Source organism: Fructobacillus sp. EFB-N1 (genome assembly GCF_001038455.1).
GTDB classification, from domain to species: Bacteria; Bacillota; Bacilli; order Lactobacillales; family Lactobacillaceae; genus Fructobacillus; species Fructobacillus cardui.
Map to the genome: position 1 here is coordinate 1 of NZ_LDUY01000013.1, position 43557 is coordinate 43557.

Genomic DNA, 43557 nt, shown 5'->3' on the forward strand with positions numbered 1-43557 from the left:
ACCACGGTCATAAGATGATAAAATTAAATGGCTCAAAGAATTTCTCCTTTTGGTTGGTCTAATCAACTACCATTGTAAAGAAATTCTTTGGGTTTTTATTTTAAATTTTCTCGTTCGAATTAATTATAGAATCTGCCATTTTAAGAAAATAAATTGAAAATAAACACAAAAAAAGATTGTCAAATGACAATCTTTTTTGCTGCTTTTTATTATGATTTGGAATATTTTACTTTTTTTCGGCTTTTTTAGCCCAAAACTGGAAATAATCGACCCGTAACTGCCCGTTAAACAGTTTGCGCTTTTTCGTCGCTTTTTGACCAAAAACTTTTTCAAATGATAGGTCAGAAGTTAGGATATATTTCGACCAGTAAGGCAGACGACTATAAACCGCTCCCATCTGCTTATAAAGCCCTTCGGCTTCTTCAAGTTCACCGAGCCGTTGACCATATGGTGGGTTCGCCACTAAGACGCCACGCTCTTCTTCTGTTTGCCAATCACCAGCAGCCAGAGCCTCAAAGGTAATGTCTTGAGACAAACCCGCATGCTTAGCGTTTTCTTGGGCAATTTTGACCATTTTCGGATCAATATCATAACCGCGAATATTCAATGGCGTGTCGTAATCGGCTTGATCTTCGGCCTCATCACGAATCGTATCCGAAAGGCTGTGGTCAAACCAGTCCATCTTTTCAATATCAAAGTCACGGGTCAAACCTGGTGCTAAGTTGCGACCAATCAAAGCAGCTTCAATCGGAATCGTTCCAGAACCGCAGGTTGGATCGACAAAGGGTAAGTCCTTTTTCCAATTAGTTAACAGCACTAAGGCTGCCGCAAAGTTTTCTTTCAATGGCGCTGGCCCCTTTTCAACTCGGTAACCGCGCTTAAAGAGTGATGGCCCGGTTGTGTCCAAAGTCAACATGACTTCGTCCTTGGCCACCATCACTTCTAATTGTGCAAAAAAGCCAGTTTCTGGTAAACGAGTCCGAACGTGAAAGGCTTCCTGCAAGCGGGAAACAATCGCTTTTTTCGTAATTGACTGGACATCTGGCACCGAGTGCAAAGCTGATTTTTGAGACCTTCCCGCCACCGGAAATTCTGAGTCATAATTGAGGTAATCTTCCATCGGCAAAGCCTTGATGCCCTCAAAAAGCTCATCAAAGGTTGTGGCATGAAAGGAACCAATCACGATTTTCACTCGATCAGCAGTCCGGAGCCACAAATTAGCCCGTAAAATATCGGCCTGAGTCCCTTCAAAGAAGACTCGGTAGTTTTCAACCTGAACATCAAAGCCCAGGTCCTTTAATTCTTGGCCTAAGACGGACTCCAAGCCCGCCGCAACTGTTGCCATTAAACGATATTTCTTTTCCATCATTTTCCTTTTATAATATAAATACTATGATACTCAGTGAATTCTTTGCCCTAACAACTTACCTACCAAATCAAACCGAAGTGTTTGGCCAAGTCAAAGACGACCGTGACCAAATCAGGCCCCTGGCGCAATTACGCTTTTTCAACCAACAAAGCGAAGTCGCCTTTGTCGCTGGCAAAAAGCCATTAACACTTGGCCAACTGCAAACGCGGCTCAGCCAGGTCAGTCCAAAAATAAAACTGGCTTGCCTGGTCGACCAGACTGGCCCCAAACCTCTACTAGGTTTTCACCAGGATAACCTCGGTCGCTTAATTTTACAATAAAATCAACCGCTTCTCAGCTTTTGACTACGTTTTCAATGTTTTTAGAGGTCATCTAACTTAAAAGTTGGCACAATTGGCTGCTTTTTTTCAGGCTGATTTTGCCCCTGATCATTGGCCGGCCTTGCTTGATAAACCACACCACGGCGCTTTTCTTTGGCGATTTGGACCGCCTGAGGCGAGGTCAAATTATCACGTTGCCAGTTCACCAGGATGGCCTCAATATAGCGCAGACTTCGAGCATTATTAGCGACTGCTTCTTGAATCGCCAAGACCATCATGTTTGGATCAAAGTGGTCTTGGTCAAACCACTGAGCCACCGTTTGCATTTCCAGAGGAGAAAGGTTGCGACCAAATTCTCCCTGCAAAATCCGGACAACTTCTTGACGGCTTTTTTCACCAGCCGAAACAACATTATTGGCCGGCCTAAGACCCTGGCCGTGTAGCAAGCGGTCGTAAAGTGGCAAAAAATCATAGATTTCACCCTGGCGTCCTTGACCGGCAACCTTCATTAACCCACGATCAACCATCGACATCAGTCGACTAACAACCGTTTTTTCTGTGACTTTCATTATCCGAGCAACAACCTTCGGGTCGGCTTGGTCGCCCTGGTCTTGGAGGCGTTTAACCTGCAAGAAAAGGACCAAATCATCATTGTCAAAACCCAAATCCTGGTAATGCACGAGTAAAGCGTTTTCCAGGCTAGTACTCCCGGCCTGCAAGAAGGCCTGTAATTTATCGTCCATCAAACCCTCCTTATCAATCGTTACAAAAGCGCCCAAGGGTACCTTGGGCGCTTTTTGTCTGCTTTATGGACGCAAGCGGTGCGTCATCCGTGGGAATGGAATAGCTTCGCGAATATGTTCTTCGCCAGTCACGAAAGTCACCATTCGTTCTAATCCAAGGCCAAAGCCTGAGTGTGGCACAGAACCATACTTACGCAAGTCCAAGTACCAACCGTACTCATCCATGTCCAAACCTTCTTTTTCAATCTGAGCTTTCAAATAGTCGTAATCCGTATCACGTTCGGATCCACCAATAATTTCACCGTAGCCTTCTGGTGCCAACAAATCAGCGGAAATAACGACATCATCACGGTCTGGATGGCGCTTCATGTAGAAGGCCTTGATTGCCTTCGGAAAGTTGACAATAAAGACAGGCTTGTGGAAATGGTTAGCCAAGAAAGTTTCTTCAGGTGAACCAAAATCAACACCCCATTCCACGTCAAAATCGTTTTCTTGCAACAACTTGATGGCATCATCATAAGAAACGCGTGGGAATGGTAACTGCGTGTAAGAGCGCAAAAAATCCTTGTCACGGTTTAACAAGTCCAATTCCTGGTCATTTCTTTCCAAAACCTTTTCAATCAAGAAGGCAACATAGCGTTCCTGCAATTCCAAGGATTCCTCCTGGTGCATAAAAGCCATTTCAGGCTCAATCATCCAGAATTCTGTTAGGTGACGCCGTGTCTTTGACTTTTCGGCACGGAAGGCCGGTCCAAAAGTAAAGACCTTTGAAAAGGCCATAGCACCCGCTTCGGCGTACAATTGTCCGGTTTGTGACAAGTAAGCTGATTGACCAAAGTAATCGGTCTCAAACAAGTCGGTCGTTCCTTCAGGAGCCGAACCAGTCAACAAAGGAGCATCCAACTTGATAAAACCTTCCTGGTTGAAGAATTCGTAAGTGGCTGCAATCAAGGTGTTGCGAATCTTCAATGTGGCAAATGGCTTGATGTGACGCAAGTAGAGGTGGCGCTCATCAAACAAAAATTCCGTACCGTGTTCCTTGGGCGTGATTGGGTAATCATGACTTTCACCAATGACTTCTAAGCCGGTAATGCTGATTTCGTAGCCAAATGATGACCGATCATCTGCATGAATTTCGCCGGTCACATACAATGATGTTTCCTGCTTCAAATCCTTGGCCAAATTAAACAATTCCTCTGAAACGTCAGCCTTAGCGACCACGCCCTGGAAAAAAGCAGTTCCGTCACGCAATTGCAAGAAGGCCATCTTTCCGGACCCACGCTTTTGCCGTAACCAGGCACCAATTTTTACCGTTTGGCCGACGTACTTTGGTGCATCGACAATTTGGATTGTTGGAATCGTTGTTTCACTCATAAATTATTCGGGCTAATGCCCTACTCCTCACATTTTACTTATTAACTTTATTATGATAAAAATTTTGGCAGTCGTCAACTAGGACAAAAACTTACTGAACAAAAGCCAAAATACGGTTCAGAGCCTCATTAATCGTCTCTTGATCCTTAGCATATGATAGGCGCAAATAGCCCGGCATTCCAAAACCTTCACCGGCCGGAATGGCAACGTGAGCCTGCTCCAAGAGCGCAGTGGCAAAGTCAATCGTTGACTTTAGGCCCAGCTTGTCCAAAAGATCTTGATCAACCTTAAAGAAGAGGTAAAAGGCCCCTTCTGGCTTTTGTGCAACAGACAAGCCCGGAATAGCCGTTAACTTATCGTAGGTTGCATTCAACCGACTCTCAAAGGTAGTCCGCATATCTTCAACCATTTGTTGGTCGACCGTTAAGGCGGCCAAGGCAGCATACTGGCTAACGGCGGCCGGATTCGAAGTCATGTGGCCCAAAAGCTTATTCATTTCAGCAATGATTTTTTCATCGGCAATCGTCCAGCCAAGACGCCAACCGGTCATCGAATAGGATTTTGAAACCCCATCGACAATAATCAAGCGGGAGTCCTTGATTTCCTTCAAAGACAAAGCTGACGTAAACGTTTGCCCGTTATAAACCAATTGACCATAAATTTCATCAGACAAAAGGAAACTATCGTGGGCGTCGGCCCAGTCCAAAAGTGCCTGAACTTCATCTCGACTATAGACCTGGCCAGTTGGATTGGAAGGATTATTAAGAATAATCAACTTCACGGGTCCGGCAACCTCATCGAGGTCAGCTGGCGTCAACTTCATCGCTGCCGTCTTGGGCCTAACAGTGGTGGCAACCCCACCCGCCAAGCGAACCTGTTCAACGTACGAAACCCAATAGGGTTCGGGCATTACAACTTGGTCACCGGGGTTTAAGAGTACCTGCATAATCGTGTACAAAGACAACTTGGCACCGGAAGTCACCGTCACCTGGTTAGGCGACAAAACCTGCCCCGTTTTCTCGGTCATTTGTTCAGCAATTGCTTCTCTTAATGGTAAAATCCCACCGACGGGCGTGTAAAAAGAGGTTTGACCGCCTTCGATGGCTTCAATAGCCGCTTCACTAATGGCCTTGGGCGTCGTAAAATCAGGTTCCCCAACGCCAAGGTTAATCACGTCGATTCCTTCGGCCGCCATCTGCTTGGCTTTTTTAGAAACTGCGAGTGTGGCTGAGGGTTGAACAGCCTGGGTCCGCTTTGAAAAATCACTTGCTTGCAACATCATCTTCTCCCTAAATTCCATTAATTGCCCGGTAAACGGCACCGGTCTTGTAATCCATTGTCAAATAGTTCATGTCGCCATTTTGGCTTTCATAGCTGATTTCCCAGACCAAAGTTTTTTGGTAGAGCGACAAATTGGCCGAGTAAACCTTCTTTGGATTGTATTTGGCTTTGATTTGCTTTAATAAATCAGCCCGTGACAGGCCATTGCCAAAGTCAAAGGTCGTGACAGTTCCGTGCTGTCCCTTGACCAAGGCTACTTTTTGCTGGCCATCACTATCCTTACCAAGCACGGCATAAATGGTGCCGTTGCGATCATCTTCTGTGACACCATGCAGGTTCGTCAAAGATGTTTTTTGACTAACCGTTTTTTGCACGTTAGATTCAGCTCTGGCCATCGGCTGTAATGCCATGTAGGCGTAGGCATAAATGGCACCAGCCACAATCAAGAAAATTGCCACCAAGACGATAAAAAATTTAACCCAAGAAAAACGTTTGGGCCGGGCCATTCTGACTCGTAAGTTGTCGTGAACTTCCATAAAAATTCTTTCTCCGATTTGTCATAACTATTGTTCATTATAGCAAAAAAATAGCCAAGAAATTGGATAATATCCAAGCTCATGGCTATTTAATCGTTATTCTGCTGTTGAAAGTTCAGTTGCTTCCTTAGCAGCCTCGGCGTAGGCAATCACTCGCTTCATGGCCTCTTCTAATTTTTCAGTCGAAGTGGCGTAAGAAATGCGAACGTGGCCTTCACCACCGGCCCCAAAGACAGAACCAGGAATTGTTCCTACCTTGGCCTTTTCACCTAATTCATAGACAAAGGCTTCATCGTCTTGTGGCAAGAAATCAGGAATCTTAGCAAAGATGTAAAAGGCACCCTTTGGTGTTGGAGCCGTAAAGCCCGCTTCCTTCAAGCCAGCTAGGACAATATCGCGGCGCTTTTGGTAGATATCACGCATTGCCTTTGGCGCTTCCCTGGCTTCTGTTAAGGCAGCTAGAGCACCGGCCATCATTGGTCCGGGCGCTGTCGTGACAACACCGGAATGGGCCAAGCCAACCATCTTCATCAAAGCTTTTGGACCGGCAATAAAGCCAACTCGGTAACCGGTCATTGCATGTGACTTTGACAAACCACTAATCAAGATGGTTTGTTCTGGAATATAGTTCGTAATCGACTTATGTGTTTGACCATAAGTCAATTCCGCATAAATTTCATCCGACAAAACTAAGATATCCGTCTTTTTAATGGCTACAGCCAAATCTTTAAGCTCTTGTTCATCATAGGTAACACCAGTTGGGTTACCAGGGAAGTTTAAAACCAAGCCCCTTGCTTCTGGGTGCTCTTGAATTGCCTTTTCAAACATTTCTGCCGTAAACAGATAAGATGGCGCCGTGTTAATTTCAACCACCTTCAAGCCAAGGCGCAAGGCCTCAGCTTGATAGAAACAAAATGTTGGTGTTGGCACCAAGATTGTTTCACCGCGGCTAAAGAGTGCAGACAATGAATCATAGATGGCTTCTGAAGCTCCGATTGTCACCGAAATTTCACTTTCTGAATCATAGACTGGACCAGACAAACGTTCATGAACATAGTCGGAAATAGCCTGACGCAAAGCCAAAGTTCCCTGTGAAGGCGCATAATGTGAGTCATTATCATCAACCGCTTTTTTAACGGCCTCCTTGACTACATCTGGAACCGCAAAATCAGGTTCACCAAGGGTGAGCTTGATGATATCCGGAACTGCGGACAACTTGATGTCAACTGCTCGGATGGCCGCTGGCGGCACGATCTCGAACAATTGGTTATACTGCTTCGACAAACTTTCTTTGACTTGAACCATGAAAACCACTCCTATTCTATTCTAAACAAATCCTTTTACATTGCTTTGCACCATTCTACCATATTATTAAAAATAAATTAGAGGATTTTATCTAATCCAATCTCTAATCCATCAATTTCATCGACTTTTCGAATTGAACGAGCGACTCCAGTCATGAAAGACGAACGATTATTTGTGGATTGTTTAATTGTTAACGTTTCTCCATCAGAACCAAAGACAACTGTCTCCTCGGCTAAGATGCCTGGCAAACGCATGGCATGCACCGGTACTCCCTGACTTTGATCACCACGGGCCAAAGCGTCCGAATGTGGAATAGCAGGTTCTTCTTGACGAGCAGCAACAATCAAATCAGCGGTGGCCTTTGCCGTCCCAGATGGTGCATCGACCTTGTCCTCATGGTGGGCCTCGATGATTTCGGCTGCAGGCAAGTACTTAGCTGCTTGACCGGCAAACTGCATCAACAAAACCGCTGTAATTGAAAAGTTAGGAACAACCAAGGAAGATTGGTCATTTTCCAAGGCCAAGGCCCGCAATTTTTCAAAATCATCTGCTTGTAAGCCAGACGTCCCCATTACCAAGTCAAAACCATGAGTCAAGGCGTATTGGCCATTTTCAAAGGCAACAGCAGGATTAGTCACATCAACCCAAACATCAGCATTGACGTTAATGTCTGCTAAGTCGATAAAGGTTGGAACAGTGCCTTCTTGATCATCCGGCTGTTGGTCGAGCGCCCTTTTAGTCGTTAAGCGGCCAGCTAATGAAAAATCAGCTTGGTCCTCGATCAACTTTTCAATCGACTGGCCCATTTTCCCTTGGGCGCCTGCGAGAAAGACGGTTTTCATGCAACAACTCCTTGCCGGCCTAATACGGCCTCTACTTCTGCTGTTTGCTGCTCAGTCAATGGCAGCAATGGTAAACGTAACTGATTTTCAATCAAGCCTTGCTTAGCTAAGATGGCCTTTATGGGACTTGGCGATGGATGAGAGAACAAAACATTCATCCGTGGTGTTAAGAAGCGTTGGTACTGACCCGCCAAGGCTACATCACCTGCTTCAAGAGCGGCAAAGAGTGCCTGCATCTCACGACAATAGAGGTGTGATGCCACCGAAATCGTGCCCGCGCAGCCAATGGCCTTTGCCGCCAATGTTTGGCTATCTTCACCGGTGTAAACAGCAAAGCCTTCTGGCGCTTGATCAACCAAAATGGCCAAGTCATCAATTGAAGTCACTTGCTTAACCGCATTAATATTTGGATGGTGAGCCAAGAATAAGACAGAATCATTCGTCAACGAAACGCTTGATCGACCAGGAATGTTATACAACATCAATGGTACTTGGCTGGCATTGGCGATGGCCGTAAAGTGGGCAATCATGCCGTCCTGATCGGGCTTGTTGTAGTAAGGCGTAACAGCCAAAATGCCAGTCACACCCTCGATTTGGCTGGCTGTCTCAGCCAAGGCCACGGACTCTGCCGTGTTGTTTGTCCCAACGTTAGCAATAACAGGTCCCCGGCCGTTCACATACTGGGCAAAGTGACGGTACAAGGACAGGCGTTCCTCCTCCGTCAACGTAGGTGATTCACCGGTTGTACCACCGATGACAAAGCCCTGCGTTCCTTCACTCAATAACTTATCCGTTAAACGGTCCAAAGCCTCATAATCAATTTCGTCCTGACTGGTAAATGGGGTAATTAATGCGGTAATCAAATTTGCTGTCATCATCAAAAGCCATCCTCTTTCATCTTTAGCTATAGCGATTTCTTGTATTTCTTTCATCATTTTTAACCGGCAAGCTGAAAAATCAGTTTACCTGGGTGCTACTTATTGGGCCATTCGTTGTTTAAAATAGGCAACCATTGCCTGAACACCGGCGTTTAAGGCCTGCTCATCGGGGTTTAGCCGGGCATCATGGAGGCTGTGTTTGGGGTCACCAACCCCAAGCCAAAACATCGTGCCTGGGAACTTATTTAGTAGGAAGCCGAAGTCTTCGCCAGTCATTGCCGGCTGTGCTTCTGCAAAGTCAACTTCCGGATCTTCTTCCATAAAAGCCATAAAGGCTGCCGTTGTTTTTGGATCATTTTCAACCGGGTAATAACCACCCTGAATGAGCTCCAAGTTCATTTGAACACCAAAGGCAACGGCAATCCCATCCGCAATTGCGCGGACCCGTTTTTGCATCATCTCCAAGTCCGCTTGGGTAAAGGCCCGAATCGTCCCGGCTAATTTAGCTTCACCAGCAATGACGTTGCCAATCGTGCCGGCATGAAAGAATCCAATTGTCACGACCCCACCATGAATGGGGTCAACATTGCGGGAAACCACGGTTTGCACCTGGCTGACAAAGGCAGCAGCGGCAACCAAAGCGTCCTTAGCCTGCTGGGGATAGGCTGCGTGACCACCCTGGCCAACAATCTGAAGATGAATCTCCGTTGTCCCGGCAAAAAGTGTACCCTTTTTGGTTGCAATCTGACCGGCCGGCATGGCTGGCTGGTCATGCAAGGCATAAAGTTCATCTGGTTTAAAATCACCCGTGAGCGCGCCGGCTTCATACAAACGTTTACCCCCGGCCTCGGATTCTTCTGCCGGTTGAAAAATAAAAATCAGATTATCTTTAGGCTGATTTTTTGCAAAGTAAGCCAAAATTCCCAAGGCAACCGTCATATGAATATCGTGACCACAGGCATGCATCACACCGGGGTGTTTCGAAGCAAAAGGCAGGCCTGTTTCTTCCTCAATTGGTAAGGCGTCAATATCAGCCCGGTAGCCAATTGTTTTCTCCGAATTTGATCCCGCCAAGCGGACCAACAGGGCCGTTTCAACTTCTGGTACCTCTTTGATTGTTAAGAAATCACTCGCAAAGGCGGCAATTGTTTTTTTCAAATATTGTTGCGTTTGTACTTCATGCAAAGCCAACTCTGGAATGGCGTGTAAGTCGCGCCGAACCTGCGCTAAATTAATTGTTGAATCGGACATCAAAGCCTCCCTTTCATGGACCATGAAAACTTCTCTCTAATCAGCTAGGTTGCGCGGCCATCTTCCAGTCGTTTGCTAGCAAACTTTGTGTTTACAAATCGCGTAAGGCAGCAACCAAGGCCGTCTTTTGCTCTGTTTGAGCATCGATTTGCTTAATGACCTTAGCCGGTACACCAGCCACAACTGTTCTTTCAGGAACGTCTTCTGTCACGATGGCACCTGCGGCAACAACCGCTCCGGCACCAACTTGAACCCCTTCGATGACAACGGCGTTGGCGCCAACCAAAGCACCATCGCCAACACGGACAGGTTCTGCTGAAGCAGGTTCAATCACACCTGCCAAAACAGCACCGGCACCAATATGGCAGTTCTTTCCAACTTCAGCTCGGCCACCCAGAACAGCGCCCATGTCAATCATCGATCCAGCACCAATTTTGGCACCAATGTTAATCACCGCCCCCATCATAACCACGACCTGGTCATCGATTTGAACTCGGTCACGAATCAAGGCCCCTGGTTCAATGCGGGCATTCAAGTGCTGGGTGTTCAACAATGGCACCCCGGAATTACGGGCAATTAGTTCAACGTGGTAGTCAGTAATGGCTGCCTGGTTGTCATCCAAAATTGGTTGGATAACCTGCATATCACCAAATACAGTCCCAGTTTTTTCTTCAATAAAGGCTTGCACATCATTTGGCCAAGTAATTTGAGCCAAATCACCTGCTAAGGTCACCTTTGCCGGTGTCTTCTTCTTAGAAGTTGCCAAGTAATTAATAATCGCCGCTGTATCCATTTCAGTCATGTTTTTGTTTTCCTTTTCGAGTTGTTTTCTTCTTATTTAAGTCTAATTGTTTCTTTCAGTCGGGCAAGGTAGGTTAATGAAATCAACCAAACCTTGCCACTGCTGATTTTACCACTTGCCAGGTAACTGGTAAGCCCGGTCATGGCTGGTCAAATCAGCTAGGCTTTCGCCTTCTACCACCAGTTGTGAGAGGCCGTTTTCAACAAAAACCACGGCTGGCACAGGATTGCGGTTGTAGCGGGAAGCCATTGAGTACCCGTAAGCACCGGTATTCAAAACGGCGACCAAGTCGCCTGGCTCTGTTGCTGGCAATTCTTGATCTTGAATCAAGACATCCCCCGACTCACAATACTTACCCACTAAGCGGACATGTTCTGCCGGCGCTCCATGAACGTTGTTGGCCAAGACCGCCTGATAATCAGCCTGGTAAAGGGCTGGACGAATGTTATCACCCATTCCCCCATCAACGGCCAAGTAAGTCCGCACACCCGGGATATCCTTGCGAGAACCAACGGTGTACAAGCTGTAACCGGCTGGCCCTGCGATTGAACGCCCTGGCTCAATCCAAATATCCGGTTGGGTCATGCCCTTCTTAGCCGTTTGTTCCTGGACGCTCTTCAGTAAGGCCAAAACGAGGTCTTCTGGTAGGCGTGGCTTATCAGCATCCGTGTAGGCAATTCCAAAGCCACCGCCAAGGTCCAATACTTCTGGTTGGTAATCCCATGAAGCACACAGGTCAACTAATTTCTGGCCGGCTAATTCAAAGCCATCTTCCTCAAAAATTTGAGAACCGATGTGGGCTGACAAACCAAGCAGGTGCAAGCTTTCATCGCCTTCAGCGATTTCATAAGCTCGCTTAGCTTGACCAGATTCCAAATCAAAACCGAACTTGGAGTCGACTTGACCGGTTTGAATGTAATCATGAGTGTGGGCTGACACGCCAGGAACCACTCGCAAAATCACATTTTGTTGTCCCTCTCGGCCGGCCATAACCCGGTGCAAGAGGTCAAGTTCCAAGAAATTATCAACGATAATCGTACCAACCCCGGATTCAACGGCAAAGGTCAAATCAGCCAGTGACTTGTTGTTTCCGTTATAAGAAACATTGGCCATCGGGAAGCCGGCGGCCACCGCCGTGTAGATTTCACCGGCGGAAACAAGGTCCAAGTGCAAACCTTCTTCAGCAACTACCTGGTACATGGCCTGGCAAGCAAATGCTTTGGAAGCATAGGCAACGGCCCCTTTTTGACCGGATTGTTCAAAGGCCTGCTTGAAGGCGCGCATCTGCTCGCGCATGGTCAAAACATCATAAACGTACAGTGGCGTTTGGTATTCCTTAGCCAAATCAGTGGCTAACACGCCGCCAATCATGAGTTGGTCTTGGTCGTTTACTTGCAAGTGGTTTGACATAAGAATCTTTCCTTCTTCTCTCTTTTCAATCAAAATATTATTAGATGGGCTTAATCAACCAGGTACCGTGCTAAGCGGTCTTGGAAACGAATGGTGATTTCCCATGGATCGATTTCGCAATAGTGGGAAAAGTCAATCAGTGTGTTTTCCTTGTCCTGATTTTTACCAATGAAAGTCACCTTAGTTCCGACCTGAACTGGTTCTTCGAGAGCAATCATCAGTTGGTCCATGGCTAACTTGCCAACAATTGGGGCTTTCTGGCCGTTGACCAAAACCTCAAAGCCAACTGCTTCACGTGGTAGGCCATCCCCGTAGCCGATTGGCAAAGTCGCGATCCATTGGGGCTTGGTGGTTTGGTAAGTGGCACCATAGGAAACGGAGGCACCTGTTGGCAGTTGCTTAATCATGACCACCTCGGATTCGAGTGTCAAGACCGGTTCCAGGTAATTGTCAGGCTTTAATATCCCTTCGGATGGCTCAATACCATAGACCGAAGTTCCTGCTCGAATGACATCCATTGGCATCTGACCAACCCGGTATAAAGCTGCGGCCGAGTTAGCCAGGTGAACCATCGGTGGCATTGGCAAGCCATCGGTTAACTCATGCCAGGTTGCTAGCTGCCCTTCAAAGTATGTCGTGTCAACATCATCGGCCGTAGCAAAGTGAGTCATAATGCCTTGGTAAAGTAAGAAATCAGCATCTTGAACGTCATCAATAGCAGCGCTTAACTCTTCTCGGTTACGAAAACCAATCCGGCCCATGCCCGTGTCGACCGCCAAGTTAACCTGGAGCTTTGGACCGCCAAGACGCAAATTGGCTTCAGCCTGCTTCAAAGTTTCACGATCAGCAACCGTGGCAATGATTTGATAATCGGCCATTAGCTGGGCAAAATCAGGAGACGTGAGGCCCAAAACCAAGATTGGCTGACAAAAGCCGGCTTTCCGTAAGGCAATTGCCTCATCCATCACAGCAACGGCTAAGCCATCGGCACCACCTTCAACAGCAGCCTGACTCATTTCCAACAAACCAAAGCCATAAGCATTGGCCTTCACCGTCATGAAAATAAAGTTAGCGTGGCTACTCTCACGCATGACTTTTAAATTTTTGGCCACCGCTGCCTTTGAAATCAATAAACGACTTGGACGGTGATTAGCGACAACCATGTGAGCCTCCTTAGGCAATAAAAAAATCCAAACAACGGGGGTTTATCCCTGTCGTTTGGATTATTGTCTAAAAATAGTCACAAAAAAACAGTTGAATAGCTCCCCGCTGCATTTGCAGCGACAGTCCAATAGCTCTTAACTATTGGCCCAGCGAAATGGCTCTGACCCCATCAGCTTCGGCAACCGCCCCTTTCGCGAACAATGTTCGGTACTCTTGTTGGTTGCGACCTCTATTACTTATTAAGTTGCCATTAATATACATGAGATTTTTTCTCATGTCAACACTCCTGACAAAATAAATTATCTTTTTAACAAAAAAGGCAGCCGATATTGGCTGTCTTTTCTTAATTTTATGAAAGCTTTTTTTGATAAAAGTTCGCTTTTACCCGTTTGTACCGACTATTAACAGTTGCCAATCGATCCGAAAGCGCTTTAACTTGTCCCTGGTTAAAGGAAGCAAGTAAAACGGACTTTTCTTGTTTTTGAAGGGCAATCAATAGCGGTGTGAGCGTTGTCACATCAACCCAGCGGTGGGCCTGTGAAATGACGGCCACCTCCGGCACTTGTAGACTTTGCTGCCAAATCGCCGACAAGTATTCTGGTAGGACAATCAAAATTGACTGTTCTTCCTGGCTGCTTTGGCGGGCAGCCTTAATGAGGGGCGCTGAAATGTCCTGTGCATAGACAACGTAGTCATCACCATAGCGGTCCGATAACTTGTAGTACCAATGCTTCAAGGCGGCGTGGTCCTCCACAATCAGAACAAAGTGCTGAACCTTGGCCAAAACCAGCTGTTCAATCTGCTGGTCTTCATTACGGCTCGTGGTCAGTACCGTTGTCAACTGATTTTCCGTTGTCCCCTCAAATTCACTTTTCTCCGGCAACAAGGCCCCCGGAGTCTGGGCTAAAAATGTTGCTAAATCATCCGGTAAGTAAGACGAAACGACTAGGACTTTATCCACCTGCTTCAAAAAGTACTTTTGGTACAACAAATCAGCCTTGACCTCAAAAATTAGATTTTGGACGGCCGGCTCCTTTTGGATGTGCCAGGAGATGTTGGCTAAGTATTCCTGGTGCGCTGATAGCCACGAAAGCTTAGCTAATTTAGCCGTCAAATCCGCTTGCGTCAATTTGTGGTTAAAATCAGCCTTAGCAGCCAAATCAACTAAGTCCAACAAACGATTCAAAACCGCCTTGCCGGTCTTCACCAGACCGATATCTTCAGCTTGACCATCAATCTTATTGCTGGCCTCTTCCCAGTTGTGGAGTGCCACCTTCCACTGACCCTGTGTCTTCTTCGGCAAGCTAGCTGCCAAATCAGCCAAGCGGGCTACCTGGTCTTGGTAAAAGCTCAAAGGCAACGTCAGACCGAAGCCCTCTTGAATGGCAGTCAAAAGCGCAATGGGCTTTTCCAAAATGGCCACGGGCCGATCATGATACTTGCTTGCCTTTTCCAAATCCTCCGAAATGACAAAGAAGGCCGCGAAGGTCAAAAGAACCACATCCGCCTGAGCCGCCTTGTCAAAGGCTTGGATAAAGGCCGGACCCGTTTCATCAGAACGGACCGCTGCCAAGCCAGGCTGATTTTGCACACCTTTTGGCAAATCAATGAGGGCTAAATCAGGACTTTCGGCTAACCAAACCAGGACACGCGCTTGCCAAAAGACACCACCTTGGCTTCTAGCTGCCGCCAGAACCTTTTGAAACTTCTTCTCATCCAGGTAATCGCGCGGCGCATAGAGTTTCGCCACCAATAAGTTAGTCCCGGGCAGTCGCTCCTGTAATTCCGCTAGGATAGCATCCTGATGGTTCAAGAGCGTAATGTCATGGGCCAGCAGGTATGTCGCCTGTTGGCGATTTTGATAAAAGAGTGGCAATAAATACGACAACGTCTTCTTAACTTCTGGCGGTGTCGTTAACTGCCAGACCGCTCTTTGCCGTTGTTGCAAAAAGCGCTGCACCTGGTCCATCACCTGACCCTGGTCCTCTTCGACCAAGAAACCAGGACCTAAAGCGGCATCCTTATCAGCAAGCGTCTTCGGATAAGGCACGTCGTCGCCTTTTTTGTTCTGGTTTGAATCTTTGCTTCGGTTGGACGGTCGGCTTAACGTCTCTTCACGTTCGGCCAAAAATGCCGGAGCCGGGGACCGGTCTTTCATCGCCATCGCCAAGAAATCCTGGCTTTGACGCAACAGACTCCAATCCACACTCAAGAGTTCCTTCTTCGTCTTTTCAGCTAAGCTCTGGGCCTTGTGCCAAAGCGACAACATCAAATAGGCTGTTGCCTCCGCATCAGCGTTAGCCCGGTGAGCTTGAACCAGAGGCAAGTCGAGGTACTTTGTCAAATCAGACAAGCGGTAGCCTGGTGCCGTTGGGTAAAGAATCTGGGCCAGTTGAACGGTATCGATTGCCAAGAGGTCCAGCTCAGGCAAACCAACCCGGGCAAATTCGGCATTTAAATACGGGTAATCAAAGTTCACGTTATGGGCAACAAAAACCTGGTCCTTTAACAACCCGCGCAACGATGGGGCCAGTTCTTCAAAGAACGGCGCATCCCGCACATCTTTTTGGCTAATATGGGTTAATTGTTGAATTTTTTTATCGATTGTTTGCCCTGGATTCACGAATGAATCGAAGTGTTCCACAATCTTTTTATTTTTTACAAAGGTCATCCCGATTTGAATAATTCGCCCTCCCTTTTCAACGGAGGGGTTAGTAGTTTCCAAATCGACAATCACAAAGGCGGCTGATTTTTTCATCAGGACTCCTTTCTCATCATCGAGACCAAGACATATTTGGGCCAAAAACTGTCATTTTTAGACCTAAATTTCATTTTGCTCTCGTAGTTATTTTACACTACTTAGCCTAGTGCGGTACAATATTAGCAGTAATTGGAGTCTTTATATGGAAAAAAATCATGCTGGCTTTGGCCATTCGCACGCCAAAGCCATTCTTATCGGCGACCATGCCGTTGTTTACCAACAACCGGCCGTCGCCATCCCTCTTTTGAGCCTCAAAGTCACGGCAAGCGTTCAAGCGATTGCTAGTGGCCAAATGATTATTTTAGGTGAACAGGCCTTTGACCTGGCCAATCTTGGCGCTGATTTAGAAGGCTTGCGCCAGTTAATCATCGCCCTGCTAGAAAACCTGGTTGAACCTGACCAACCATTCTTATTAGAGGTACAATCGCTCATCCCCCAAGAACGAGGCTTTGGCGCTTCAGCGGCCCTAGCAACAGCCATCACACGGGCCTTCTTTGACTGGACCAGACAAGACTTAAGTCAGGACCAACTGAATTTTTATACGAATTTGGCTGAAAGTATTTCCCACGGTTCACCTTCTGGCATCGATGCTGCCACGGTCTCGGCCGTTGAACCCGTCTGGTTCCACCAGCAACAAATCGATACCTTCCAAACTAATTTGGAAGCGACCCTCGTCCTGGCGGATACCGGTGTTCGCGGTCAAACCGTTCGAGCCGTTAACATTGTTAAGGACCAGCTCAAGAAAAATTATGAACCAACTTGGGGGGCCATTAACCACCTCGGCCAGCTAGCCTTCTTAGTGAAGGAAGCCCTAGCCAATAACGATCCCAAAACGCTGGGCCAGCTCTTTACTGATGCCCACAAGGATCTGCAAATCCTTCAAGTTTCGCACCCAAAGCTAGACACCCTTGTTAATGCCGCTTTACAAGCAGACGCACTGGGCGCCAAGTTAACCGGGTCTGGCATTGGCGGTGCGATGTTTGCCCTGGCAGAAAATGACGACCAGGCGCAAAAAATTGCTGCCGCCCTCAAACAGTCCGGAGCCAAGGAAACTTGGATTCAGCCGCTCTCAGCAGCACATTAAAAATCAGCTTAGATTTTCCACCTGGCCCAACTTTGTTTTTTAAAAACAAAATACTGCAGGTGGTCCTCAAACTGATTAATCACCCAAAAATTTAAAATACTTTCACCGAGGAAAGCACTGTGACTGATAAAACAACAACTGCCAAAGCGCATACTAATATTGCCTTCATCAAATACTGGGGTAAAAAAGATAAGACGCTCAACCTCCCAACCACTTCGTCATTGTCTCTGACGCTAAATGAATTTTATACCGAGACCATGGTAACGGCAGGTACGGAAGATACCCTGTTGATTAACAACATGATGCAGGACCCAACGCGAATCCATAATTTCCTCGATTTTTTACGTGAAGAAATTGAAGACTTTGGTCCCCTCACAGTTGTTTCCAAAAATACGGTTCCGACCGCTGCAGGTCTCGCCTCTTCGGCTTCATCCTTTGCTGCCTTGACGGCCGCCGTTGCCCGTCATCAAAACTGGGATTTGTCCTTAACGGATCTATCTCGCCTAGCACGCCGGGGTTCTGGATCAGCAACTCGGTCATTTTTCCCTGGTTTTGCCGTTTGGCACGAAGGAACCGATAATCAATCCTCTTTTGCCGAAGCATTGCCAGCCACTGATTTGCCAATCGCCCTCGTGGTTTGCGAAATCACTGGAACCGTTAAAAAAGTTTCGTCTTCTGATGGGATGATGCGGGCGATGACCTCACCCAAGTACTCAGAATGGGTTGAAAAATCACATGCCCAATTTACGGCTATGCAAGAAGCCATCGCCAACCAAAACCTACAAAAAATTGGCGAACTAGCCGAAGAAAACGCCTTGGCCATGCATGAATTAAACATTACGGCCACTGACCGGCGCTTTACTTACTTTAACCAAATGACTCTCGATGTTTTGGCCTTTGTTAAGGAACTCCGTGCCGAAGGCTTCCTGGCCTACGCCACGATTGATGCCGGTCCAAACGTTAAGATTATTACTAGCCAAGACCAGGCTGAAACCATCAAAGATAAGCTTCAAGAAAAGTTCCGCAAGTTGTGCCTCCAAATCGCAACACCAGGTCCCGGTATTAGCTTTGAAGACTAAAGGACATCTGCAATGAAAACAACCACCGTCAAAGTCCCCGGCAAACTCTTTTTAGCCGGCGAATATGCTGTCACAAAACCCGGGCAACCGGCTCTTTTGGCTGCTGTTGACCGTGGTTTGACCATTCGTGTTGCAGCAACCAACCGCCTCATGCCAGGATCTTTGGTCGTTAAATCAGACACCATGCCAGAACCACTTGTTTTAACCTGGTCGGCCTTGGCCGAGTTAAACCAAGAAACAAGCGACTCCTTCTTAGGGCCCTGGTCCTTTGTCAAGGCGGCTTTGGTACTCTTCTACCAAGAACACCTAGACCTTAATCTAACGCAACACCCCGGCTTATCGTTGACGATTTCCTCGCAAATGGCGGTTGACCACAATAAGCTCGGCTTAGGATCATCGGCTGCCGTTTCGGTTGCCATCATCAAGGGTTTGGTCACATACTTTAATCAAAAAGACCACCTGCCAGCTATTTTCCGCCAAGCGGCCTTCGCCCACTACTTTATTCAGGGTTCTGGTTCCCTTGGTGATTTAGCCTCGGCTACTTTTACCGGTGTGATTTTTTATCAAGCACCCGACTGGCTAAACCAAGTAGATTCCAAAACGCTCACTCTGTCTGATTTTTCAAAGCTCGACTGGTCGAACCTCGCCATCAAACCCCTTCCTTGGCCAAAAAATTGGCAAATTGGTATCGTCGCCACTTTCCAACCTGCCTCAACAAAAAAGGCGCTCGCCAAGGGCTTTTGGCAAACTGATTTTGCCCGTCAATCAAAAGAAGCTGTGACAAAGGCGGCCTTAGCGATTGAAAACCATGATTACCATGGCTTGATGCAAGGACTCAAGAACAACCAGGACCTTTTGAAAAAGGCCCTGCCAACCGGTTACCTGACCCCCGCCCTCAGTCAATTTTTGACGCTCTTAGGGCAAAAAGGCCTCGCCGGTAAGGTTTCTGGTGCCGGCTATGGTGATAACGGCTTTGTTGTCTTTGAAAACCAAACCCAAGGGCACGGCTTTCATCAAGCTAGCCAAGGAACAGCCCTCCACCTTCTCTTACCAGGACTCTGGCAAGATTCCGTGTTACTGTGAAAGAATTTTAAGATGGCCACTACTCATTCAAACCGTAAAAACGAACACCTTTCGCTGGCAACCAAGTTTTGGCGTGACAAGGAAAACCCAGTGATTGGGCCGGGCTTTGATGCTGTCCGTTGGGTCCCGGGACCACTGAAAGACATGGCGGTTGCTGACGTCCAAACGACCACCCACATCCTTGGCGCAGACTTTGCCTGGCCCTTTTACATTGAGGCCATGACTGGCGGCTCCGTTGCTAGTACCAAGGTCAACGCTGATTTGGCCACCGTTGCTCAAAAGACGGGCTTAGCGATGGCGGTTGGTTCACAATCCGTTGCCTTAAAAGATAGCAGTCAGGTCGAATCCTACCGTGCTGTGCGGCAAAATCACCCTGAGGGATTTTTAATTGCCAACCTCGGCGCTGACCATCCCATCCAAAATGTTCAAGCAGCAATCGACATGATTGATGCCAATGCCATCGAACTTCATGTCAATTTAGGCCAAGAACTGGCCATGGCGGAAGGCGATCGGCGCTTTTACTGGCTCGATAACTTAGCCACCGTCATTGCTAAATCGCCCGTACCGGTCATCATCAAGGAAGTTGGTTTTGGCATGGGCCCCGATTTGCTCAAGCAACTGTCAGCACTCAAACCAGCAGCCATTAACGTTGGTGGTGGTAATGGAACGAGCTTTGCCCAAATTGAGCAGCGCCGTGACCGGCAAAATAAGAACCCCTTGGACTTAAGTGCCTTTGGGCTCAGCACGGTTGAATCGCTCTTAGCAGGACAAAAGGCCGCTATTGATTCACCGTTAATTGCCACAGGCGGGATTCAATCCATCAACAATGTTGTGACTGCCTTAATTTTGGGAGCGAAAACAACCTCGTCCGCTGGTCACTTCCTGCAAGTCTTAATGACAAAGAGCCCCTCAGCCCTGCAACAAGAAATCGAGAACTGGCAACAGGCCCTGCCTGAATTAATGACCCTTTTGGGCGCTACGACCGTTTTCGACCTTAGCCAAGTTCCAAGGCTGTACCGGGCAGACCTCCAAAATTTTTCTGACCAGCTTTAACAACGCTGGTCCTCTTAATTTCAATCAACAAACAAAAGAAGTTAGCCGAAAAATACTTTTCGACTAACTTCTTTTTAATTTCATCAATTGTTATGAAAAGTCTGCGTGATTAATCTTAGCTGCCAAATCAGCTAAGCTGATTTTTTCGATTTTGGGTTGGCCGATAGCGGTTAGGTAAACGACATTCAAATAACCATGACGGTTTTTCTTGTCGTTTTTAATTTTGTCCATTAAACCATCATCAGTTAATAAGGACGATGTCACGGGTAAGTCGACAGCTTCTAAGCGGTTTCGTAGCTTATCCAATACCTCATGGGTTTCGTCTTGATCAGCAAAGATTGTGCTAATCGCAATCAGCCCTAAGCTAACCGCCTCCCCATGGCGAAGGTCACCGTTTGCCAGTGACTCAACCCCATGACCGATTGTATGACCAAAATTCAATAGTTGCCGTTGGCCGCCCTCACGTTCATCCTGGCTAGTCACTTCAACCTTAAAGTTAAGCGCAAAATGAATTAACTTAGCCGCTTCTTGCAAAATGGTTGCCGGCGAATTAATTTGTAAAATCAGGGACCAAAAGTCGCCCCCAACTAAGGCTCCAGCCTTGACTATCTCACCATAACCCTCGACCAAGTCTCGCTGTGGTAACGTTTTTAGCATTTGCGGATCAATCAGAACCAAGTCTGGCTGGTAAAAAGTTCCCAGTAAATTTTTCACTTGAGCCACGTCGACTGCCGTCTTACCACCCACCGAACTATCTACCTGGGCGAGCAAGGAGGTCGGGACCTGAATAAAATCAATGCCCCGCATATAAACCGAGGCCAACAGACCGGTCAAATCGCCAACTACGCCTCCGCCGAGGGCTAACAGACTATCGGTCCGATTAAAGGACGCTGCTGCCAACTGTTGGGCCAATTTTTCTAACTGGGCTAATGACTTTGAATGTTCCCCATGAGGAACCACGGCAGTAACCACCGTAAAGCTGGCTTCCGTCAATGAATGTGTAACTTGGTCGAGGTACAGGGGACCAACATTGTCGTCCGTGATAATGGCGACTTTGCGCGGTGACCAGACTTGACGGACACGGTCGCCAAGTGTCTTTAGCAAGCCATCTTCAATTACGACATCGTAAGACTGATTTGGCATTTTCACCAGAATCATACTCATGGCTTTACCCCCGAATAATACTGTGAATGGCACGGGACTGGTTTGCCAGTTCTTCTAATTGCTTTGGCAACAATGCCTGAGGGCCATCGGAAAAAGCCTGATCTGGATGATCGTGAATTTCAATAATCAAGCCAGCTGCACCCGCTGCCACCCCGGCCAAGGCCTCAGGACCGACTAAGCTCTCGTAGCCAGCCGCATGGCTTGGGTCAACCATGACTGGGTATGGCGATAACGCCCGCAAGACGGGAACTGCGCCAACATCGAGCGTGTTGCGGGTGTATTTATTATCAAAAGTCCGGATGCCACGCTCAACCAAAATAATTTGCTGGTTGCCACCTGCTGCAATATATTCTGCAGCGTTTAAAATATCATCAATCGTGGCGGACATGCCGCGCTTCAACATCACGGGAATCTGTGTCTGACCGACCGCCTTTAGCAGTGAAAAGTTCTGCATATTACGTGCACCAATTTGGAAAATATCGGTATACTGGCCCACTAAGTCAACATGGCTTTCATCCATTACTTCAGTGACCACGTCCAAATCGAAAGCATCCGCTGCTTCGCGAAGGTATTTCAGCCCCTCTTCGCCAAGCCCCTGGAAAGAGTATGGTGACGTCCGTGGTTTAAAAGCGCCACCACGCAAAACAGTTGCCCCAGCCTTCTTAGCCGCCTCTGCCATTAAAAAGACGTGTTCCTTCGATTCAACTGAACAAGGTCCAGCCATTAACGTTAGACTCTGATGGTCAATTTGACTATGGGCTGTCTTGACGACAATGTCCTCGGGATGTAACGCCCGACTACTTTGGACAGCCTTTGGATGGTCGAGAATAATGTCTGTGACTGCTGCCCGTTCAGCCTCTGTTAAATCAGCGGTCGTTAAGCCCGTCAAAGCAATTCGTCTCCCATGAATAAAGACATCCGTTTTTTCAGCAAAACGCTCCTTTAAAGATTGAATCTTTGGGTCGGTACTTGATGCAAATTCGATAATCATCCTATTCTCCTTTAACCATACAAAAAGCCAATAAAAAAACTCTCGTGCTGGTCCCTTACCACCACGAGAGTTTGTACCGAATCCTGGTCTCGGTCCGCCATGGTAAGTAACCGTGTGCGTGACCGAGGAACATGTTGAAGCTATTGGCCACACAAAATGGAGTATCTGCTCCATTCTGTGCGAATCAAGCAGACGCTTTACCAATAGCTATAAAATCGAACCGTCGTCCGTGCTTTCAACATGTTTTTGTCCTCCGTAAATTAATTTATGCCTTTATTAAAGCACGGTATCAAATAAAAATCAAATTAATCCCTCATCTTTTTATCATTTTATACACATAAATTAGTAAATGTTCTTTTTCTGAGCATTAGCCCTGGTTGCTCACCGTGAAGACGATATGATTGACGGCCACTTGATTCATGAGTTGAACCCATGTATCGCATCACTTATTCAACTCGAGCAAAAAAGCTCCACCATTCACGGCGGAGCTACTCGATTATTGTTTTTGTGTCACTAAATCCAGCAAGCGCAAGACATCCGCTTGGTTCACCAGGCGATGTTCGGCCACGTTATAAAACATTGGTTGATAACGCGCAATTTGCTGTAAATCGTGTTGGTTCGTCGTGCTGTGCTGAACGTCACAGGCATCCTCAATTCCGGCTAACGCTGGAAAATCAGTCGCACTCATAATCGATCCCATCACGGTATCGGCTGATTCGTATTGCAAGGCCTCCAGATACTTTAAAACTTCCATTGAACCTCCTTCAGCCGTTATGCTTATTGAACGGGCTTATTCATATATTCTTCGACGTCATCCCAGTGAGAAACTTCGTCCTTCACTCCAGTGGTCTCGCTACCCTTGTGCCAGGCAAAGCTTGGGTACCAGATACTGTGCTTTTCTTGGTTAAGTGCCTTAATTTCAGCCACTTCATCGGGTGACAAAACAAAGTCATCAATTTGACTGTTGGCAATAATGCGCTCTTCGTGGGCTGACTTTGGAATCGTGATAGCCCCCATTTGGTAATCAAAACGCAAAATCACTTGAGCAACTGATTTATCATGGGCTTGCGCAATCTTTTCAACGGCTGGGTTTGAGAGTGCTTCGCCACCGCCCAATGGTCCCCAGGCTTCCATTGCCATCCCAATCCCGTTCATATAAGTGAAGAGTGATTCTTCTTGAACCAATGGATTAAATTCCATTTGGTTTACTTGTGGCATCACGGTACCAGCTTCCAGCAATTCCTGGATTTTTTCTTCGTTAAAGTTTGAAATTCCAATAGCACGAACTTTGCCTTCACGGTACAATTTTTCAACAGCGTGCCAAGTGTCGACATACTTGCCATCAACTGGCCAGTGAATCAACAATAAGTCCAAGTAAGTCAAACGCAATTGCTTCAATTGCTCCTCAAAGGCTTTCAAAGTTGTTTCATAACCTTGGTCACCGTTAAAAACCTTAGTCGTAATAAACAAGTCCTTCCGGTTCAAGCGGTTATCCTTCAAGGCCTGTTGAATTCCATAACCAACACCGGGCTGATTACCATACTGCTTAGCTGTATCAATCAATCGATAACCATTTTTAATGGCTACCTGGACGGAATCGGCGGCCTCCTTATTGGAAGACTTCCAAACGCCGAGACCGAAAACCGGCATTTCAACGCCGTTAGCGAGCTTCGTTGTTTCTTGCAAAATTGACTTTTCCATTGAACAAATCCCCTCTTTTTTACTTTTGTGACTACCTCTAGTGTAAATCAAAAGCCCCTCCAGTTTCAAACCAAAGTCAGTAATCATTACTTTATTATGCTCATATAGAATATTTTCAACCCAGTTTGGCTGTTATAATCAATGAAAAAGAAGCAGTTGCTTCAACAACCGCTTCTCTAGCAAGCCTGTAAACCGGTCGCTATCAATATTTGATTCATTTTATTTTTAATTTTCCCATGCTATAATAAAGGTATAAAAAGAAGCTGTTGCTTCAACAACCGCTTCCCTAGCAAACCCGTAAAACGGTAGCTACCTAATTTATTATTTGAAAAATAACTGTCAGGCTGCCTAAGCGAAGACAGTTATTTTTTATTGCTAATTTTTTCGATTAGCTCAATCACAATACTAATCAACTTTAGAATAAACAGTCCAAAGGCCAATAGTATCATGATGATGTCCGTAACGGGCATCTGGCCACTCCTTTCCAAGAATGTGCGTCTACAGTTATTTCACCATAAGCACCACCCCCTTTATCAGAGTAGCCACCATCTTCACTAGTTTGCTATACAAAATTATATCATAAACACTAATTTAAAGGCATTTATAGATTTTTTATTAAAAAATGTTCATTATTTTAATGGCCGAGTGTCCAACCACCATCAAGAGTCACAACCGTTCCATTCACGTAACTAGCTTGTGGGCTAGTTAAATATAAGGTCAAATCAGCGACTTCCTGTGGATTGGCCCAGCGTTGTGCCGGCGTCTGTTTGGCGACCTCTTGTGCCATCTTTCCCTCACCCGCAAAATCAGCTGCATTCATCGGCGTTTTAATCGCACCTGGGGCAATCGCGTTCGCCCTTATGCCATCTTTGGCATAATCAAAGGCCACCTGCTTCGTTAGACCAATCAGAGCATGTTTAGCCATAGTATAAGCCGCACCGCCACCACCAGCCTGCAGACCGGCAATGGATGCCATGTAAACCAGAGTACCATGTCCTTGTCGGATCATCTTTGGTAAGACGGCTTGTGTCAGGGCAATGGCCGGTTGCAGGTTGATTGACAAGACGCGATTAATGCTTGCTTGGTCCTGATTTAGTAGTGGCTGAAAGCCATCCAAAACCCCAGCAGTGTTCAAGAAGATATCAAAGGCTTCTGTTGCTGACCTGAACTGCTCTACCAGTGCATCAAGTTCCTCTTTTCGGCCCAAATCAGCCTGAATTTTAGTTAACCGAGCGTCCTCATAGTCAATTTCTTGCACATCAACCGCCACAACTTCGGCACCAGCAGCTAAATAGGTCTTCATTTGGCAAAAACCGATGCCAGAAGCGGCACCGGTTAATAATACTTTTTGATTGTGATAGTTTTGTTCAATCATTATTTTTTTAAATTAACGACCTTTGACAAGGCATAGATAACGATTCCACCAACGACCAAGGAAACCAACTCACCTGGCACTAATGAAACATAGTAAGAAAGCCAGTTAGCCAGCAATGAGGAAGATGAGTAGTCGGGAGCAAAGGCCCCGTGAGCGTGAATAGCAAAGGCAAAAGTAAATTCTGCTGCCAAAATCGCCATTCCAATCGTCAAAACAACCACCGTTGAGATGATAATCTTGATTAGTGGCTTTTCCACCTTACGAGTTAGCAGGTAAGTCAAACCAGTCATGATTACTGTACCCAATGTTCCAAAAACCCAGTCAATCCAGCCCAGGGGTGAAACCATATTGGCAATCAAGACCCCTAAGCCAAGGGCGACAACATAGCGCTTATTCCAAGCAGCTAGATGGTTCAGCCCTTCGGATAGACGCAATTGGACAGGACCAAAGCCAATGGGGGCCACTAACATCGTAATTGCCGCATAAAGGGCAGCCACGACGGCTGTTAACGTCAGGCCCAACGCCTTGGAAGTTGTTTTTTGGTTAAAATCGTTCATATTGTACTCCTAGTTTTGTTTAAGCGGGATGGTTGATGAACCGCTAATTGTTTAATTAGTGCCAACTTGCCAGCCGGTTAGCTGGTGCTTGACATGAAAAAGATTCGGTAAAATACCGAATCTAATAAAAAGTATTCTAACTGATTTATGGTAACTAAAAGCTTAGTTTTCGTCCATGAAATCCTTTAAGTGCTTTGACCGTGATGGGTGGCGCAACTTACGCAACGCCTTAGCTTCAATTTGACGAATTCGTTCACGGGTAACCCCGAAGACACGGCCAACTTCTTCCAAAGTACGTGTCCGACCGTCTTCCAAACCGAAACGCAAACGCAAAACATTTTCCTCACGGTCAGTTAACGTATCCAAGACAGACTCCAATTGATCACGAAGCATTTCATAAGCAGCAGAATCCGCTGGTGAAACGGCTTCGTTATCTTCGATGAAGTCACCCAAGTGCGAGTCGTCCTCTTCACCAATTGGCGTTTCCAATGAAACCGGTTCTTGAGCAATCTTCAAGATTTCGCGAATCTTGTCAGCAGTCAAGTCCATTTCGGCCCCAATTTCTTCAGGAAGTGGTTCACGACCCAAATCTTGTAGCAATTGACGTTGAATTCGAATTAACTTGTTAATGGTTTCAACCATGTGAACAGGCACACGGATTGTCCGGGCCTGATCGGCAATGGCACGTGTAATGGCCTGACGAATCCACCAGGTTGCATAAGTTGAAAACTTAAATCCCTTAGTGTAATCAAACTTGTCAACGGCCTTCATCAAGCCCATGTTACCTTCTTGGATCAAGTCCAAGAATTGCATACCACGACCGACATAACGCTTAGCGATTGAGACAACCAAACGCAAGTTCGCTTCTGCTAATTCTTGCTTTGCTTCTTCATCCCCAGCTTCGATTCGCTTAGACAATTCAATTTCTTCATCACCCTGCAAAAGGTTAACACGACCGATTTCCTTCAAATACATCCGGACAGGGTCGTTAATCTTAATGTCGGAAGTATCCTCAGCGTTATCCAATTCATCCTTCGATAGCTTGTTTTGCTTTGCCTGGAGAACTTCTGGTGCGGGTTCACCCTTTTCGTCAACAATGGCGATACCGGCATCTTCAACCTTTTCCATCAAACGTTCGATGTTTTCAGTATCCAGGTGGAAAGGTTCCGCAATCTTTTCAGACAATTCACGGTATTGAATTTGCTTAGCCGGCTTGTATTCCTTCAACAATTCACGAACAGCCTTATCATAGGCAGCCGACTTGATTGGGCCAGACTTCTTAGCCGGCTTTTTAACAGGTTGCTTGGCAATTTCAGCCGCCTCTTCGGGCGTCTTACCTTCAGCTAAGGCCAACAGTTCCGCTTTACGAGCCCGACCATGGTAAGCAATGTGTTGCTCATCAAGGTAAGCTTTAATTTCGGAAATTTTACTTGAACTTGAAATTTTTGCCATTATATCTCCTATTGCTGGGAATACTTTCTTCTTAGGTTAATTAACTCGGTCCCGAGTTGAATCAGGGCCATTTCATCATGCTGATTTTTAGCCAAGGCAATCTTCTTATTTAGAGCCTCAACTTGGCTTTCATAAGGAGCCTCTTCCATAATTACACGAATGTAGTCATTAACCGCATCCCGCTGAACTTCTAGTGTACCAAATTCTCGGTCGATTGCCATCATTTTTTGGTTTAAATCAGGCTTTTGAACAAAGTCCAAAAAGCCAGCTAAATCAAAACTTTGCTGTCCCTGTTTGGTATATGCTTCATAAAGCATCATTAACAGTTGGTATTCTGGATGGACAAAGGCAAAGTCGGGCAATCCCTTAACCATATTCATGGCTGCAGGTGACTTAATCATTGCCATTAAGAGCCCCTGCTCAGCTCGCTCAGTCCGTGTTAAACCGGCATTTAAATGTCCGGCTAACTCATCGGCAGAAGCCGTTGGACTAGTAGGTTCACCAAGAGCAGCTAATGATTCAAAGCCATCCGAATAATCCGGTTGCCATGAGTCATCCGACCAGCCATTCTGGTCGGTCTGGACCTTTCGCCACTGCTTCTTTGATGGCGCCTTTTGAACCACCTGTGCCGGTCGATTAGCAAGAAACTCCTGAAACTCTCGCTGGAGAGCCGTAAAGTCAGACCCATATTCTTCACTAAACTGCCGCAAAAAATAATCCTGCTCAACCGGACTTGCCACAGCCAAAATCGGCCATGCTTCCTTTAAAAAGTCGAGGTACTGGGCCTGATTTTCCAGATTTTTACCGTTTTTAGCCGCTTGAATCAAAAATTCAGTCGGTGTCAAAACGCCGTGGTCAAGGTCTTGCTTTAAGAACTCTAACCCCTGTTCACGCCGGACCTCATCAGGATCACGACCATCTGGTAAGGAAACAACCCCAATTTCAACTTGGGGGGCAACCTGACGAATTAACGGTATCGAACGCTTAGCTGCTTTTTGCCCAGCCGCATCGCCATCATAGACCAAGAGGATTTTATCTGTGATTTTACTTAAATCAGTCACATGATGTTCAGTCAAGGCCGTCCCCATTGTGGCAACGGCACCGGTCGCTCCTGCTATAGCGGCCGAAATCACATCCATAAAACCTTCAAAAATCATGGCCGGTTGACCAGCCCGAATAGCCGGTTTTGCCTGATCAAAGTTATACAGCAAGTTTCCCTTATTAAAGAAAGGCGACTCTGGTGAGTTCATATATTTAGCTGGATTGTTTGGATCAAGCGAGCGACCAGAAAAGCCCCGAACCTGACCCCTGACATCTTTAATTGGCCAGACAATTCGGTTGTTAAAGCGGTCACGGCTAATTTCACCATCCTGGTCAATAAATAATTGACTTTCTAGGAGGAGCTTGTCAGCCAAATTGTGCTCCCTGGCATAAGCCAATAACACATTGTTCGATGGAACAAACCCCAAGCCATAACGTTTGATGGTCTCGTCATCGAGCTTACGGTCATCATGCAGGTAGGCCAAAGCTTGTTCACCCGCTGTTGTATTCAACAAAATATGCGTATACAACCGCTCAGCATTTTGATATAAATCAAAAATCGCGGCAAATTGTTCCTGTCGCGCCGAAGGCTGCCCCTGGTACTTATCTAAACCAGATAAGTTGAGATTCTTAGCCAGGGATAGGACAGTTTCCGGATAGGTATAACCTTCTTTTTCCATTAAAAACGAAAAAACGGTCCCCGAGCGCCCACAGGAGAAACAATGAAAAACCTGCTTTTTATCATCAACAAAGAGTGAAGGACGGCGATCCTCATGAAATGGGCAAGACCCGTTCCATTCGCGACCGCGCTTCACTAACTGGGTATAATTTTGAATCACATCGACGATGTTGGTTTGCGACCGAACTTCATCGATTACACTTTGTGGAATCCGTTCTGCCATAAGCCTCCTTCAAACTGGTAACTACGCCAGTCCGCACTTCTACCCAATACAATGTTGTCTACTATTATAGGAAGATTTTGAGTATTTGTCAAAGTTTTTTGTTCACAAAAAGACCGGTTTAGCTACCGGCCTTCCTATCTATGACACATGGTTTACTTTGTCACTTCAGCGTTTAATTTTCTTCATTAAATCAGTGCTTACGATTAAAAATTTTCATACTTGCAAAACCAGCACCAATTAAGGCTAATAAATCTAAGAAAACTAATCGGCAAGTCTGCTGTTTGCCGGTTGCGGGCAAAACTGACTGAGACCTTGCTGTTGTAGATGATCCCGATTACGAAGTTTGCGCAGTAGTCGTTGATGCGCTTGTTTGCTGACTTGGCTGCACTGTTTGTGAGGTCGCATTCGACAAATCATTAACCTGATTTTTTTGAGTTGTCACAGCAGAAACCGCTATGCTAGCGCCAGTAGTGACTGATTCAGACGAAACTGCCGCAATTATTGTTCCAGAATTTGATTGATTATTATCCAATTGAGTTGCAGTCATTGACGCCGCTGTGGCTATTGATGCATTATTGAACGACGTTGCATTCCCAGCATTCGGTTTGTTGACCGATCCAGTAATTTCCCCTTGCTGAACATCATCAGCCCTTGCACGGTTGGCTATCATAACTGGTACCATAAACGTTATCGTGCCAAAGACTACCGTTTCGATTAGTAACGACCGCCAACTATTTTTACTAAAAAGCCCTCTAGTATCTAAACCCGAAGACATTTTCAACGAGATAAATTGATCAAACAACAACATAATAGAAAGAAATATGGTCGTTTCAATCAGGCTAATTTCTGAGCTCATTACCTTTTCCCTATTTTATGGCAATCGAGACTGATTTATCTTAGCTAAGTATTCCCTCCTTTTGTTATACAATCTAGTCTGATCACAAAAAAAAACCGTCTGCACATTACGTGAAGACGGTTAACAAAGCGTTTTTGCAAATTAATGCAAAACCGTAATCAAGAGGCCACCTAAAATCAAGATGATAGCACCACCGATTCGGTTACCCATTTGAGCAAAGGCAATCAAGCCCATCCGGTCAGAAGCTGACAACACAGCAACGTTTCCAGTTCCACCCATTGAGTTGTTAATCATACCGGCTGAAATCGCTGATTCAACTGGGTACAAGCCGAAGAGCTTACCCAAAAGACCACCTGCAATTCCAATCGTCACGACTGAAACTAAAGCACAAACAACCAACTGCCATGACAAAGTGGCAAGTAACTTGTTCATATCGACCAAAGCTAATCCGATACCAGCCAACAAAGCTTGTGTTGTTGTAGAAACGATCAGATTTCCAAACATCACGGCTGAATCTTCGTAGAACTTAGGAACTAAGTTCAAAGCCTTGGCTACAATAACTGCTAAGATCAAAAATGCGAAAGCGTTGATACTTGGTACCAAAGCGTGCAACAAAGTACCAACCATGTAGAATGACAAAGCCACCATCATTCCAACTAACATCTGTGAGTAGTTGAGGGCTGGGGCATCATCTTTCTTGTCGGCGGCCATGTCATCTGCTGATTTCAACAATTGACCTTGACCATTCATCTTTGACTTGGCAGTAAACTTAACCAACAATGATGAACCAATAATGGCCATCAAGTTTGCCAAAACAACAGCTGGGAACAATTGGTTCAAGATTGTACCGGCTGAAACATGAAGGGCTGACCCATAAATGTTTGACAATGGCACAATACCGGCTCCAATTCCACCGGCCATCATTGGGAAGGCAACGTACAATGCAGTGTGATTGAAGCCAAGGCCGAGCAACTGCCCAACAAAGCTAACCACAAAGAATGAAATAATCATTGCCCCAAAAGCTACTGGTAAGAAACGCACAGCTGATTTCAACAATAACTTACGGTCCATCTTCAAAATGGCTGATGTAATCAAAGCCACGATGTAGAACTCCAAGAAATTGACATCAGAAACAAAGGTATGAATACTTGTTACGGCTTCCTTAGGCACAATCCCTGTACCGGCTAAGATTGAACCGGCAACAACGGCGAAGGCTGACCCTCCACCAAGGTATGAACGCATGATTGGCAGGTTGTTTCCAACGTAGAAGAAAACGCCACCAAGCATAACTAAGGCAAACATCGCACCAGCGATGTTATTTGGCAACAAACGTAGGCTCAAGACAGCCACCAACAAAATGGCCATCAGGATAAAGGCAACACCGCCCATACCCGCTACTTGAAACTTGCTTTCGATTTTTGAAAAGATTCCGGTGCCTTGCGACGCCTGTGATTCTTTAGACATTATAATCTCCTTTAGCAAAGCAACTTTTTAATAATACCACTCTTTAATTCAGATTTAAATAAAAAATGCAAGTTTTTTTCACAAAAAAAGCAAACACAGTGTTTGCTTAGATTTATTGTAAATTATCAGGCGAAAACTGTGACAAAGAAGCCAGCAATCACCAGAACGATGGCACCACCGATTCGGTTTCCCATCTGCGCAAAAGCAATTAAGTTCATCCGGTTAGCGGCCGAGAGGACTGCTACGTTTCCGGTTCCACCCATCGAATTATTAACCAAACCAGCAGTGACAGCCGACTCGACTGGGTAGAGGCCAAAAACTTTGCCCAAATAACCTGCCACCAAGGCAATCGTCACGACCGAAACAATTACACAGATAGCTAACTGCCAAGTCACTGTCTCTAGTAAGGCCGACAAATCAAGCAAAGCCAAACCAACCCCAGCTAATAGAGCCTTAGTCATCGTTTGCACAATCAATTGACCAAAAAGGACGGCGGACTGTTCATAGTAAGTCGGTACCAAGTTACTGGCCTTAGCAGCAATTGCCACCAAAATCAGAAAGGCAAAAGCATTAACGCTTGGCAACAAGTGATGAAGCATCAAGCCAATCAAGTAGAAAGCCATGGCGACCATCATCCCTACTAATAACCGCTCAAATTCAATTTTAACGGGCTGTGCCTTAGTTGCCTTCATCTCACCAGTTGTCTTCAATAAATCCCCATGGCCGTTCCAGGCGGATTGCTCAGTATTTTTAACCAAGAGTCCCGCACCGATAATCGCGAGTAGATTGGATAACACAAGGGCTGGGAACAGCTGCGACAAGATTGGCCCTGCCGGCACCCCAAGAGCAGAACCATAGATAGTTGATAGTGGCACAATGCCGGCGCCTACGCCACCAGCCATAACTGGAAAGGAGATGTAGAGTGACGTATGCACGAAGCCCAATCCTAACAACTGCCCCACCAAGCCAACAACGAAAAAATTAGCAACCATGGCCAAGAAAGCAACTGGTAAAAACCGTACCGCTGATTTTAATAACAATTGTCGGTCCATCTTTAAGATGGCCGAAATAATCAACGACACAATATAAAATTCCAAAAAATTAGAGGTTGAAATAAAATTGCGCACCGTGCCAATCGCACCACTTGGTACCAGGCCTAGTCCAGCAATAATGGCTGCGCCCACTGTAGCAAAAACCGATCCACCGCCCAAATAAGACTTAAAAATTGGCAAATGGCTACCAAGATAATACAGTGCCCCACCGAAAATAACGAGTGTAAACAACGCCCCACCCATGTTATCGGGTAAGATATCCATCCAGAGGACCACAAACAACAAAAGGGTCATCAAAAGGAAGGCCGTTCCCCCTAAACCAACAATTTTCAGCTTGGCTTCGAAATTCGAAAAGAAGCTGATAGCACCTGACGGTTGTCTATCTTTCTTCATCTACATTCTCCTGCATCAATTATATTTGTTATCGTATCTATGGTCATCTTATCACAAATTTTATAAAATTAATCGATAAATTCAAAAAATACTCGATTAAATTCTTCTGGAATTTCTAAATGAGGCAAATGACCAGCATTTTGTATAACTTTTAAAGAAGAACCTTGGTTCAATAAATTTTCAAACTCATGATAATAACCGATTCTGCATAATGGTGAAGCGCCGCCGGCAACAAACAGCGTTTTCAACGTACAATCTGCTAGATTCTGGCGCCAATCCTCCAGTAAGTGATTTTTCATCAACGGATAAGCTAAATCAAAATCGAATGGATTTTTGACCTTATCTTCCTTTAGCAATTCTTTGAATTCCGGCGCGACCGGTACGGCAGTCAAACGTTGCTTAATAAAGGTTTTTGACACAGTGCCAAACGTCGACCAAGTGAGGTTGCGGATGCCAGCCGTCCAGTTCCCTTCGTTTAAGAGCTTGGGGCTTTCGTCAACGATAACCAATTGTTTCAATTTCTCTTGGCTAAATAACGACAAGTAAGCCCAAATAACCGACCCGCCCATTGAATGGCCAACAAGGGTAATTTCGTCAATTTTCAGTAATTCAAAGAGTTCATGTAAATCAGCCGCCAGGCGAGAAACCCGCAAGTTCTTAGTTGTCCGTTCCGACTGTCCGTGTGCACGCCAATCCATCGTCACGACCCGGTAACCGCGTGCCTCTAGTCCTGGAATTTGGTAAAACCATTCAGCTTGGATGCCAGAAAATCCCGACAGTAGAACCGCCACGGGACCCTCCCCCGCTCGATCTGTATAGTTAATTCGAACACCATCACTCGTTGTAAAAAAAGCCATCCCCATGTCCCTCTTCTTTTTTGATTATGATAACAAACCTGATAAGCGACCGATAAAAATAGTCAAAATCAGGTAATCCGCCGCCCCACCAATACTCAAATTTTGCTCAATCATGGTTTGATTCAACGTCGTTAAGTATTTTTGACCAGTTACTGTCTCAGCGCCGCCAAGGTCGAAAAATTCATCCACCCAGTCTTGCATTTGCTGAACAATTGCCGGCGTTTTCGCGCGTTTAATTAGCGTTGAATCTTGAATCGTCCCCGCTAGTGCCATCAAGGTATCCAAAAGGCGGTTTGTCACGGATCCTGGCCGGTCACGGAATGTTGGCAGGCCAACCTGCGCTAATGCTGGTAGACCAGCGGCAACCTCACCCCGAACACCTGTCAACTGGTAGGTCCGGTACTGGTAATGGCCAGCAGTTTCTTCTTGCTGGTCAATGCAAGTTGGACTCACCAAGTCATCATCTAAGACATTCGCACTGATTTTTTGGACGAAATTTAAGACCTCTCGAAGAGTTGTCGACCGTTTATCCTGAGTTGCCAGGCCATAGGCGGCAATTAGAATTCCTAACGTAAAAATGGCGCCCTTGTGCGTATTCACCCCATCTGTCGCCAGATACATAGCCTGCTCCGCCTTGATTCCCTCTGGGCGCAAGGCTGCTAGCAAGCCCGTTGCATCCGCTTGACTAAAGCCTTGTCCCAATTCAAAAGCTTTCTCAAAGTATGGTCTTAGTGCTACGGCTGAATCAAGAAAGGTCATTACCGTCATATCGCGGTGGGCACCTGCCGAAATTGGGTCAACCAAGCCCGGCTTTGGCGCTAAAGCCACTTCCTGCAAGCAAGCGGCAACGGCCGCATCCACAACGAAATCTCGCGACCAAGCTGGCAGGGTTAAATCAGTCACGAAATAATCTCTGTACAACTGGTTACTGGCCGCCTGAACAGCAGAAAGCAAATGGCGTCCCTCCTTAGCGCAGATCTTCGCCTCCTCATCACAAACCAGGCAGCGACGAGGAGGCAAACCTAGTTCTCGACGTGACAGCTGATAGCCCTTCGCCGAATCAGCCATCACATCACAATCAAACAAACGACCCAAAGCAAAGTCTTCTTCGAAGCGCAGCAACTCCTGCTTCCACTTTTTCAGCTTCCCGTCCAGAACCAAAAAGGCCTCAGGTCCGGTGATCCGTTGTTCATCAACATGAACCTTTTTGATAGTGGTACTGTCATTAACAGCAGCCTGCTTGATCACTTGCCAGCCAGCCATAAAAACCTGCCGAATCTTTAGGCTATTTTTAATTGGACCCGCAATATTCAACTTCACCGCCACCACGACCTGGTCAGGAAAATCAGCTTCCAATTGTTGCTGGACAGCTGACCGCCACTCGCGATTAGTTAAAACTTGGTCTAAGGTCACCGCCTGACCACCGGCAAACAATTCAAGCATCTTCTTTCCTTCCAAACTGATTTCTATTGTCTATTCTAACAAAATCCACAATCAACCACCGCGATAGAAAAGAGGGCCGGTTTCCCTGCCCTCCAATCTTGCTGTTAATCTTGTACTTCTTTGATGACGTCAATTAAAGTGCCGTCGCGATATTCGGCCAAGGCGACCACCCGGTCTTTAAAGGCCAGCGGCTTAGGTCGACCGACCAAGTTCTCCGCCCGCTTTTGCAAGTCTTCAATCGAATAGATGGGCAGACCCGGCACCTTTGCCAGGGCCTCCTTTAGATCCTGCCGCTTTGGATTAATGGCAATGCCGATTTCGGTTACCAAAACATCAATGGAATCACCCGGTGTAATCACCGTTGTAACTGCTGGAACCACCGTGGCAATCCGGCCACGAACCAAAGGAGCCGAAATAATCGTCAACTTGGCCGTTGCCGCATCCTGGTGACCACCAATTGCACCACGAATCACGCCATCGGAACCAGACATCACATTCACGTTAAAATCAATATCGATTTCCAAGGCCGAAAGGATAGCAACATCCAACTTATCAACCATGGCCCCCTTGTTAGCCGGGTCAGCATACCATGAGGCATCGATTTCTTGCTGATTTGGGCTCTCTCGCATTGAAAAAGCCGCCCCCTTGTCAAAGTCCTGGACGTCCATAATTTTGGCAACCAGGCCCTCTTTCAAGAGGTCCACCGTTGGCTTTGTAATACCACCCAGGGCAAAGGATGCCTTAATCTGCTTTTCAATCATTGACTGGCGCAGGAAGCGGGTCACGGCTAGCGCCGCCCCACCAGAACCAGTCTGGAAAGAAAAGCCATCTTGAAAGTATGGTGAGTGCGCAATCACTTCGTTGACCATCTTAGCAATTTGCATTTCCTTCGGATCCTTAGTAAAGCGGGTCGCTCCAGAGCCAATCTTATCCGGGTCACCGACTTTGTCCACCTTAACCACATAGTCAACCTCAGTTTGCTGAATGGAAGCGGGGATATTTGGATAAGGCTTTAAATCGTCCGTAATCAGGACTAATTTATCAGCATAGCGGGCATCCATCAGGGCATAGCCCAAAGACCCAAAGGCCGTTTCACCATCCATCCCATTGGCGTTACCCATCTCATCGGCGTTTGGCACACCTAAAAAGGCAACGTCGATTTGAATTTCACCGGACTCAATTGCCCGCGCCCGATTTCCGTGTGATCGGAAGATTACCGGATTCTTGAGAGCGCCGTGAGAAATCGCATCACCGAGCGTCCCCCGCATCCCAGAAGAGGTAATATTGGTGACAACGCCCTTCTCAATCGCTTCAACCACGATATCATTCATCACGTTTGTCAATGATGAAGGAGCTAACGAAAGGTTTTGATAGCCGGCATCAATGATTTCCCGCATCACCATGTTGAAGACAAAATCACCTTCCCGAAAATGGTGATGGAATGAAATCGTCATGCCATCACGGACAGTATCACGGACAACCTGTTGAATGGAGTCAACAACCTTACTAGGACCGGTTTGTGCCAGCACCTTTGGTGCTACCCTTTGAATTGTTGGATGACCAAAGTCGACTGATTGAAAACCGCCATCATGGTACTGGCTTAAAATTTCATCTGGAATTTCGCGCTGTACTTTATTCTTCAATGTTATTTCCCTCCTGATCAACAAGGTGGTTTGTCTTCGCCAAAGCCATCACTCGTTCTGCTCGTAGCACAACCGGTCGGTCAACCATCTGACCGTTAATGGCAATCACACCTGACCCCTTTTGTTGGGCAGCCTGAATGGCCATAATCACGTTTTGCGCGTTGATAATTTCCTTTTGGCTTGGTTGATAAACTTGGTTAACCAAAGGAATTTGTCTTGGATTAATCACTGATTTTCCATCGAAACCAAGCTGATGAATCAGTTTGGTTTCCCGAATAAATCCTTCCTCATCATCCAGGTTCGTAAAGACAGTATCAAAGGCAGCAATGCCCGCTGCTCGAGCAGCATGCAAAATGACATTGCGCGCATACAACAATTCTTGACCATCCGGATAGCGGTGCGTCTTCATATCGGTTGTGTAATCTTCAGCAGACAAAGCAATGCCAATCATTCGATCAGAAGCAGCCGCAATTTCGTTGGCATTGACAACACCCTTGGCCGATTCAATGGCGGCCATCAGATGAGTGGAACCGACTTCTCGGCCAAATTCTTGTTCTGCTGAAGCAACCAAGTTTTCAAGTTCTTGAACCATCTCAGCCGATTCCGTTTTTGGCAAGCGAATCACATCAATGCCAGCCTTCACCATCGCTTTAATATCATTTTGGTAAAAGGGGGTATCCAATCCGTTAATTCGAACGACTAGTTCCGCATCCCCGTAATCAAAGCGGGACAAAGCCTCATAAACAAGGTATCGGGCGGCATCTTTTTCGGCCAGTGAAACCGCATCCTCTAAATCAAACATAATTGAGTCAGCCCCGAAAATGCCGGCATCCTTGATTAACCCCGGATTATTACCAGGAACAAACATCATGGTTCGTCGTAACCGTTCACTTGCAACCATTAGAGCACCTCCCACCGTGGCTGATCAACTTGGTCCAAAGCCCGTTGGCAAACCGTGATGGCCCGCGACTTAATCACGGGATCCAAGGCTCCCTGGTCAACCACCTTAATGACGGCATTATGAATATCATAGGCAGCAAAGACGTCTTCAATCGTTGCTTGAATTTGTTCCCCAAACTGCTTGGCTACATCCGAAACCAAGTCAAATTCGAGGCCATTTGTGCCTTGACTGACCATAATTTGAACATCCGAAGATTCGAGGGTCCCCGCCAAAGCGGTTTTCTTAATTTCCATCGATTTTTTGTCCTTTCTTGATTCTTGCTTGTAAGTCGGTGAGATATTTTTCGATAAAAGAAAGGCTCGTTGCTGGCAGTATGTCAGTTACATCCTGAATTTGCCCTGTCTGAATGGCCTTGCGAACCGTTCGAGCGCTAATAACCTGCTGATTTTCTGCCGATTCCTTCATTCTTGGTATCAGCTCAACTTGAACTTCTGGTGGCAGCACTTCTTGTAACGCCTGATTATACTGATTGGTTGTCTGTGACAGTGGTTCTGTGCCAACATAGCGACTTGTGATGCCCAATGGTTTGGCAATTTGTTCCTTAAACAAAGTAGCATCGAGCCGCGTTTGGTAAGAAACCCGTTGACTGTCATCCTTCAGAAAATAAGCCGGGAAAGACAGACTGGAGACCATATAAGGGCCACCGGTTGCCACCACGACATTTACTAAGTCACTCGTCCCTTCTTGAACCAAACGCAAGCGCTCTTCAGTCGTGAACAACGATTGGTCTTCCTCAACCACAAATACATAAACAAAGTCATTTTTCTGCGCTGCCGTCTCCACCAAGTATCGGTGTCCCTTGGTGAACGGATTAGCATTTAAAACAACCGCTGCTACCTGTTTTGCTGAAGCTGGTTTTTGGGGCAATGCCGCCAAAAAACTAGCCACATTTGGTAAGCCTTTTTCTAAAATCAGACCCGCATTCGTTTTCGCCAAAGTAGTAAAACCAACATGGATAAAGCTCTGTTCGTATTGCAACTTGGTAAAAACAAATAAATGAAAAATGCCGTCTTGTGACAGCGTCGTTTCGAGTGTTGACACCAGGCGATTAAACCTAGCCCCCTTAGAAGTGCCAGCAGCCGCAACAGCTAAATATTTCAGCGTTTGACCGGCAATTGACCCCGTCCCAACCATTTGGTCTTGATCATCATAGATGGCAAAGGTTTTATCAATGGCAGCCAACTCTTGGTCTGAAAAGTTAGCAAGACCCTGACTGGTTAAAAACCGTTGCCAATCCTTTTTCGTAGCTGGGTTAGTCAAATAAATTTCTTGAATGGTTTCCACTATCGACGCCCCACCTTCTTACTTTAACTTGCTACTTTAGTGTTCTTGTTTGGCAAAAGCCAACACTGCATTTTCAACTGCCGCCACCACACCATCATCAAAGACAGCTGGCACAACTTTTTCTGCACTTGGATGCTCAACTAAGTTTGCCAGGGCTGTTGCGACATGGAGCTGCAGTTCAATCGAAACTGATTTTAAATCAGTAGCCAAAAGGCCCTTAAACAGACCTGGGAAGGCCAAAATATTGTTCACCTGGTTAGCCCACTGAGACGACCCAGTCGCAACCACGGCAGCACCGCCCGCTTTGGCTTCGTCAGGCAAAATTTCAGGTACCGGATTAGCTAAGGCCAAAACAATCGCCTTATCAGCCATTCGACGAACTTGGTCCACTGACAAAAGGTGTTCATCTGACAGACCAATAAAGACGTCTTGCTGGTCGATAACATCATCCAGGCTTTTCCCTTGACTTTGATCAACTTTCTTTGCTAAATCACGTTGGAAACGATTATAGTCCGCATCATCCGCTCGAATGACGCCGTGAATGTCGACAAGCGTTTGCTTTTTAATGCCCGCCGCTAATAAGAGCTTTGCAGTGGCTACTCCGGCAGCACCGACACCATTGATGACGATTTTCAAATCCGTCAAAGGCTTGCCAACGACCTTCGCGGCGTTAATCAAAGCCGCTAACACAACAATAGCTGTGCCGGTTTGATCATCATGGTAAACCGGAATATCAAGGGCTTCCTGCAGTTGCTGCTCGATTTCAAAAACACGTGGCGCAGCAATATCTTCCAGATGAATGCCTGCAAAGGATCGCGCAATCGTCTTTACCGTTGCCACAAACTCTTCGACCGGCGCTTGGTTCAAAGCCATCGGCAAGGCATCAACACCGGCAAACTCCTTATAAATCAGCGCCTTTCCCTCAACAATTGGTAAGCCAGCCCCAGGGCCGATATTCCCCAAACCCAAGACGGCCGAACCGTCGGTAATGACCGGCACTAATTTACCCGAAATGGTGTACTTCTTTTGATCTTCCGGGTGACGTTCGATTTGTTTGGCTAAGGCTGCCACTCCTGGTGTGTACGCCTTGGCTAAATCAGCTGCGTCCTTAATTGCAAAGGTCCCCTGAATCGTCAGGGCTCCTTGGTGGTGCTCATGAAGTGCAAAGACCTCATTCATATCTACCATATTGGCCTCCTATGTTTTTGAAGACTTGAATTAAATCCTAAATTCATTTTAAATTGTGCATTGGCGAATGTAAAGGAAAATATTTAATATTTTTACAAATAAAATGTATAATTAACTATTTTTCAATATTTAAAGTTTTTTACCATCTTTAAATTTGTCTTACTTTTAAAATATTTTACACTATGATTGTAAATATCTTGAATTTTGTAGTAGAATCAATTTAATGATTTCTTGTTTAGGCCAAAAATTGCGGCTTAAATTAAAGAAAATCAATAATAGAAGGAAAAGGATGACAATATGTCCACAACGGATCCAAATTTACTGGCGCAAATTTCTGAAGACTACTACCTAAACAAGTTGTCCTTTGGTGAAATTTCGACCAAGTACGACGTTTCCCGGTACCTTATTAATAAGTACCTGACAGAAGCCGTGAAAACCGGCGTTGTGAAAATTGAAATTGCCACCTCTGCTAACCGTAATTCACAGTTAGAGCAAGTTTTTAAGGAAAAATTTCCAAACACAAATTGCTACATTATCCAAGATGACACCACGACAAGTGCCACTGAAGATTTGATTTCAAACTACGCGGCCAATCTGGTAGTTAAGCACTTAGAAAATGGTCCTCATATCGTTGGAATGACTTGGGGTGACACGATGTACTCACTGATTGATGCCATCATGTCCAATCCCTTAGACCAGATTAAGTTTACCCAATTCGTTGGGGAAAACATGAAGTACAACTCTACAGCCGGTTCCGTTCGCATTGTTGAACGCGCTGCCAAGAAGGTTGCTGGTGAATTCTTAACGCTCCCCGCTCCCCTCTACTTAGCCGATGATGCCGTCCGTAATGGCTTGTATGAAGCAGTTTCAATCAAGCAAACCATCGACTTAGCCAAGCAAATGGATACAGTTTTGACTGGTATGGGCACAATTGCCTCGCTTGAATCCATCGCCATTTGGAACCAAAACATCAACCGCCTCTTCCCTAACGTCAAATTAGGCGAAGTTGCAGGTATGATTTACGGTCGGCCATATGACATTAACGGAAACATCTTAAACGTTGGTTCCGACAAGGTCGTTGGTTTGGATATGAATTCAATCCTCGCCACACCAAAACGAATTGGTGTCGTCCGCTCTAAGGCGAAGTCAAAAGCAGCCCTCGGCGCCCTTCGCGGTGGCTTTGTCACCGACTTGGTAATGTCAGAATCATTGGCATACCGAATTATCAACGAAGAAGCTGAATAAATTTTTAAAAAGTCTACCCCTTGATTTGGGTCCCGAAATTTAGACAAACAAATTTCGGGATTCATATCACTTCCGGCAGGCTTTTTTGTTGCACAATTATTCCGATGCACAAAAAAGGAGTGAAAACGAAATCGTTTTCACTCCTGATTTTTATGACTTTGTTTTTGTTCCAAACAGCTTTTGGCAAATTAGGCCAATCACAATACCAAAAAAGGCAAAACCAATCCAGCCAAAGCCGACACTGGCGCCAAAAATATGGGTCTGGTACCAACCGACATGAATAGTTGTTCCAACAGTATAAGAGACCAATCCACCAAGGTCCTTGGCAAAAGGTGCGTTTGACAAGCCATCAAAGACAGCTGCAATCAACGTTAAGCCCAACGCCCAGCCATAGAGAAAGCGTCCCTGACCTAGCCATGGTGACAACAAACTCAGTAGAATCAGCACAATTGCAATGGGGTACAAGAACATCAGGATTGGGGCAGTCCAAACAATCATCTTGTCGAGTCCCAGTGTTGCGACAATAAAGGCCAAAAGTGAGGCAAAAGCCAACCAACCTTTATAGGAAACCTTGGGCCAAACACGGTTTAAATCGCGGGCAAAAGATGCCGTCAGTCCCATAGCCGTAGTAAAGACGGCCAATGTACCCATGACAGCGATAAAGATTTGACCAAAACGGCCGAAATAATACAGCATCACATTGGTCAAAGCAACGGCACCGTTACTTGAGATTGGCATATGGGCCAAGGAAGTCGTGCCCAGCAAAATCAAGCCAACATAGACCACAGCCAAAACAACCATCGACAAGGTTCCAGTCTTCACAATGACAGTCGCGATTTCACCAGGCTTTCTGTAGCCTAATTTTTGAATGGAATGCACGATTGTCACCCCAAAAATCAATCCCGCCATCGCATCGACTGTATTGTAGCCTTCAATAAAGGCCGGCGCAATCGCATTTCCCTGATAGGCTGTTGTCACCGCTTGGTGAGTGGAACCCATTGGTGAGATGATGGCTAAAATAAAGATGAAAGCCAGCATGGCCAAGAAAATTGGGTTTAGGTAGCGGCCAATAATATCCAATAACTTCGTTGATTGAGTTGACGACCAATAAACGAGGATAAAGTAAATCATGGAAAAGACAATCAAACCAATTTGTTGCTGACCCTTTGGTAGCCAATTGGCAAAGAAAAACGAATAAGCAACCGTTGCCGTTCGAGGAGCCACAATGATTGGTCCCAAGCATAGCTGCAAGGCAACCAAGAAAATTGTGGCCGGCCTGTGCCCTAATGGTCGAATCAAATCAAAGACTGATTCGGACCGGGTAACCGCTAAAGCAACCAAGGCCAACAACGGCAAGATAACCGCACTCAGCAAAAAGCCAACCGTAGCAGGGCCCCATTGCGCACCTGCAATTTGTCCCAAGTGAACCGGAAAAATCAGGTTTCCGGATCCAAAGAACATTCCAAAAATCAATGAAAACAGGAGCAGAGCCTGTTTCCAACTAAGTTTTTTTCCATTAATGTTAAACTCCATTCATGGCCATCTAGCCAACCAGCATTTTTTAGATAGGTCAGATTACAAGTTTAATTCGAACAACCCCGAAAAACTTCTAGTGGCGTCTGGTAGTTATGTAACTTCATGGGTCGATTGTTG

39 protein-coding genes and 2 riboswitches are annotated in these 43557 nt (G+C 46.1%); of the genes, 6 read left to right on the forward strand and 33 right to left on the reverse strand.

All coding sequences use genetic code 11. From position 1 onward, the window contains the following. Positions 1–226: 226 nt before the first annotated feature. Entirely contained in the window at positions 227–1366 is a 1140-nt protein-coding gene (locus tag FEFB_RS03925) for a class I SAM-dependent RNA methyltransferase (RefSeq protein WP_047974951.1), read from the reverse strand. Between the two features lie 26 nt (positions 1367–1392). Here FEFB_RS03925 and FEFB_RS03930 point away from each other — a divergent pair, with 26 nt between their 5' ends. Continuing rightward, positions 1393–1689, forward strand: a complete 297-nt coding sequence (locus tag FEFB_RS03930) for a hypothetical protein (protein WP_047974952.1) — start codon at positions 1393–1395, stop codon at positions 1687–1689. 41 nt (positions 1690–1730) lie between these two features. Here FEFB_RS03930 and FEFB_RS03935 read toward each other — a convergent pair whose 3' ends face one another. The 12 genes from FEFB_RS03935 to FEFB_RS03990 form a co-directional block, all read right to left on the reverse strand. Further along, on the reverse strand, positions 1731–2432 hold the full coding sequence (locus FEFB_RS03935) for a DnaD domain-containing protein (protein WP_082131908.1): 702 nt from the start codon (positions 2430–2432) through the stop codon (positions 1731–1733). Positions 2433–2495: 63 nt separating this feature from the next. Then, positions 2496–3806 carry an asparagine--tRNA ligase gene (gene asnS / locus FEFB_RS03940; protein WP_047974953.1) on the reverse strand — a complete coding sequence of 437 codons (1311 nt, stop codon included), beginning with the start codon at positions 3804–3806 and terminating at the stop codon, positions 2496–2498. 91 nt (positions 3807–3897) lie between these two features. Then, on the reverse strand, positions 3898–5085 hold the full coding sequence (locus FEFB_RS03945; protein ID WP_047974954.1) for a pyridoxal phosphate-dependent aminotransferase: 1188 nt from the start codon (positions 5083–5085) through the stop codon (positions 3898–3900). A gap of 10 nt (positions 5086–5095) precedes the next feature. Continuing rightward, positions 5096–5593: a hypothetical protein gene (locus FEFB_RS03950; protein ID WP_152666233.1), complete on the reverse strand. Its 498-nt coding sequence runs from the start codon at positions 5591–5593 to the stop codon at positions 5096–5098. Between the two features lie 126 nt (positions 5594–5719). Next, positions 5720–6928, reverse strand: a complete 1209-nt coding sequence (locus FEFB_RS03955; protein WP_047974956.1) for an aminotransferase class I/II-fold pyridoxal phosphate-dependent enzyme — start codon at positions 6926–6928, stop codon at positions 5720–5722. Between the two features lie 77 nt (positions 6929–7005). Further along, the gene (dapB, locus tag FEFB_RS03960; protein ID WP_047974957.1) at positions 7006–7770 is read right to left on the reverse strand and encodes a 4-hydroxy-tetrahydrodipicolinate reductase; all 765 of its coding nucleotides are present in this window, start codon (positions 7768–7770) and stop codon (positions 7006–7008) included. Further along, positions 7767–8648, reverse strand: coding sequence for a 4-hydroxy-tetrahydrodipicolinate synthase (gene dapA, locus FEFB_RS03965; protein WP_047974958.1), 882 nt, complete (start codon positions 8646–8648; stop codon positions 7767–7769). The genes dapB and dapA overlap by 4 nt, the downstream gene beginning before the upstream one ends. 99 nt (positions 8649–8747) lie before the next feature. Continuing rightward, complete coding sequence (locus FEFB_RS03970) at positions 8748–9902, reverse strand: N-acetyldiaminopimelate deacetylase (RefSeq protein ID WP_082131909.1); 1155 nt, start codon at positions 9900–9902, stop codon at positions 8748–8750. A gap of 88 nt (positions 9903–9990) precedes the next feature. Beyond that, positions 9991–10701 carry a 2,3,4,5-tetrahydropyridine-2,6-dicarboxylate N-acetyltransferase gene (gene dapD, locus FEFB_RS03975; protein WP_047974960.1) on the reverse strand — a complete coding sequence of 237 codons (711 nt, stop codon included), beginning with the start codon at positions 10699–10701 and terminating at the stop codon, positions 9991–9993. Between the two features lie 108 nt (positions 10702–10809). Continuing rightward, positions 10810–12111: a diaminopimelate decarboxylase gene (gene lysA / locus FEFB_RS03980; RefSeq protein WP_047974961.1), complete on the reverse strand. Its 1302-nt coding sequence runs from the start codon at positions 12109–12111 to the stop codon at positions 10810–10812. Positions 12112–12161: 50 nt separating this feature from the next. Next, positions 12162–13274 (reverse strand): alanine racemase, encoded by a 1113-nt coding sequence (alr, locus tag FEFB_RS03985; protein ID WP_047974962.1) that lies wholly within the window; start codon positions 13272–13274, stop codon positions 12162–12164. Positions 13275–13362: 88 nt separating this feature from the next. Next, a riboswitch (Lysine riboswitch) is annotated at positions 13363–13515 on the reverse strand. Between the two features lie 109 nt (positions 13516–13624). Then, positions 13625–16033, reverse strand: a complete 2409-nt coding sequence (locus FEFB_RS03990; RefSeq protein ID WP_047974963.1) for an exonuclease domain-containing protein — start codon at positions 16031–16033, stop codon at positions 13625–13627. 145 nt (positions 16034–16178) lie between these two features. On the opposite strand from FEFB_RS03990, the gene mvk reads away from it, so the two are divergent. The 4 genes from mvk (at position 16179) to fni (ending at position 20335) form a co-directional block, all read left to right on the forward strand. Beyond that, positions 16179–17120: a mevalonate kinase gene (gene mvk / locus FEFB_RS03995; RefSeq protein ID WP_047974964.1), complete on the forward strand. Its 942-nt coding sequence runs from the start codon at positions 16179–16181 to the stop codon at positions 17118–17120. A gap of 119 nt (positions 17121–17239) precedes the next feature. Beyond that, entirely contained in the window at positions 17240–18199 is a 960-nt protein-coding gene (gene mvaD / locus FEFB_RS04000) for a diphosphomevalonate decarboxylase (protein WP_047974965.1), read from the forward strand. Positions 18200–18211: 12 nt separating this feature from the next. Further along, positions 18212–19282 carry a phosphomevalonate kinase gene (locus FEFB_RS04005; RefSeq protein WP_053068946.1) on the forward strand — a complete coding sequence of 357 codons (1071 nt, stop codon included), beginning with the start codon at positions 18212–18214 and terminating at the stop codon, positions 19280–19282. A 12-nt stretch (positions 19283–19294) separates the two neighbouring features. Then, entirely contained in the window at positions 19295–20335 is a 1041-nt protein-coding gene (gene fni, locus FEFB_RS04010) for a type 2 isopentenyl-diphosphate Delta-isomerase (RefSeq protein ID WP_047974966.1), read from the forward strand. 90 nt (positions 20336–20425) lie between these two features. On the opposite strand, the gene aroB is transcribed toward fni, so the two are convergent. The 19 genes from aroB to FEFB_RS04100 all read right to left on the reverse strand — a co-directional run bounded on the left by aroB (position 20426) and on the right by FEFB_RS04100 (position 40659). Continuing rightward, entirely contained in the window at positions 20426–21499 is a 1074-nt protein-coding gene (aroB, locus tag FEFB_RS04015) for a 3-dehydroquinate synthase (protein WP_047974967.1), read from the reverse strand. A 4-nt stretch (positions 21500–21503) separates the two neighbouring features. After that, positions 21504–22490: a 3-deoxy-7-phosphoheptulonate synthase gene (aroF, locus tag FEFB_RS04020; protein WP_047974968.1), complete on the reverse strand. Its 987-nt coding sequence runs from the start codon at positions 22488–22490 to the stop codon at positions 21504–21506. A gap of 496 nt (positions 22491–22986) precedes the next feature. Beyond that, positions 22987–23244, reverse strand: coding sequence for a hypothetical protein (locus FEFB_RS04025; protein ID WP_047974969.1), 258 nt, complete (start codon positions 23242–23244; stop codon positions 22987–22989). A 23-nt stretch (positions 23245–23267) separates the two neighbouring features. Next, positions 23268–24191, reverse strand: coding sequence for an aldo/keto reductase (locus FEFB_RS04030; RefSeq protein ID WP_047974970.1), 924 nt, complete (start codon positions 24189–24191; stop codon positions 23268–23270). Between the two features lie 362 nt (positions 24192–24553). Further along, on the reverse strand, positions 24554–24661 hold the full coding sequence (locus FEFB_RS09175) for a putative holin-like toxin (protein WP_369795906.1): 108 nt from the start codon (positions 24659–24661) through the stop codon (positions 24554–24556). 164 nt (positions 24662–24825) lie between these two features. Continuing rightward, positions 24826–25566, reverse strand: coding sequence for a 3-oxoacyl-ACP reductase (locus FEFB_RS04035; RefSeq protein WP_047974971.1), 741 nt, complete (start codon positions 25564–25566; stop codon positions 24826–24828). Beyond that, on the reverse strand, positions 25566–26123 hold the full coding sequence (locus tag FEFB_RS04040; RefSeq protein ID WP_047974972.1) for a QueT transporter family protein: 558 nt from the start codon (positions 26121–26123) through the stop codon (positions 25566–25568). The genes FEFB_RS04035 and FEFB_RS04040 overlap by 1 nt, the downstream gene beginning before the upstream one ends. A 3-nt stretch (positions 26124–26126) precedes the next feature. Continuing rightward, a riboswitch (PreQ1 riboswitch) is annotated at positions 26127–26173 on the reverse strand. A gap of 112 nt (positions 26174–26285) precedes the next feature. After that, on the reverse strand, positions 26286–27575 hold the full coding sequence (rpoD, locus tag FEFB_RS04045; protein WP_200898275.1) for an RNA polymerase sigma factor RpoD: 1290 nt from the start codon (positions 27573–27575) through the stop codon (positions 26286–26288). Positions 27576–27583: 8 nt separating this feature from the next. After that, positions 27584–29518, reverse strand: coding sequence for a DNA primase (dnaG, locus tag FEFB_RS04050; protein ID WP_047974973.1), 1935 nt, complete (start codon positions 29516–29518; stop codon positions 27584–27586). Between the two features lie 334 nt (positions 29519–29852). Then, positions 29853–30374, reverse strand: coding sequence for a hypothetical protein (locus FEFB_RS04055; RefSeq protein WP_047974974.1), 522 nt, complete (start codon positions 30372–30374; stop codon positions 29853–29855). Between the two features lie 141 nt (positions 30375–30515). Beyond that, a complete protein-coding gene (locus FEFB_RS04060) occupies positions 30516–31838 on the reverse strand; it encodes a 2-hydroxycarboxylate transporter family protein (protein ID WP_047974975.1) in 1323 nt (440 codons plus the stop codon). A 125-nt stretch (positions 31839–31963) separates the two neighbouring features. Then, positions 31964–33283 carry a 2-hydroxycarboxylate transporter family protein gene (locus FEFB_RS04065; RefSeq protein WP_047974976.1) on the reverse strand — a complete coding sequence of 440 codons (1320 nt, stop codon included), beginning with the start codon at positions 33281–33283 and terminating at the stop codon, positions 31964–31966. Between the two features lie 68 nt (positions 33284–33351). Further along, complete coding sequence (locus tag FEFB_RS04070) at positions 33352–34140, reverse strand: alpha/beta fold hydrolase (RefSeq protein ID WP_161795089.1); 789 nt, start codon at positions 34138–34140, stop codon at positions 33352–33354. A 24-nt stretch (positions 34141–34164) separates the two neighbouring features. After that, the gene (gene citG / locus FEFB_RS04075) at positions 34165–35583 is read right to left on the reverse strand and encodes a triphosphoribosyl-dephospho-CoA synthase CitG (RefSeq protein WP_047974978.1); all 1419 of its coding nucleotides are present in this window, start codon (positions 35581–35583) and stop codon (positions 34165–34167) included. Between the two features lie 104 nt (positions 35584–35687). Beyond that, positions 35688–37226 (reverse strand): citrate lyase subunit alpha, encoded by a 1539-nt coding sequence (gene citF / locus FEFB_RS04080; protein WP_047974979.1) that lies wholly within the window; start codon positions 37224–37226, stop codon positions 35688–35690. Next, a complete protein-coding gene (gene citE, locus FEFB_RS04085) occupies positions 37216–38127 on the reverse strand; it encodes a citrate (pro-3S)-lyase subunit beta (RefSeq protein WP_047974980.1) in 912 nt (303 codons plus the stop codon). The genes citF and citE overlap by 11 nt, the downstream gene beginning before the upstream one ends. After that, positions 38127–38420, reverse strand: coding sequence for a citrate lyase acyl carrier protein (gene citD, locus FEFB_RS04090; RefSeq protein ID WP_047974981.1), 294 nt, complete (start codon positions 38418–38420; stop codon positions 38127–38129). The genes citE and citD overlap by 1 nt, the downstream gene beginning before the upstream one ends. Beyond that, positions 38410–39474 (reverse strand): [citrate (pro-3S)-lyase] ligase, encoded by a 1065-nt coding sequence (citC, locus tag FEFB_RS04095; RefSeq protein WP_047974982.1) that lies wholly within the window; start codon positions 39472–39474, stop codon positions 38410–38412. Before citC ends, citD begins: the two co-directional genes overlap by 11 nt. Before the next feature lie 33 nt (positions 39475–39507). After that, complete coding sequence (locus tag FEFB_RS04100; RefSeq protein WP_047974983.1) at positions 39508–40659, reverse strand: NADP-dependent malic enzyme; 1152 nt, start codon at positions 40657–40659, stop codon at positions 39508–39510. Positions 40660–40956: 297 nt separating this feature from the next. On the opposite strand from FEFB_RS04100, the gene FEFB_RS04105 reads away from it, so the two are divergent. Then, positions 40957–41904, forward strand: coding sequence for a sugar-binding transcriptional regulator (locus FEFB_RS04105; RefSeq protein WP_047974984.1), 948 nt, complete (start codon positions 40957–40959; stop codon positions 41902–41904). Positions 41905–42054: 150 nt separating this feature from the next. Here the strand turns inward: FEFB_RS04105 and brnQ are convergent, their stop codons facing one another. Then, positions 42055–43437, reverse strand: coding sequence for a branched-chain amino acid transport system II carrier protein (gene brnQ / locus FEFB_RS04110; protein ID WP_047974985.1), 1383 nt, complete (start codon positions 43435–43437; stop codon positions 42055–42057). Positions 43438–43557: the final 120 nt, after the last annotated feature.

What these genes read in the sequence shown, in the direction of transcription:
- FEFB_RS03935 (WP_082131908.1), bottom strand. Translation starts at nt 2,432, where the DNA reads ATGGACGATAAATTACAGGCCTTCTTGCAGGCCGGGAGTACTAGCCTG.
- aroB (WP_047974967.1), bottom strand. Translation starts at nt 21,499, where the DNA reads ATGAGTATGATTCTGGTGAAAATGCCAAATCAGTCTTACGATGTCGTA.
- FEFB_RS04005 (WP_053068946.1), top strand. Translation starts at nt 18,212, where the DNA reads ATGAAAACAACCACCGTCAAAGTCCCCGGCAAACTCTTTTTAGCCGGC.
- FEFB_RS04100 (WP_047974983.1), bottom strand. Translation starts at nt 40,659, where the DNA reads ATGGTAGATATGAATGAGGTCTTTGCACTTCATGAGCACCACCAAGGA.
- aroF (WP_047974968.1), bottom strand. Translation starts at nt 22,490, where the DNA reads ATGATTATCGAATTTGCATCAAGTACCGACCCAAAGATTCAATCTTTA.
- dnaG (WP_047974973.1), bottom strand. Translation starts at nt 29,518, where the DNA reads ATGGCAGAACGGATTCCACAAAGTGTAATCGATGAAGTTCGGTCGCAA.
- dapA (WP_047974958.1), bottom strand. Translation starts at nt 8,648, where the DNA reads ATGATGACAGCAAATTTGATTACCGCATTAATTACCCCATTTACCAGT.
- brnQ (WP_047974985.1), bottom strand. Translation starts at nt 43,437, where the DNA reads ATGGAGTTTAACATTAATGGAAAAAAACTTAGTTGGAAACAGGCTCTG.
- FEFB_RS04060 (WP_047974975.1), bottom strand. Translation starts at nt 31,838, where the DNA reads ATGTCTAAAGAATCACAGGCGTCGCAAGGCACCGGAATCTTTTCAAAA.
- dapD (WP_047974960.1), bottom strand. Translation starts at nt 10,701, where the DNA reads ATGACTGAAATGGATACAGCGGCGATTATTAATTACTTGGCAACTTCT.
- alr (WP_047974962.1), bottom strand. Translation starts at nt 13,274, where the DNA reads ATGGTTGTCGCTAATCACCGTCCAAGTCGTTTATTGATTTCAAAGGCA.
- FEFB_RS04025 (WP_047974969.1), bottom strand. Translation starts at nt 23,244, where the DNA reads ATGGAAGTTTTAAAGTATCTGGAGGCCTTGCAATACGAATCAGCCGAT.
- dapB (WP_047974957.1), bottom strand. Translation starts at nt 7,770, where the DNA reads ATGAAAACCGTCTTTCTCGCAGGCGCCCAAGGGAAAATGGGCCAGTCG.
- rpoD (WP_200898275.1), bottom strand. Translation starts at nt 27,575, where the DNA reads ATGGCAAAAATTTCAAGTTCAAGTAAAATTTCCGAAATTAAAGCTTAC.
- citG (WP_047974978.1), bottom strand. Translation starts at nt 35,583, where the DNA reads ATGCTTGAATTGTTTGCCGGTGGTCAGGCGGTGACCTTAGACCAAGTT.
- asnS (WP_047974953.1), bottom strand. Translation starts at nt 3,806, where the DNA reads ATGAGTGAAACAACGATTCCAACAATCCAAATTGTCGATGCACCAAAG.
- fni (WP_047974966.1), top strand. Translation starts at nt 19,295, where the DNA reads ATGGCCACTACTCATTCAAACCGTAAAAACGAACACCTTTCGCTGGCA.
- citE (WP_047974980.1), bottom strand. Translation starts at nt 38,127, where the DNA reads ATGGTTGCAAGTGAACGGTTACGACGAACCATGATGTTTGTTCCTGGT.
- citD (WP_047974981.1), bottom strand. Translation starts at nt 38,420, where the DNA reads ATGGAAATTAAGAAAACCGCTTTGGCGGGGACCCTCGAATCTTCGGAT.
- FEFB_RS03925 (WP_047974951.1), bottom strand. Translation starts at nt 1,366, where the DNA reads ATGGAAAAGAAATATCGTTTAATGGCAACAGTTGCGGCGGGCTTGGAG.
- FEFB_RS03945 (WP_047974954.1), bottom strand. Translation starts at nt 5,085, where the DNA reads ATGTTGCAAGCAAGTGATTTTTCAAAGCGGACCCAGGCTGTTCAACCC.
- mvk (WP_047974964.1), top strand. Translation starts at nt 16,179, where the DNA reads ATGGAAAAAAATCATGCTGGCTTTGGCCATTCGCACGCCAAAGCCATT.
- FEFB_RS04040 (WP_047974972.1), bottom strand. Translation starts at nt 26,123, where the DNA reads ATGAACGATTTTAACCAAAAAACAACTTCCAAGGCGTTGGGCCTGACG.
- FEFB_RS04030 (WP_047974970.1), bottom strand. Translation starts at nt 24,191, where the DNA reads ATGGAAAAGTCAATTTTGCAAGAAACAACGAAGCTCGCTAACGGCGTT.
- FEFB_RS03955 (WP_047974956.1), bottom strand. Translation starts at nt 6,928, where the DNA reads ATGGTTCAAGTCAAAGAAAGTTTGTCGAAGCAGTATAACCAATTGTTC.
- FEFB_RS04105 (WP_047974984.1), top strand. Translation starts at nt 40,957, where the DNA reads ATGTCCACAACGGATCCAAATTTACTGGCGCAAATTTCTGAAGACTAC.
- lysA (WP_047974961.1), bottom strand. Translation starts at nt 12,111, where the DNA reads ATGTCAAACCACTTGCAAGTAAACGACCAAGACCAACTCATGATTGGC.
- FEFB_RS03990 (WP_047974963.1), bottom strand. Translation starts at nt 16,033, where the DNA reads ATGAAAAAATCAGCCGCCTTTGTGATTGTCGATTTGGAAACTACTAAC.
- FEFB_RS04055 (WP_047974974.1), bottom strand. Translation starts at nt 30,374, where the DNA reads ATGAGCTCAGAAATTAGCCTGATTGAAACGACCATATTTCTTTCTATT.
- FEFB_RS03950 (WP_152666233.1), bottom strand. Translation starts at nt 5,593, where the DNA reads ATGGCCCGGCCCAAACGTTTTTCTTGGGTTAAATTTTTTATCGTCTTG.
- FEFB_RS09175 (WP_369795906.1), bottom strand. Translation starts at nt 24,661, where the DNA reads ATGCCCGTTACGGACATCATCATGATACTATTGGCCTTTGGACTGTTT.
- FEFB_RS03930 (WP_047974952.1), top strand. Translation starts at nt 1,393, where the DNA reads ATGATACTCAGTGAATTCTTTGCCCTAACAACTTACCTACCAAATCAA.
- FEFB_RS04065 (WP_047974976.1), bottom strand. Translation starts at nt 33,283, where the DNA reads ATGAAGAAAGATAGACAACCGTCAGGTGCTATCAGCTTCTTTTCGAAT.
- FEFB_RS04035 (WP_047974971.1), bottom strand. Translation starts at nt 25,566, where the DNA reads ATGATTGAACAAAACTATCACAATCAAAAAGTATTATTAACCGGTGCC.
- FEFB_RS04070 (WP_161795089.1), bottom strand. Translation starts at nt 34,140, where the DNA reads ATGGCTTTTTTTACAACGAGTGATGGTGTTCGAATTAACTATACAGAT.